Genomic DNA, 57,069 nt, shown 5'->3' on the forward strand with positions numbered 1-57,069 from the left:
CTCAGTCCAGGATGAACGTGATCAGCAGGTGGACCTGGTAACCGCTCACGGCGCCCTGGCTGTCCACGTCGACCTTCATCTCCTTCACCCAGGCCCCGGTCACGTTGCGCAGCGTCTCGTTGGCGCGCTGGATGCCGGTCTTTATGGCCTCGTCGAAGCTGGTCGGGGACAGGGCGCTGACCTCGGTGACGCGGGCGACGGTTCCGGACATGGCGTGCCTCCAATGTGGTCCGAGCGGATCCCAGCGCGTCCTGCTGGCCGCGGTACATCGGCACGCTATCCCAGCACTACCCCTTATTTGGTACTAAATGGAAAATGCGGATCTTCCGCCCGGCTCGTTCGGCGTAGCTGTCGTAGGCCGGCCACACCCGCACCACGAGCGCCCACAGCCGGTCGTACTCCGCGCCGGTCGCGAGGGTCGCGCGCACCGGGATCCGCTCGCCGCGGATCTCGACCACCGCCGACGGGTCGGCGAGCAGGTTCGCGCTCCACGCTGGGTGCTTCTCCTGCCCCCAGTTAGACCCGACCACCACGTATCCGCCGTCGAGCGGCGCGTAGAGCAGCGGGTTGGTCCGGGCCTGGCCGCTCCTGCGGCCCACCGTGGTGATCAGCAGCGACGGCAGGTCGGGCTTGCCGAGGATCATGAACCTGCCCCTGGTCCACCTCGTGATCACCTTGTCGACCGGGACGAGCTGCCTGCCGAGCCAGGCGAACCAGCGCTGATGCCCGAGGCGCTTGATGAGCGCGGAATACCCTGCCACGCCGACAGTGTGTCAGCGCGGCAGGGCACTCCGCTAGATGTGAAACGCATTCATGTGACTGGCGGGGTCAGGTCACCCTGCGCTCGATCGGCAGCCGGGAGCGGGTGAGCAGCCCGGCCCCGAGCATCGCCAGCAGTGGCACCCCGAGCAGCACCATCGCGAGCAGCAGCCACGGCGGGGTGAGCGGGAAGGGCTCCGGGATCGGCCACTGCTTGGCGTCGAACGAGTTACTCGCGGTCAGCACGGCGTAGAGCATGGCCAGGCCAACGATCGAGCCGAGGATGCCGCCAAGCCCCGCGATGACCCCCGACTGCCAGAGCGACAACCTGCGCCGGAAGCCCGGCGTCGCGCCGACTGCGGCCAGTGTGGACAGATCTGCCCGCCCGTCGGCGGCCGCCAGCCCGGTCGCGATCCATGCCGCGCCCAGCATCACGAGCGAGGCGGCGGCCAGCAGGATCATCAGGCCGATGGTCGTGTCGTCGACCTGGTACGGCGCGCCCGTCTCGAGCTGGGCGTGCAGAGAGCTGTCCAGCAGGGACAGGTCGCCGTTCAGTGCGTCCATTTCGGACTCCGAGGGCATCCGGCTGGTCTGGACGGCGAAGCCAGCCAGTTCGGCGCCGAGCCCGTACGCCTGGGCCGTCGCCGGGCTGACCACCGCCTCCAGGCCGGCGACCTGCGGGGCGAACAGCTCGGCCGGTACCAGCTTGCTGGTCTCGACGGGCTTGGGCGCCTCCGACTCCGGGCCAGGCCCGGCGGGGTACTTGCCGCCCGGGCCGTAGTCCGGGTACGTGGTGGTCTTCAGGTTGGCCTTGCCGTCAGCGATCGTCCGGTCGTCGGTGACGAGGACCTTCCCGCCGGCCAGCGCGGCCTTCGCCCGGTCGAGGTCCGGGCCGGACATCCCGGTGAGCGCGCCCAGCTTCGAGCCGTCGTCGACGACGAACCCGAGGATGTTGCCGCTGTACGTGCGCTCCTTCCGGTTGCACAGCGGGTCCTTACGCGCCCGCTTGATCTCCTCGGCGTCCGGGCCCCGCTCGAGTGCCCAGGCGAAGCACATCTTCTCCTTCGGCAGCTCGATGCTCGGGTGGCACGCCTTCTTGTCCTTGCCGGCCTGGTCCTTGCCGCACGTCAGCCGCTGGTACTCCACCGTGCCGGTCGCCGGGAGCTTCACGCGCAGCGCCGACGCGATGTGCGTGCTCATCTGGCGGGACTCCGGCGTGTACATGTCGACGCGGACGGACCCGATCGGGGCGGTAGGCCAGTACGTCGCCTCCTGGCGGGCCATGTCGCTCGTCAGCCAGCCGGCCACGGCGACGCTCCCGGCCACGGCGGCCAGCACCGCGGCGATCGCCGGTGCGGCCGAGGCCCGGTTACGCGCGGCGTCGCGCAGGGCGATCCTCGGCGTGAGCGGCAGGAACCTGCCGAGTTTGGCGACCCCGCCGACCACGGCCGGCGTGCACAGGACGACGCCCAGCTCGACCAGGACCAGGCCCACCATCATCGGCCGGACGTTGTCCGTGAGGATGGCGGCGACGATGGCCAGCGCGCCGGCCCCGGTCATCGCGATCCCGGTCCAGATCCACAGCTTGCGGGACCTGGTGATGCCGCGCCGCCCGGACAGGGCTGCGACCAGGTTCACCCTGGCGGCGGTGAAGGCCGGCACCATCGCGCCGGCCAGGCCGGTGGTGATCGCCAGCAGCGCAGCCGCGATCTGGCCCCAGGGCAGGACCCTGAACGCCCCGGCGCGCCGCCCGGCGAGTTCTTCGGCTGGCCCGATCGTGACGAGGGCGAGCGCCAGCCCGAGCACGATGCCGACGCCGGCGGCCAGGATCCCGAGCACGATGCCGTCGGCGAGCACGATCCGCCGGATCTGTGCCGGAGTACCGCCAGCCGCCCCGACCAGTGCCAGTTCCCGCTGCCGGCGGCGTGCTCCGACCGCGAAGGCCGGACCTGCCAGCAGTACGACCTCGAGCATCGCCAGGGCGACGATCATAGCCATGTACGCCGCTGTCCGCTTGTCCACCGGGAAACCGCCCGGGCCGTTACCCATCTGGGCGTACAGCGGGACCTGGTCGTCGGGCGGCGGGTCCAGCACGACGGACCGGGAGGCGACCAGTACGCCGGTCTCGTTGAGCTTGAGGATCTCCTGCCAGCTGGGCGAGGCGGCCAGGGTGACCAGCCACCGGTCGCTGGATGAGGCCTGGGCCGGATCGCTGTCGGGCAGCGTGCCCGGCAGCGCGACGACGAACTGGTCACGGAGCCGGCCCGGCTGCTCGACGATCCCGGTGACCAGGTAACTCGCCGTGCCGGAGAACAGGTGGATCCGATCCCCGGCCTTCACCTTGAACCGCTCGGCGGCCTTCGCGCTCAGCACGACCTCACCCGGCCCGGGTGCCCGCCCGGACACCTGGGTCAGGATGCCTTTGGCGGCAGGCTGGACGTAGTCGATCGACCGGGTGGAGACCTCGGCGCTGCCCCCGCTGGGCAGCTTGAGGACAGCCCCGCCCCGCCGGTCGAGGCTGAGAACCGCCCCGGCGGGCAGCTTCGCCTGGAGGTCGGCCTTGCTGGCCTGCTTCGCGGGCTTGCGGTGCTCGACCGGGAAGTACTGCTCGCCGTCGGGGGCCTGGCGGATCTCCCCGTCGTGCGGCCAGGACACGACGGCCTGGGCCTGGCCCATCGTCCTGGTGACCACTTCGGCGGGGCTGAGCTTGAACGTGTCGTACATGGACGCGCCGAACGACACGGCCAGCACCGGCAGCATCAGCATCACGATGACCAGGGCCGACCGGCCCTTCGCCCGCCGTACCTGCCGCCACGACATCCGCAGCGTCGTACGCAGCGCGCTCATGCCAGCTCCCCGGTGCAGGTTGTTCCGTGGCTCATGCGCTCGGCTCCAGCAGGGTCTCGGCGGCCGGCAGCGGGCCGGAGGCGTCGACCATGAGCCCGTCGCGCAGGAACACGACCCGGTCGGCCCACGCGGCGTGCCGGGCCTCGTGGGTCACGAGCACCCCGGCGGCCCCGGCGTCGCACCGTCCGCGAAGGACACGGAGCACGGCCTCGCCCGTCGTGGAGTCGAGCGCACCCGTCGGTTCGTCGGCCAGCACGAGCCGGCGCTCGCCGACCAGCGCGCGGGCGATGGCGACCCGCTGCTGCTGGCCGCCGGACATGTCGTCGGGGAAGCGGGGGGCCAGCGCTTCGAGTTCGAGTTCGGCCAGCGCGGCGAGTGCCGCCTTCCGTGCGACCCGGAGGCTCACGCCGTCGAGTTCCAGCGGCAGGGCCACGTTCTCGGCGGCCGTGAGGCTGGGCAGCAGGTTGAGGTCCTGGAAGACGTACCCGATGCTGCGCCTGCGGAGCTTCGCCAGCTCACGCTTGTTCATGCCGCTGAGGGCCTGGCCCTCGACCAGCACCTCGCCGGTGGTCGGCTTGTCCAGCCCGCCGGCGAGGTGGAGCAGGGTGGACTTTCCCGAGCCCGAGGGCCCCATGACCGCGACCAGTTCGCCGGGCTGCACCTTCAGGCTCACCCCGCGCAGCGCGTGGACGGCCGTCTCGCCTTTCCCGTGCGTGCGGTACGTGTCTCGTAACTCCAGGACGGTCATACGGTGCTCTCCTCGGAGATGTCCACAGTGGTGGGAAGGGGTGGCGCGGGGACCGGGTACCGCAGGAGGCTCGCCTCGCAGTGGTCGAGCCAGCGTGCCTCGGCCTCGGCCTGGAAGATCAGGGCGTCGAGGACCAGCAACCACGGCAGGTCGGCTGGCAGCCTGGCGCTCGACTTGAGCCGGGTGTACTCCTGCAGCGCGCGCATCGTCGCGGTCCGCTGCGTCTGCACGACGGCCGCGACGTCCACGCCGGGCGTGGTCAGGGCCAGCGACAGCTTGATCGCCAGCTCGTCACGCGGCCGGTCGGCCCGTGCGACCGGCGTCGCGAACCAGGACCGCAGCTCGGCCCGCCCGCGCTCGGTGATCTCGAAGGGCCGCTGCCCGCCGTCGGACTCCGGCAGCGCGCGGACCAGGTCGTCGCGCTCGAGCCTGCTCAGTGTGGTGTAGACCTGCCCGATGTTCAGCGGCCAGGTGGCACCGGTCGACTCCTCGAAGGACGCCCGGAGCTGGTAGCCATACCTCGGCCCGTGCTCCAGCAACGCCAGCAGTCCATGCTTCACGCTCATGCCTACCGAGTATGCATACTGAGTATGTCATCGGCAACACCGCAGCTCAGGCCACGTGCAAAAGATCAAAATCTTTCAGATGTACGAGGCGCCGGAAAGCACTACGGCTTCCCAGGGAATGCCACCGATGCCGGGGTGACCCCCGCCGCACGCCGCCATCTCGCCGCCCGCGCCGAGGCGTCCAGCAGCGCGTCGAGCGCGAGCTTGCGCTCGTCCCCTGTGGACACAGGCAGCACCGCACGCCACGCCTGCGCCGTACGCTCCTCCAGTTGCACGGCCAGCTTCAGCGCGCTCGCCCGGTCCGTCACCGGGAACGGCAGCGCGTACGCCGACTCGCTCGGCGGCGCGGTCGCCTTGGCCGTGGCCAGCCGGGTCGTCAGGGCGTCCCGGCGCTCGCGGTGCGCGGCGTCGGCCTGCCGCGCGGCCTCCAGCACGGCCCCGTCGAGCCGCGACCCGAGCGTCCCGTACCCGAAGATCGCGGCGTGCTCAGCCACCAGCGCCGCGGCGAGCTGCTCGTTCGCGCTCATGCCAGACCCTCCACATGTGTCGTACGGCAGGCGGCGATCGAGCCCAGCAGCCCCGCGTACTGCCCGGCGATCGTCAGAGCGCCCTCGTAGGCCGACTTCTTCGCCTCCTGCTCGGACGCGACCAGCCCGGCCTTGTCGACGGCCTGTGCCGTACCGGGGCCACGAGCCGGGGCCGGCTTGCGGATCACGGTGGCCAGCGCGTCGGCGTGCGCCCAGTGGTTGTCCCGGATCACGCCGTACCTGCCGGCCAGCTCGGGGTTCGCGGCCAGGCTCGCCTCGTACACCTGGGCCAGGGCGACGGTCGACGTCAGGTACTGGAGCAGCGGATGCGGCGGCGGGGCCGTCGTGGGCTCCTCGTCGAAGAGCCCGCAGCCGCCCAGGGTACCGGCGAGGGCCGCCCCGGTCAGTGCGGCGAGCACGCCGCGGCGGGTGATGGGTTCCATGCGCACCCGGACGAGGTTAGCCGGTCGGCGCGCCGGGCCGGACCGCTCGGCCGGCCGGAAGGCGCCGGGTTACGCTCATACCCCCCGGGTTGGTCGCTGCGCGCCTCCCGGAGGTAATAACGACAACTGGAGGTGTTCGGGTGGCGAGTCTGACGGCGCTGAAGACCCGGATGACCGAGATTGCCGGGCCGATCATCGTCGGTCAGGGCTACGACCTGGAAGACCTCGCGGTGACGAGAGTCGGCCGCAGGCTGCTGGTCAGGATCACCGTCGACGGGGACGACGGAGTGAACCTGGACACGGTCGCCGAGCTGTCCCGGCTGGTCGCCGAGGGGCTCGACGCCGTCGAGGACCAGCTCGGCACCGAGCCGTACACACTGGAGGTCAGCTCGCCCGGCATCGACAGGGCGCTGACCGAGGAGCGGCACTGGCGGCGTGCCGCCGGCCGGCTCGTGAAGTCCTCGGCCGGCACCGGCCGGGTGGTCTCGGCCGCTGACGGCGTGGTCACGCTGGACTTCGACGGCACGGAGAAGCAGATCGGCCTGGCCGAGCTCGGCCCGGGGAAGATCCAGATCGAGTTCAACCGGGTGAGCGAGGCTTTCCCGGACGCCGGCGATGACGAAGACCTAGACGAAGACATAGAAGAGGATCAGGAATGAACATCGACCTCGCCGCCCTCCGCGCACTGGAGCGGGAGCGGGAGATCCCGTTCGAGACGATCCTGCACGCGATCGAGTCGGCCCTGCTGACCGCGTACCGGCACACCGACGGCGCCCACCCGCACGCCCGCGTCGACATCGACCGGCGGACCGGCGTGGCGACGGTGTGGGCGACCGAGCGCGACTCCGACGGCACGATCACCCGGGAGTGGGACGACACCCCGCACGACTTCGGCCGGATCGCCGCGATGACCGCCAAGCAGGTCATCCTCCAGCGCCTGCGTGAGGCGGCTGACGACCAGACCTTCGGCGAGTACGCGGGCCGGGAGGGCGACATCGTCACCGGTGTCGTGCAGGCCGACGGCAGCCGGGCGGAGAAGGGCATCGTCGCCATCGACCTCGGCAAGGTCGAGGCGGTGCTCCCGCAGTCCGAGCAGGTCCCCGGCGAGCTGTACACGCACGGCATGCGGATCAAGTGCCTGGTCGTGCACGTGGCCAAGGGCTTCCGCGGCCCGCAGATCACCGTCTCGCGCTCCCACCCGAACCTGGTAAAGAAGCTCTTCGCCCTCGAGGTCCCCGAGATCGCCGACCGGACGGTCGAGATCATGTCGGTGGCCAGGGAGGCCGGCCACCGCACGAAGATCGCGGTGTACTCCGGCGTGCAGGGCGTCAACGCCAAGGGCTCCTGCATCGGCCCGATGGGCAGCCGGGTGCGCGCGGTGATGAGCGAGCTGCACGGCGAGAAGATCGACATCATCGACTGGGCCGAGGACCCGGCGCAGTACGTCGGCAACGCGCTGTCCCCGGCGCGGGCGCTGTCGGTGGAGGTCGTCGACGCCTCGGCGCGGGCGGCCCGCGTGATCGTCCCCGACTTCCAGCTCTCCCTCGCGATCGGCAAGGAAGGGCAGAACGCCCGGCTCGCCGCCCGGCTCACCGGCTGGCGGATCGACATCCGCTCCGACGCCGAACAGGGCTGACCCGGCCCGGCACACTGTGACCCGGCCGACGGTACCCGGTACCGTCTGGCCGGGTCAGAGCATGTCTGGGCCCGGCTGTCCGGTGCCGGGTACCCGTCCGAAGATCGCAATGGTGAGGCTGAGCGGAAAAGGTGCCGGCCTTCGGGGTAGACTTCCTCGTGGTACGTCGCGCGCAGCCAATCCGCACCTGCATCGGGTGTCGGTTGCGTGCGCCAGCCTCCGAGTTACTGCGAGTGGTCGCCGCCGGGAGTGTCATAGTTCCCGACCCGGCCCGCAGAATGCCGGGCAGAGGTGCGAGCCTGCACCGCGTCCCGGCTTGTCTCGCGCAGGCGGAGAAGCGCAGGGCCTTCGGCCGGGCGCTCCGGATGGCGGGTGTCGCTGACACCAGCCGGTTGCACGAGGCACTTGGGAATGCCGATGGCGGGGTCATTCCGACGCCGCACGGATCAGTAACAAGGTAGGTCGACCAGTATGAGCATCCGATGAAGCAGCTGCAATGAGCCAGCTTCCGATGCACGAGTGAGGTCGCGGCGGGTCTTCCCGCACGGCCTCGTCAAACCTTGAGGAGTGCAGTGCCAGGAAAGGCCCGCGTACACGAACTCGCGAAAGAGCTCGGGGTCGAAAGTAAGACCGTTCTCGCCAAGCTGAAAGACATGGGCGAGTTCGTGAAGTCAGCATCCAGCACCGTCGAGGCCCCCGTGGCCCGGCGGCTCCGGGACGCCATGGCAGCGTCCGGTGCGGCTCCGTCCGCCCCGGCAGCGCCGAGCGCCCCCGCTACGCCGGCCGCCTCTGCGGCTCCGGCCACCCCGCAGGCTCCGGCAGCGCCCAAGCCCGCGTCCATCGCGCCCAAGCCCGGCCCGGCCGGTCCGAAGCCCGGCCCCAAGCCGCCGGTGCCCGGTCCGAAGCCCGGCCCGCGCCCGCCGGTCGTCTCCTCGAAGCAGGCCAGCGCGCACGACATCGAGGTCGCTGCGGCTGAGGCCCGTGCGGCCCAGCTGAAGAAGGACCAGGAAGCCGCGCAGGCAGCTGCAGCCAAGCAGCGCGCCGAGGCAGCCTCCAAGCCTCCGGTCGCCCCGGGCGGCCCCAAGCCCGGCCCGCGGCCCGGTCCGCCCGGCGCCCAGCCGGGTTCCGCTCCGCGTCCGGGGCCCCGTCCCGGCCCGCGCAGCGGCAGTGCCAGCAACAACCCGTTCGGGATCACCCCGGGCGGCGGTAACCAGCCCGCAGCTCGCCCCGGCCCGTCGGCCGCGGGTCCCCGGCCCAGCCCGGCTTCCATGCCGCCCCGGCCGAGCCCCGCTTCGATGCCGCCGCGGCCGAGTCCCGCGTCCATGCCGAACCGGGCCGCGCGCCCGGGTGGCGCGCCGGGCCGTCCCGGTGCTCCCGGTGGTGGCGCTGGCCGTCCGGGTGGTCCCGGTGGTGGCGGCGCCGGTCGTCCCGGTGGCGGTGGCGGCGGTTTCCGCGGCGGCCCCGGTGGCGGTGGCGGCGGCGGTGGCTTCCGCGGCGGCCCCGGTGGCGGTGCCGGCGGTGGCTTCCGTCCCGGTGGCGGCGCGCCCGGTGCTGGTGCCGGTGCCCCGGGTGGCGGTGGCCGTCCCGGTGGTGGCGGTCGTGGCCGCGGTGGCGGCACGGCTGGTGCGTTCGGCCGTCCGGGTGGCAAGCCCGCCCGTGGCCGCAAGTCCAAGAAGCAGCGGCGTCAGGAGTTCGACAACCTGTCGGCCCCGACGATGAGCTCTGGCGCCCCCCGGGGTCGTGGCGAAGAGATCCGCCTGCCCCGTGGCGCCTCGCTCTCGGACTTCGCCGAGAAGATCAACGCCAACCCGGGCTCGCTCGTCCAGGAGATGTTCAACCTGGGTGAGATGGTCACGGCGACGCAGTCCTGCTCGGACGACACCCTGCTCCTGCTGGGCGAGCACCTGGGCTACACCATCTCGATCGTCAGCCCGGAGGACGAGGACCGTGAGCTGCTCGCGCAGTTCAACATCGACCTCGACGCCGACGTGGACCCCGACCGCCTGGTCGTGCGGGCTCCCATCGTCACGGTCATGGGTCACGTCGACCACGGTAAGACCCGCCTGCTCGACGCGATCCGCAAGTCGAACGTCGTGGCTGGCGAGTCGGGTGGCATCACCCAGCACATCGGTGCCTACCAGGTGCAGGTCGAGCACGAGGGCGTCGAACGCGCCCTGACCTTCATCGACACCCCGGGTCACGAGGCGTTCACCGCCATGCGTGCCCGTGGTGCCAACGTCACCGACATCGTGGTGCTGGTCGTGGCCGCCGACGACGGCGTCATGCCCCAGACGATCGAGGCGCTCAACCACGCGAAGGCAGCCAACGCGCCGGTCGTGGTCGCGGTGAACAAGATCGACAAGGAAGGCGCCAACCCGGACAAGGTGCGCCAGCAGCTCACCGAGTACGGCCTGGTCGCCGAGGAGTACGGCGGCGAGACGATGTTCGTCAACGTGGCCGCCAAGCCGGGTACGAACATCGACAAGCTGCTCGAGGCCGTCCTGCTGACCGCGGACGCCGCGCTGGAGCTGACCGCGCCGATCGACGGCCACGCCCAGGGTGTGTCCATCGAGGCTCACCTGGACAAGGGCCGGGGCCCCGTGGCCACCGTCCTGGTCCAGAAGGGCACGCTGCGGGTCGGTGACTCGATCGTGGCCGGTAACGCCTACGGCCGCGTCCGGGCGATGCTCGACGAGAACGGCAACACGGTCAACGAGGCAGGCCCGGCTCGCCCGGTCCTGGTGCTCGGCCTGACCGCGGTGCCGGGCGCCGGGGACACGTTCCTGGCCGCCGACGAGGACCGCACCGTCCGGCAGATCGCCGAGCAGCGCGCCGCCCGCCGGCGTGCGGCCCAGATGGCGAACAACCGTGGCCGCGCCACCCTCGAGTCGCTCATGGAGCAGCTCAAGGAGGGCGAGAAGACCACGCTGTCGCTCATCCTCAAGGGTGACGTGTCCGGCTCGGTCGAGGCTCTGGAAGACGCGCTGTTCAAGCTGGACATCCCCGAAGAGGTGCAGCTCAAGGTCATCCACCGCGGTGTCGGTGCGATCACCGAGAACGACGTCAACCTGGCCAGCGCCTCCTCCGGCGAGAACGCGACGATCATCGGCTTCAACGTCCGGGCCACGGCCCAGTCGAAGGAGCTGGCCGACCGCGAGGGCGTGGAGATCCGGTACTACACCGTCATCTACCAGGTGCTCGAGGAGATCGAGGCGGCTCTCAAGGGCATGCTCAAGCCGGTCTACGAGGAGGTGGACCTGGGCACCGCAGAGGTGCGCGAGGTCTTCAAGTCCTCGAAGTTCGGCACGATCGCGGGTTGCATCGTCCGTACCGGGATCATCCGGCGGAACACCAAGGCGCGTCTCCTGCGGGACGGTGCCGTGGTGGCCGACAACCTCAGCATCTCGTCGCTCCAGCGGTTCAAGGACGCGGCGACCGAGGTCCGCGAGGGCTTCGAGTGTGGTATCACGCTCGGCAGCTTCAACGACATCAAGGTCGACGACGTCATCGAGACGTGGGAGATGCGGGAGAAGCCCCGCACGTAAGTAGTACGGGAGGGCCCGGGACGCGACTGTGTCCCGGGCCTTCGCCCTTTCTGAGTACTGGTAGAAGAGAGAGCATGGCGCGTTACGCATTGCTGGTGGCCCCGTCGTCCAACCGGGTGTACGCGGAGGCCGCCACCCGCCTCGCGGCGGCGGAGCTGGCGGTGTTCGCCGGCGTGGTTCCCGGCGGGCTGGGCGAGATCACCGAGACGAGTCTCGGCGGCCTGTCCTATGTGTCCTTCGAGGCCGGTGAGCTGACCGCTGACGGGGTCGCGACGCTGTCCAACCTGTCGGCGATGTTCGCGCTGTTCGAGGTGGTGGACGGCGACCTGCTGCGGCCGGTGCGGCTGGAGCGGCTCGACCGGTACGACGACGACCTGATCACCATCCAGAAGTACCAGGGAAAGACCAACGAGCAGTTCACCAAGCTGCTGCTGAACGTGACCCTGCTGAGCGCGGGCCTGGACCTGGCCGACCGGAGCCTGGTGGTCTTCGACCCGATGGCCGGTCGGGGCACGACGCTCAACCAGGCGCTGATGTACGGCTACGACGCCCTGGGTACCGAGCTGGACGGCAAGGACTTCGACGCCTACGCCGCGTTCCTCAAGACGTGGCTGAAGCGCAAACGGCTCAAGCACAGGGCGGACGTCACTCCGGTACGCCGGGAGAAGAAGCTGATCGCCCGGCGGCTCGAGGTGACGGTGGCGGGTGAGCAGAAGCTCGTCTCGTACAACATCGATGCTCTGAAAGCCCGTGAGGTGATCAAACCGCGCAGCGCGGATCTGATCGTGACCGACGCACCTTATGGCGTGGCGCACGGCGCGCACCACAATGGACTGTCGCGAAAGCCGGCTGACCTGTTGCGGCAGGCCATGCCGGGCTGGGCGGAGATCCTGCGTCCTGGTGGCGCGCTGGGTATCGCGTTCAACACGCACACCGCGCCGAAGGCCGAGATCGCGGCCATCGTGGAGCGGTGCGGGCTGAGGATCGCCGAGACGCCCGGATTCGAGCACTGGGTCGACCAGGCAATCACGCGCGACATTCTGGTGGCGTGCAAGTAGCCTTTTCCGGGTGTTCACAGGTACCGCGGTTTTTGATGTGCTGCTGCCGGGCGATTCCCGGAATCTGAAAGCGAAGCGGGCTTATGTCCGCCCTTTGCTCGCCGCTCTGAAGAAGTACGAGGTTTCGGTCGCCGAAGTTGGTGACCAGGATGTGCATGGCCGGATGCAGATCGGTGTGGCCGTGGTTTCCGGCGACGCCGCCCATGTGCGCGACGTGCTCGACCGGTGTGAGCGGCAGTTCGGCATGATGCCCGAGTTGCAGCTACTTTCCGTGCGACGCCGGCTACATGGTGATGAGGATTAGGTCAGTTTCGACCGGTTGAGCCGGACGGCGGAGGTCACGATGTGTGCACCTCCGCCGAAACCGAGTACTGTTTGCGAGGTTGGTATGAGGCCAGCCTTCTGTCTTGACTACCGGCTGGCCGTTGCGTTGGGCTTGCTGGGTTGACCAAGCCGGGCCGGTCCGCTGGAGCGGCCGGGCGGTGTGCGAACCGGAGGTATGAAATGTCTGACTCGGCGCGGGTGCGGCGGCTGGCCGGCCGTGTGCGCGAGCTGGTCGCGTCTAGCCTCAAGACGCAGGTCAAGGACCCCCGGCTCGGCATGGTGACCGTGACCGACGCGCGCCTGACCAACGACCTCCGCGAGGCGACCGTCTACTACACGGTCCTTGGTGACCCCACGGAACAGGACGCCTCGCGCGCCGCGCTGGAGAGTGCCAAGGGCATGCTCCGCACGACCGTCGGGCGCCGGCTGGGCCTGCGGCACTCGCCCAGCATCACCTTCGTCGCCGACCAGGTCCAGGACCACGTGGCGACGATCGACGACCTGCTGGCCCAGGCGAACGCCGCCGACGCCGAGGTGCACCGGATGGCGGCTGGCGCGCAGTACGCCGGCGAAGCGAACCCTTACAAGGCGGATGACGAGTCGTGACCGTGCCCACGGCACGGCTGGTCGTCCCAGGGCAGGCGGGTCCCGTGGATGAACTGCCTGCAGGTCCGCAGCCGGCGGAGTGGGCCCGCGCGATCGAGGCGCTGGCCGCCGCCGAGCGCCCGCTGCTGATCTGCCACGTCAACCCGGACGGCGACGCGCTGGGCAGCATGCTCGCCGTCGCGCTCGGCCTGGCCCGGATCGGCAGGTCCTGCCAGGCGACCTTCCCCGGCCGGTTCTTCCTGCCCGCGTTGTTCGATGGCATGCCGGGGCAGGAGCTGCTGGTCCCGGCCTCGGACTGCGACCAGGCTCCGGACCTGGTGGTCACGTTCGACGCCGGTAACACGGAGCGCCTGGGTGAGCTGGCGGGGCGGTTCGGCACCGCTTCCGAGGTCATCGTGCTCGACCACCATGCCTCCAACACCTTCTTCGGTACCGTGCACCTGGTCGACGCGAGTGCCGCCGCCACGGCGGTGCTCGCCGAGGAACTGCTCCGGCGGATGGGCATCCCGCTCGACCGGGAGATCGCCGAGTGCCTGTATGTGGGGCTGTCGACGGACACCGGCTCGTTCAAGTACGGGACGACGACGCCAGAGGTGCACCGGCTCGCCGCCCGGCTGCTGGAGACCGGCATCCGGCCCGAGGTGATCTCCCGCCGGCTGTTCGACAACCGGCCCTTCGGCGCGATCGGGCTGTTCGGTGAGGCGCTTGGCCGGGCCCGGCTCGACGATCGGGTCGCTGGCGGCCTGGTGTGGACGTATGCGACCCAGGCCGACCTGGCCAGGCACGGCGTGCCGTACGACGCGCTGGAGAGCCTGATCGACGTGGTGCGCACGGCCGCAGAGGCCGATGTCGCGTGCGTGCTCAAGGAGCTGGAAAGCGGCCAGTGGGCCGTGTCCCTGCGGAGCAAGACCGCGACGGACGTGGCCCGGGTGTCGGTGGCGCTGGGCGGTGGCGGGCACCGCTATGCCGCCGGATTCACCGGGACGGGTTCTGCGGAGGAAGTGCTCGGGCAGATCGTGGCCCTGCTGTAGGTTTCGTGGTTTCTGGGGGCGTCGCTGGTGCGGCGCCCCTTTTGCGTACCCGGGTCCGCTCCCGACGCGCCTCTCAGAGTCTGGGAATCGCGTGCGAAGTGTGGGACGAGCCGATAGTTTTGCCAGCATGCGCCGAGTAGTACTCATTCTTAGCCGCCGAGGCGGGGCCTGAACATCTGAGGGCCGGCTCCCCGCCCGGGGTTTTCCGCGCTGGCCCGCTCGGTTTGCGTACAGGCGAAGGAATGAGTCACGATGGCACGTAAGCACACACCGCGCCCGCAGGACGACGAAGCACGCGAAGCCGCACGGCAGGCGATGCAGGAGTCGATGGACATCCGGCAGTAGGCGCGCGAAGGCAAACACAGTCTGCGCTCTGGTTGGGATCATGGCGCCGGGTCTTCCCGGCGCCATGATCTGTTTTCCGGTACCCGGCGGGCGTGTGGCGCGGATCATGGCCGGCGGGAGGGCTCGCCGGGCCCCGGATTGTCGGACGGCCGCGTTAGGGTCGCGCCGTGACCGAAGCCCCGCTCCGCAAGATCCTGTCGCTGGCCCTGCCCGCCCTGGTGGTCCTGGCGGCCGAGCCGGTGTACCTGCTCGTCGACACGGCGGTCGTCGGTCACCTTGGCGGCACCGCCCTGGCCTCGCTGGCCATCGGGGGCGGCGTGCTGGCCGTGGCGGCCTGGATCGGCAACGTGCTGGCCTTCGGAACCACAGCCAAGAGCTCCCGGCTGTACGGGGCCGGGCGGCGCGCTGAGGCCGTCGCGGAAGGCGTGCAGTCGTCCTGGCTGGCCCTCGCGGCCGGCGTCCTCCTCGCGGTGGCCGCCCAGTTCGGCGCTGGCCCGCTGGCCCGGGCGATGGCGGGTACGGGGGAGATCGCCGACGGGGCGGAGACCTGGCTCAGGATCGCGAGCCTCGGCGCGCCCGGCATCCTGCTCGCCCTGGCCGGTAACGGCTGGATGCGGGGCGTGCAGGACACGAGACGCCCGGTCTGGTACGTCCTCGGCGCCAACCTGCTCTCCGCCGTCCTGTGCCCGATCCTCGTGTACCCGGCGGGGATGGGCCTGACCGGTTCCGCCGTCGCGAACGTGATCGCGCAGACGCTGTCCGGCGGGCTGTTCGTCTGGGCGCTGGTCGCGGAGAAGGTCCCGCTGGCCCCGCACCCGGGCATGCTGCTCAGGCAGCTCACGCTGAGCCGGGATCTCGTCATCCGTGGCTTCGCGTTCCAGGCTTCGTTCCTGTCCGCTGCGGCCGTGGCGGCCCGGTTCGGCGCGGCGGCCCTGGCGGCCCATCAGATCGCGCTGCAGCTGTGGATGTTCTGCGCCTTCGTGCTGGACGCGCTGGCCGTGGCCGCCCAGTCCCTGATCGGGGCGGAGCTGGGCGCTGGGCGGGAAGAGGTGGCCCGGCGGACGGCCTGGCGGATCACGCGCCTGGGCGGGTACTGCGGGGTCGCGTTCGGCGTCGTCATCGCGGCCAGTGCGTGGTGGCTGCCGGACCTGTTCACCGGTGACCAGGCTGTCCACCAGCAGGCGATGATCGCGTGGCCCTGGTTCGTGGCGATGCAGCCGATCGCCGGCGTCGTCTTCGCGCTCGACGGGGTCCTGGTCGGGGCCGGCGACATCCGGTACATGCGGAACATGACGATCGTGGCGGCGCTCGGCGGCTTCCTGCCGGTCGTGTGGCTGGCGTATGTGCTGGACCTCGGGCTCGGTGGCGTGTGGGCCGGGCTGACGGTGTTCATGGTCGTCCGGCTCGTGGCGCTGATGGCCCGGCTGATGTCGGGCCGGTGGGCGGTAGCCGGCGCGGTCAGGGCCTGATCTAAGTTGGTCCGGTGGCGACGACAGGGCTCGTGATCGTGGACAAACCGGCCGGGATGACCTCCCATGACGTGGTGGGGCGGCTCCGCCGGTTCGCGAAGACGAGGCGCGTCGGGCACGGCGGCACCCTGGACCCGATGGCGACGGGCGTGCTGGTGCTGGGCGTCGAACGCGGTACCAAGCTGCTGACGTACGTGATCGGCAGCCGGAAGGGGTACGCCGGCACGATCCGCCTCGGCCAGTCGACGATCACCGACGACGCCGAGGGCGACCTGACGGCGGAGACACCGGCCGGCGGAGTGTCCGATGAGGACATCCGCGCGGGGCTGGCGAAACTGACCGGGCCGATCCAGCAGGTACCGACGGCCGTCAGCGCGATCAAGGTGAACGGCGTCCGGTCGTACGCGAAGGTCCGGGCCGGGGAGGAAGTCGAGCTGGCCGCCCGGCCGGTGACCGTGTACCGCCTCGACGTCGGCGAGATCCGCCGCTCGCCCGGGCTGGTCGACGTCGACGTGGAGGTCGAGTGCTCGTCGGGCACGTACATCCGCGCCATCGCCCGCGACCTCGGCGCTGACCTGGGCGTCGGCGGCCACCTGACCGCCCTCCGCCGTACCGCCGTCGGCGGCTTCACCCTCGCCGAGGCCCGCACCCTGGCCGAACTCGAAGAGCTGGCCGACCCGGTCACGATCGACCTGAACACGGCAGCCGAACGCCTCTTCCGCCGCCGAGACCTCGACGCCGGCCAGGCGAAAGTCATCTCGCACGGCGGCCCGATCGACGCGGCAGGGATCGTCGGCCCGTATGCGGTGTTCGGGCCGGAGGGCGATGTGCTGGCGATCATGGTCGAGCAGGGCAAGAAGGCAAAGCCAGAACTGGTACTGAAGCCGGCCTAGCTGCTAGATCGCCCTAATGCGAGTTTCTTGACCCAGGTGCTGCAGGCCTGTCAGTTTTACCCCGCGTGCAACATGAATCGTGAGCTGCATTCCGCACAGGGGTGCGAGATCGAAACTTGAGCTGATATTGCCCGACGAGTATAAGAATATTCTGGTGAGGACCCGGCTCTTTCTCATTGGGCTCAGGTCGGCTTCAGGGCAGTGCAGGCGTAGGGTTTCGAGCCATGGTATGTCGGCTGCAGGGCGAAGATCTATGGGCTCAGGACTCAAGAGCTGAAAGTCGTGAAGGTTGCCGAGCTGGCTCAACGGTGAGAGATCGATTCCTGATCTGGCGTCGATGCCCAGCCATGAAATCGAATTCGACCAGCGGGTCAGTGTGCTGATGTCCGCGAGCGCCAGGCAGTTGCGTACAAAAATGTACCGTGGTGCTTTCAGGAACGCGATGCTGCTGAGATCGGTAAGATCGGGCGGGCCTTCAAGCTGCAGGTCATTCAGGGTACCTAATGCGGTGAGCTCGTCAATTTGCGCCTCCGACTCCGGGGCAACCGCCAGTGAGACCAGGTGCGGTAACGTTCCTAGTGAATGCAGATTGCTCGCCGGAGAGTAAAGATAGAATCTGCGAATACTGCGCCAATCGCGAAGCGGCGCTACGTCAAGCCTGGCGGGTTCGCTGAAGCCTGGAGCGATTGTGAGCCATTCGAGGCGAGTTTTTGCAAGAGGGGCCAGATTCGCGACACTGGAATTCCTGTACCACAGTTCGGGGAGTTCGGGCAGTTCAGCAAGAAATGCCAAGTCCCCGTCGCTGTGTTCCCCGAAGTCGCAGTGGAGATGCGAAAGCTGGCGAATGTGCTCTAGGCCGGCGAGGAAGCGCGGATCGTCGACATCGAGGGATCCAGGATAATTCTGGCCAGTGAGTGGAGCGTTGGCGAGAACCAGGCGGGCGTACTCTTCCGGGTCGAATTTTTCCCAGGCTCGGATTACTTCGTTGTGGACAATGCGTTCGGGGCGGGCGGCGAGGCGGCCGATCAGGGGGAGGGCTGCGGGGTCGCCGGTTTCGGCGGCGGCCCGGATGGTGGCTGCTACTTCGCGTGGGGTACTCGGGATGGTGCGAGCCAAGAGGTCGAGGGCTAGTTCGCCGGTGGCGGCGATGACGTGCGCAGTAGTCATGGACTTGGGCGGCAGGAGTTGGTTGCTGGCCTGGTCGATGTGTGCGCGGAGGGTTGGCGGGAGTTCGGGGGAGACCTCCAGGCATGCGATTGCGATCAGGAGGAGGGCGTCGCGGCGGCGTTGGGGAGACGTTTCGGCTCGGGTCAGGAGGGCGGTGAGGAGGCGTTCGCGTTCTGGGGCTGAGGCGTGACCTGCGGCCATCACGACGACTTCGCGCCACTGGTCGAGGTGGGCGTGGCTGATGAGGGTACCCCGGTCGTCGGCGTCGATGGCGGCTTTGGCGGCCAGGTACTCCTGGAAGGTGCGGTGGACGAAGTCGATGCGGCCGTGGACGGGTTCGCGGAGCAGGCCGGTGCGTTCGAGCAGGTGACGGAGTACGGCGGCGGGTTCGTGGTTGCCGCGCATGCCGGAGAGGCGGAGGGCGATCTGTTTCTCGACGGCTTCGGCGGGGGCGTCGGAGAGGCTGTTGCGGATCAGCCAGTACGCGACTTGTTGCAGGAGGAGCGAGCGTTCTGTGCGGGTGAGGGGGAGGGCCTGGATGTGGCGTTCCTTGTCGCGGCGTTCGAGGAGCATGTGGAGGGCGACCTCGTACAGCTCCATGCGGTTCTCGGGGAGTTGGCCACGACGGTCGCGGTGCAGGGCACACATCAGGGCGCACAGGAGCGGGTACCCGGCGAGGCGGCGGAGGTGGCTGCGGGTGTCGAGGGCGTGGAGCACGTCGGACTGGTACTGGTCGAGTTCGGCGGCCTGGTCGGGTATGCACGTGTCGCGCATAGCGGCGTGCCACCGTTCGACGAAGACCCGGACGTCCATCGGGGACATGGGTTCCAGGTCGGCGACGTCGAAGTCCTCGCGGTTGAGCCACTCCTCGGGTACGGCGGCTGGGCGGGACGTGACCACGTAGCGGGCCCGGGGGAAGGCCGCGACGAGGTCGGCGAGCCAGTTGCGGGCTTCGGTACGGCGTTCGGCCGGTAGCTCGTCGACGCCGTCGATGAGGACGATCGCGGTGCCGGAGCGCAGGTGCTGCTGGACCCAGCCGGGCGGCATCTCGGCGGCGATGTGCTGGTTGGACTCGGTGATGAACTGCTCGGGGGCCGGGAGCTGCTCGTTCGCGTAGCGGCGGAGCGGGATGACGAACGGGATGCTGTCGCGCCAGCCGTCGAGCTTGCCGGTGAACGAGTCGCGGGCGCTCTGCACGGCGATCCAGTGGAGCAGTGTGGTCTTGCCGATGCCGGCCTGGCCCCGGATGAAGAGGCGGTCGGAGCAGGCGAGGGCCTCGTCGACCCTGGCCAGCGTGGGGGTACCGGAGTCGGGCATGCCGTGGGGGAGGCCGTGCCGGTCGGGGCGGAGGCGGGCCAGGACGCGGCCGGAGAGGGTGAGGCTCAGGTATGCGACGGAGAGCGGGTACAAGCGGCTCTCGTCGTTGACGGTGGCACCGAAGAGCTCGATGCGGTCGAAGTGGTTGCCGGTGAGGTGCCGGTAGTCGGCTTCGAAGTCGCGAACACCACGCCGGATGGGCAGACGGGTCAGGGCCTCTTCGAGGTCGGCGAGGATCCGGGTTTCGCGGCGGAGTACTTCTTCGAGGGCCGCGGAGGTTGTGCCGGGCAGGGCGCGGACGGTTTCGACGAGATATGTGCAGGACTCGCGGAGGACGAGGTTGCAGAGGGCCGTGGCCGGTTCGCTGAGTACGGCGGAACTGGGGAGCGGTGCGAGTCCCTTGTAGAGGATCGTGGGATCGAAGTCGGCGTGGATGATGTGGAGGTCTGACCGGGCGAGAGTCTCGTGGGCCGATGCGAGGGCGGCCGTTCGCTCATGTTCGGGAAAACTGCCGAACTCGTGAGCCAGGAACGACTCCAGCTTGGCTGTGACCTGCTCGGCCAGCTGCTCCTGGAAGCGGCGGAACTGCCGTTGCTCGCGGGGTGTCCGCAGCCGGCTGGCCGCCTCGTCGATGACCTGGTGCGACAGCGTCTCGGTGAGCTTGCTGCCGCCCAGCCAGAGGCTGCAGGCGGTCTTCGCGATCGTGGTGCCCAGGACGAAGGCTGCTGTCCCCAGTGCCGTCATGGTGGGCAGGGTGCCAGGAGACCGTCAGGCAGGCCAGCCGTGTGACAACGTTGTGACTGGTGGCTTGCCTGCCGGTACAAAATTATGGTTCTAGCGGTTTTGGAATGTGCCGGTCCGGCGGTAGGCGAGATACATCTCCAGGGCCACGCCGGTCTGCTTCTGCAGGGGTGACGGCGGTGAGCCGGGGTCGTGGAAGGCCGCCTCGATGACCTCGCCGGGTTCGGGAGTGATCTCTCCGGACCAGGTGCGGACCTCGTAGAGCATCGCGAAGCAGTGCGTGAGGTCGCCGTTCGGGTATCGGACTGTGTGGACGGACGGGTCGGACAGGCAGCCGAACGGGACGAGGGCTTCCTCGGTGACCTGGATGCCGGTTTCCTCGGCGAGTTCTGTGACGGCGGTCGAGGCGAAGGTCGAGTTCTCCTCGCAGGAACCTGCTGGGATGTCCCACTCGCCGGTGTCTGCCCGGCGCTGGAACAGGATCCTGCCCTCGCCGTCGACCAGGACCACCTGCGCACCGGGCATCAGCACGAGCTGGTTGCCGACGTGCTGGCGCAGCTGCCAGAGATACGAACCGGTGTAACCCATCGTTCCCGCCGTCCTTCGCTAGTGGATCATGGTTGGGGTACAGGCTATGCCGGAGGGGCTTCGGCTGCCGCTGGCTCCGGGCGCGCACTAGGCTCTGGGGCAGGACTTCGGGAGGGTGACCATGCAGCGTTGGCGGGGGCTGAACTCGGCACCGGGCGGCTGGGGCCGGTCGGTCGTGACGATCGGCGTGTTCGACGGCGTGCACCGCGGGCACCAGGCCACCATCGGGCACGCGGTGAAGCGGGCCGCGGAGCTGGGTGTGCAGTCCGTCGTGGTCACGTTCGACCCGCATCCGAGCGAGGTGGTCAGGCCGGGCAGCCACCCGGCTGTGCTGACCGGGCCGGAACGCAAGGCCGAGCTGATCGAGGCGCTCGGCGTCGACGTGCTGTGCGTGATCCCGTTCACGACGGAGTTCAGCAGGCTGTCGCCCGAGACGTTCGTGCACGACGTGCTGGTGGAGCACCTGCACGCCGCGCTGGTGGTGGTCGGGGACAACTTCAGGTTCGGGCACCGCGCCGCCGGGGACATCGCCCTGCTGCGGACCCTGGGGAACACGTTCGGCTTCGCCGTGGAACCCGCGCCGCTGGTGAGCGAGGCCGGGACGGTCTTCAGTTCCACGTACATCCGGAGTCAGATCGACGCGGGCGAGGTCGCGGTGGCCGCGACGGCCCTCGGCCGGGCCCACAGCCTCGACGGCATCGTCGTGAAGGGCGACCAGCGCGGGCGGCACCTCGGATTCCCGACCGCGAACCTCGCGGTGAGCACGCCGCACGCCGCCGTCCCCGCCGACGGGGTGTACGCGGGGTGGATGCTCCGGGGCGACCAGCGGCTGATGGCGGCGATCAGCGTCGGGACGAACCCGACGTTCGCCGGGCGGGAGCGGCGGATCGAGGCGTACGTCCTCGACTTCGACGGTGACCTGTACGGCGAGCGGATCACTCTCGAGTTCCAGGTCCGGCTGCGGGAGATGCTGAAGTTCGACGGGCTCGACCCGCTGATCGCGCAGATCCAGGCAGACGTGGACGAAACACGCCGCATCCTGACTGTCTGAATACCTGTCGGAGGCTGCTGGTAACCTGTTCGGGTACGCCGGTTCTCGGCGTGGCCCCTGCGTGCCTGCACGACGCCGCGGGTGCGGGGCCCGGCGCTTTCCCGCCGACACCCCCAACCCGAACCTAGGGAGAACAATGGCGCTCGACGCAGCCGTCAAGACCCAGATCATGCAGGAGCACGCCACCGTCGAGGGTGACACCGGTTCGCCGGAGGTCCAGGTCGCGGTGCTGACGAAGCGGATCTCGGACCTGACCGAGCACCTCAAGAAGCACAAGCACGACCACCACTCGCGCCGTGGCCTGCTGCTGCTGGTCGGCCGCCGCCGCCGGCTGCTGAAGTACCTGGCGAAGTCGGACATCGCGCGCTACCGCGCGCTGATCGAGCGCCTCGGCCTGCGCCGATAGCTTGGAACCGGGGGAGTGGCCACACGGCCGCTCCCCCGTTCGCAAGAACGAGGTTCACCCAGACTCCCCGATCGTCCTGTTCTTCGGGGAACGAGCCGAACGTCCGGCCCGGTTCATGACAGGATGAAATGACCAGCGCCCCCAGTGGCGCGCGCAAGACCCAGAGCCCGAGTGAGGGGGCCACGCACCGGTCCTCGGTAGTGGTTGCCGGAGACAGCAGACGACTCCGGCGGCTTCGATCGAAGACCGGCCAGCGCGACGTTGCTCCCCCCAGGGCGTCCAACCTGACAGAGGAGCAGTTTTGACTGACACCACGCCCGAGGTCGTTCACCTCGGTACCCACAGCGCGACCGCGACGATCGACAACGGCTCGTTCGGCACGCGCGTCATCACGTTCTCGACCGGGCGGCTCGCCCGGCAGGCCGGTTCCTGCCTCGCCCAGCTCGGCGACACCGTCGTGCTGTCGGCCACCACGGCCAGCAAGGCCCCGAAGGAGCACTTCGACTTCTTCCCGCTCACCGTGGACGTCGAGGAGCGGATGTACGCGGCTGGCCGGATCCCCGGCTCGTTCTTCCGCCGCGAGGGCCGGCCGAGCGAGGACGCCGTCCTCACCTGCCGCCTGATCGACCGCCCGCTGCGCCCGAGCTTCGTCAAGGGCCTGCGTAACGAGGTCCAGGTCGTCGAGACCGTCCTCGCGCTCGACCCGGCGCACCCGTACGACGTCGTGGCCATGAACGCCGCCTCGCTGTCCACCAAGCTGGCCGGCCTGCCGTTCTCCGGCCCGGTCGGTTCGGTGCGCGTCGCGCACATCGACGGCCAGTGGGTGGCCTTCCCGACCCACGAGGAGACCGCGCGGGCCACGTTCGACATGATCGTCGCCGGCCGGGTCCTCGAGGACGGCGAGGTCGCGATCATGATGGTGGAGGCCGAGGCCACCGCCAACGTGATCACCCTGATCGCCGAGGGCGCGCCGAAGCCGGACGAGGCAGTGGTCGCCTCCGGCCTGGAGGCAGCCAAGCCCGCGATCCGAGAGCTGTGCCGGGCCCAGTCCGAGCTGGCCGCCGTCGCCTCCCGCCCGTCGGTGGAGTTCCCGCAGTTCCTGGACTACCAGGACGACGTGTTCGCCGCCGTCGAGGCCGCTGTGGCCGCCGAGGTCGGCCAGGCGCTGACCATCGCCGACAAGCAGGAGCGCGAGTCGGAGCTCGACCGTCTCAAGGACGTGACCTTCGAGAAGGTCACCGGCTTCGAGGGCCGCGAGAAGGAGATCGGCGCCGCCCTGCGGTCGCTGACCAAGAAGCTGGTCCGCCAGCGCGTGCTCCGCGACGAGATCCGGATCGACGGCCGTGGCCCGCGCGACATCCGGCCGCTGTCGGCCGAGGTCGGCGTGCTGCCCCGCGTGCACGGCTCGGCGCTGTTCGAGCGCGGCGAGACCCAGATCCTGGGTGTCACCACGCTGAACATGCTGCGGCTCGAGCAGTCCCTGGACACGCTCTCGCCGGAGAAGACCAAGCGGTACATGCACAACTACAACTTCCCGCCTTACTCGACCGGTGAGACCGGCCGGGTGGGCTCGCCCAAGCGCCGCGAGATCGGCCACGGCGCGCTGGCGGAGCGGGCGCTGCTGCCCGTGCTGCCGACCCGCGAGGAGTTCCCCTACGCGATCCGGCAGGTCTCCGAGGCGCTGGGTTCCAACGGCTCGACCTCGATGGGCTCGGTCTGCGCGTCCTCGCTCAGCCTGCTCTACTCGGGTGTCCCGCTGAAGGCCCCCGTCGGCGGTATCGCGATGGGCCTGATCTCGGACGAGGTCGACGGCAAGACGCAGTACATCACCCTGACGGACATCCTGGGCGCGGAGGACGCGTTCGGTGACATGGACTTCAAGGTCGCCGGTACGCGGGAGTTCGTCACCGCGCTCCAGCTCGACACCAAGCTGACGGGCATCCCGTCGGACGTGCTGGCTGGCGCGCTGTCCCAGGCGCACGACGCGCGGCACGCCATCCTCGACGTGATGGAAGACGCGATCGAGACCACGGGCGAGATGTCCGAGCACGCCCCGCGGGTCGTGAGCGTGAAGATCCCGACCGACAAGATCGGCGCGGTCATCGGCCCCAAGGGCCAGATGATCAACTCGATCACCGAGGAGACCGGCGCGGAGATCACCATCGAGGACGATGGCACGATCTACGTCGGCGCGACCAACGGCCCGGCCGCCGAGGCCGCCATCGCGAAGATCAACGCGATCGCGAACCCGACGCTGCCGAAGGTCGGCGACCGCTTCCTCGGCACCGTGGTGAAGACCGCCGCGTTCGGCGCCTTCATCTCGCTGACCCCCGGCCGCGACGGCCTGCTGCACATCTCCAAGGTGGGCGACGGCAAGCGCGTCGAGCGGGTCGAGGACTTCCTCAACGTCGGCGACAAGGTCGAGGTCCAGATCGCGGACATCGACAACCGCGGCAAGGTCTACCTGGACAAGGTCGGCGCCGACGGCGAGGTCATCCAGGTCGCCGACCGTGGCCCGCGCGAGGACCGCGCTCCGCGTGAGGGTGACGGCGGCGAGCGCCGCGACCGGGCGCCGCGTGGCGACCGTGAGCGCAGCGGTGAGGGTGACGGCGGCGAGCCGCGCCGTCGCCGGCAGCGCCGCGACTAGTACGCGCAGCTATCTGAGTTAGTAAGTCCAGCGGCCGGCCAGGGCAACCTTGGCCGGCCGCTGGCACGCTGCCCGCCGCACAGGCCGGGACCGGCCGCACCGCCACGGCGGCGGGCAGGCGGGCTGTGGCACCATGTACCAAACCTCACGATCGGCGGCGACGCGCCGGGCACAGTCCCCGGCTGGCGGAGCCGCGCACCAAGGCAGGCGGGAGCACAGGTGGCCGAGGCCGCGAGCAGGGCACGGACGACGACTCTGGCCGCAGATCCGCTGAACGGGACGGTGCGGCGCACGGTCCTCCCCGGCGGCCTCCGGGTGATCACCGAGGCGGTGCCCGCCATGCGGAGCGTGTCGATCGGGTTCTGGGTCGGGATCGGCTCGCGGGACGAGAGCCCGAGCCTGTCCGGCGCCTCGCACTTCCTGGAGCACCTGCTGTTCAAGGGTACGAAGCGGCGGAGCGCGCTGGACATCTCTTCGGAGATCGAGGCGGTGGGTGGCGAGACGAACGCGTTCACGGCCAAGGAGTACACCTGCTACTACGCGCGGGTGCTCGACGCGGACCTGCCGCTCGCGATCGACGTGCTGTGCGATGTCATCTCCTCTTCCGTCCTCGACGAGGCCGACGTGGAGACCGAGCGCGGCGTGATCCTCGAAGAGATCGCGATGCACGACGACGAGCCGGGCGACGAGGTGCACGACGCGTTCACGAAGGCGCTGTTCGGTGAGCATGCGCTGGGCCGGCTGATCTCCGGTACGACGGAGACGATCGCCGCGATGACGCGCAAGCAGATCGCCGGGTTCTACCACAAGCGGTACACGGCTCCGGAGATCGTGATCGCCGCGTCCGGGAGCCTGGACCACGCGGCTGTGGTCAAGCTGGTCCGGGCGGCGCTGAAGGACACGCATCTGCTGGGCGGGGACGCCCAGCCGGTACCGGAGCGGCCGCAGGGCAAGCTGGTGAAGACGCGTTCCGGGCAGCTGAGCGTGATCGACAAGGACACCGAGCAGGCGCATCTGGTGCTCGGGTGCACGTCGATGAACAGGTTCGACGAGCGGCGCTTCGCCCTCGGGGTACTGAACAATGTTCTGGGCGGCGGCATGTCGAGCCGGCTGTTCCAGCAGGTGCGTGAGCAGCGCGGCCTGGCGTATTCGGTGTATTCCTACACCACGCAGTACGCCGACGCCGGACTGTTCGCCGTCTATGCCGGCTGCACGCCGGGCAAGGCTGACGAGGTGCTGCGGATCGTCCAGGACGAGCTCGCCGAGGTCGCCGCGAACGGCATCACCGCAGCGGAACTGGCCCGGGGCAAGGGAATGCTCAAGGGCGGGTTCGTGCTCGGCCTGGAGGACACCGGTTCGCGGATGAGCCGCCTGGGCAAGGGGGAGCTGCTCTACGGCGAACTGCTCTCTGTGGACGAACTGCTCCAGCGGGTGGATGCTGTCACACTGGACGAAGTGTGCGCGATCGCCACGGAGCTTCTCAGCAGGCCCATGTCGCTCGCCGCGATCGGGCCGTTCGTTGGACATGATTTCTCGGGAGTTGTGAGGTCGTCATGACGGAGCTGGAGCCGCTGCCGGTCGGGGTGCTGGGGGCCAGGGGCCGGATGGGCACGGAGGTCTGCCGCGCGGTGAACGACGCGGAGGACCTTGAGCTGGTGGCGATGGTGGACACAGGTGACGGCCTGTTCAGCGTCACCGACGCTGGCGCGCGGGTGGTCGTGGACTTCACCAGTCCCGAGGTCGTCATGGACAACATCCACTGGTGTGTCGAGCAGGGCGTGAGCGTCGTGGTCGGCACGTCGGGCTTCACGCCGGAGCGGCTGCACCGGGTGGAGCACTGGCTGAAGCACAAGCCGGATGTCGGCGTGATCGTCGCGCCCAACTTCGCGATCGGCGCCGTGCTGATGATGGAGTTCGCGGCGAAGGCCGCGCCGTACTTCCCCTCGGTCGAGATCGTCGAGCTGCACCACCCGAACAAGGTGGACGCGCCCAGCGGCACGGCCCTGCACACCGCCGAGATGATCTCGAAGTCGCGTGAGGCGGCTGGCGTCGGAGTCTCCCCGGACGCGACGAAGCAGTCCCTCGACGGCGCGCGGGGTGCCGAGGTGGCCGGGGTGCGGGTGCACTCCGTGCGCTCGGCGGGCCTGATCGCCCACCAGGAGGTCCTGCTGGGCACGGGCGGCGAGACGCTCACGATCCGGCACGACTCGCTCGACCGGGTTTCCTTCATGCCGGGTGTGCTGCTCGCGGTCCGCGAGATCCTGCGGCGTCCAGGCCTGACTGTCGGCCTCGGCCCGCTGCTGGGCCTCTAAAACCTGTAAAACCCTTGTTTTGTACCTGCTGCGCGAAGCCCCGTCGTCTCCCAGAGACCCCGGGGCTTCGCTGCGAACGGCTACAGCGCTGTGTGCAGCCGCACCTGCGGTACCAGGATGTCGGCCATGTCGAGTGACCGGCGGGCCCCGTCGGCCTCCCAGCCCGCCGACGTGAGGAACTTCCTCGGCGCCGGTGCCTGGTCGAACACCCAGGCGAGCGCGGTCTCGTAGCCGTCGGTCCGCCACAGGTCCACGGCTGCTGAGAGCAGGCGGCTGCCGTGGCCGCGCCGGCCCCAGCGCGGCTCGACGAGCAGCTCGGTGAAGGCCCCGGCGCCCTCGGCCTTGTCCTCCTCCTCGGCCGGCCCGATCGCGGCGAAGCCGACCGTGGTCTCCGCTCCCGCCTCGGACTGCTCGACGGCGACGAGTACCCGGTGCCGTGGCGTGGGCGGCTCGGTGATCGCGGCCAGCCACTGGGCGGCCATCTGTTCCGCGTCGAGCCCGGCGAGGATCTCGCGGGGGATGAGCTTGCGGTACGCGAGCCGCCAGGTCTCCAGTTGAATCCGGGCGATCTCCCCGGCGTCACCCGCTCGTGCGGGACGTGCGAATCCAAGCGCCATGGTGGCAAAGCGTACGGTGGCCGTTTCGTACTCTGGACGCCGGCGGTTTGACTACACGGGGTGGTTCAGTGCTTACTCAACGTCGGATGCGCCTGCTGCTGCAGGTCCTTTTTGTCATAGTACTTTCGGGTTCGGTGTGGTATCTCGCGTCGCGGTTCGGCGGCCAGCACCACCTGTTCGACCTGCGGATCTACCGCAGCGCCACCGCGTACTGGCTCGGCGGCCACGACATCTACGACTACGCCCAGCCCGACGTGGTCAACGGCTGGCTCGGCTTCACGTATCCGCCGTTCGCCGCGCTGCTGCTGAGCCCGGCGGCTCTCCTGCCGTGGGGCTTCGTCAAGTGGTTCACGATCGGGAGCACACTGGCGGTCACGCTGCTCACCACGTACTGGATAACCAGGGACCTGGCCCAGCGGCGGCGCTGGCCGGTGTGGTTCACGGCCTGCGTCGGCACCGCCCTGCTCTTCGCCCTGGAACCCGTCCGGGAGAACATGAGCTTCGGCCAGATCAACATGTACCTGGTCGCCCTGATCCTCGGTGACCTCCTGGTCCTCGGCCGGCGCGGTTCGCGCTGGACCGGCGTCGGCGTCGGCATCGCCACCGCGATCAAGCTGACCCCGGGCATCTTCATCCTGTACCTGCTCGCGGCCCGCCGCTGGCGCGACGCCACAGTGGCCAGTGCCGCAGCCGCAGGGGCCACCCTGCTGGCCGCAGTGGCCGACTGGGACATCTCCTGGCGGTTCTACACCGCGACCCTCTGGGACACCGAACGCGTCGGCTTCCCCGACAACCCGGGCAACCAGGCGATCAACGGCATGGTCGCCCGGATCGACGACATGGTGCCGGTCAGCACCACCGGCCGCCTGACCTGGCTGGGCCTGGCGGTCCTCGTGGGCGGCTACGGGCTGTGGCGCGCGGTCCGCGCCCACCGGGCGGGCGACGAGCTGACCGCGATCACGCTGACCGGCCTCACCGGCGTCCTGATCAGCCCGGTCAGCTGGACGCACCACCTCTACTGGATCTTCCCGGCGATGGTGATCACCGCGGACGTCCTGCTGGACGGCCTGCCGAGGCGAGGAGAACGCGCCGCGTGGTGGGGCAGGCTGAGCCTGGTCAACGCCACGTACTGGGCCTTCACCATGTCCTTCGTCTGGTTCTTCCGGCGCAGCCCGGCCAACCACAGCCGCAACAACCTGCCGAGCGTCCTCGGTGAGAACGCCTTCGTGCTGTTGCTGTTGCTGCTGCTCGTGGCCACGCCGATCCGGCCGGGCGCGGACACTCCGCCATCCTCCCCAGAATCCTCCTCAGAGGACGTACCGGACGACGTCGATGCTGATCTCGTCACGTACCCAGACATCGGCCGCGCCGTCAGCCGTGAACCCGTACAGCTCGTAGAAACGTCGTGACGAGGCGTTGGCCGCAGCAACCCACAGCCGCACCGGCCTGCCTTCTCCGGTAGTGAGCCGGGCGACCGCTGCGTCCATCAGTGCCCGGCCGACGCCGTGGCCCTGCCGCTCGGGTGCGACGTAGATCGCGTAGATCTCGTCGTACCCGGGCTCCTTCCGGTCCGGCCCGAAAGTCGCCGTGCCGACGATCGCGTCGCCGGTGAGGGCGACCAGCGTGATCCGGCCTGGCGTGCCGAGCCCCCGGGTGTACGAGGCGATCCAGCTCTCCTCCGTCAGGGCGGCGAGCTGCTCGGCGGCGACGATGCCCTGATAGGCGTCCTGCCAGGTCCGGTGGTGCAGCCGGGCGGTGTCCCCGATGTCGGCAGCTGTCATGTCCCTGATCGTGAGCATCAGGCGGTCCCCCGTGTGGTTGTGGCGTGTTCTGGCGCGGTCTCGTGCGCTTCCCTTCGCCAGATTGTCAGACCCGGGAGCTACGCTGGCGAGCGTTATGAGCATCCCGGATTCCCTCTCGCTCGCCCAGGCCCGGCGGATCACCCTCGCCGCGCAGGGTTTCACCGATCCGCGCCCGGCAGTCGTCCCCGACGCCCGCCACGCCCGCCGCGTGATCCGGCGGCTCGGCCAGATCCAGATCGACTCGGTCAACATCCTGGCCAGGGCGCACTTCCTCCCGTTGTACTCGCGGCTGGGCCCTTATCCGCACGAGCTGCTGGGCAAGGTCTCCACCGGGAAGAAACGCGACCTCTTCGAGTACTGGGGGCACGAGGCCTCCCTGATCGACGTCCGGCTCCAGCCACACCTGCGCTGGCGGATGGCCGAGGCGCACACCAAGGCGTGGGGCGGCATGCGCCGGATCGCCGAGGAGAAGCCGGAGCTGGTCGCCTGGGTGCTGGCCGAGGTCGCGGCCAAGGGCCCGCTCACCTCCCGCGAGATCGAGCACGACGTTCCCAAGGCCCGAGGCTCCTGGTGGAACTGGAGCGAGGCCAAACGCGCACTGGAGTACCTGTTCTGGGCCGGCGAGGTCACGTCCAGCCACCGTAACGGCCAGTTCGAGCGGGTCTACGACCTGCCCTCGCGGTCACTGCCGTCCACTGTGGTGGACACGCCGGACCCGTCCGTCGAGGAGTCGTACAAGGCCCTGGTCGAGGTGGCGGCGCGCGCCCTGGGCGTGGCGGCAGAGCCCGAGCTGCGCGACTACTTCCGGCTGCCAGCTGGCGCGGCGCTGCCCGCCATCGAGGAACTGGTGGCCGAGGGCGTGCTCCGGCCGGTCACAGTGGAGGGCTGGAAGAAACCGGCCTGGCTGCACGCCGAGGCGAAGCTGCCCCGGTGGGTGAAGGCCAGCACCCTGGTCAGCCCCTTCGACCCGCTCGTCTGGGAGCGGGGCCGCACCGAGCGCCTGTTCGCCTTCCGGTACCGGCTGGAGATCTACACCCCGGCCGAGAAGCGCGTCCACGGCTACTACGTGCTGCCCTTCCTGCACGGCGACCGGCTGGCCGCCCGCGTCGACCTGAAGGCCGACCGTGCCGCCGGCGTCCTCCGCGTCCCGGCCGCCTGGCTGGAGCCGGGCAGCGACGCCGAGGAGACGGCCACGGCTCTGGCGGCAGAGCTGCACCGGATGGCCAGCTGGCTGGGCCTGCCCGAAGTAGCCTTCCCCGATCGCGGCGACCTGGCCGCAGAGCTGACCAAAGCCCTCATCTGACACCGAAGCCAACACTGACAGCGGGGAAGAGAACGTGACGATCACCAACCAGAAGGTGCTGGACCACGAGTTCCTGAAGCAGTTGTCCGGCGACGACTACTTCCCCGGGCACCTGCTCGACGAGGGCCGGGAGATCCTCCAGCGCCTCTGCGCGCGGATCGAGGCCGGCAAGCCCGCCAGCCTCGAAGCGCTCTACGCCCTCACGCACGCGGCCACCGACGAGTTCAACGATCTCGACGAGGAGCTCCACGACGCGGGCAGCGAGATCGAGACCATCGCCCGCGAGGTGATCGCCGACGACTTCTGGTTCATCGCCAAGACCTACGGCTTCGACAACGCCGACATAGAACAACTCATCATGAACCGAGACTGGTAACTGTCTCTTGACCTTGATCTAAGGCGCGGTGGCCCGCTGAGGGCGGATCTGGCAAGCAGAACGGCTTCCCTCGTACCGGTGTTGTACGTGGGAAGCCGTTCTGCGCAGTCCAGATTCGTCCTCAGCGGGTCGGCACAAACAGGATGGAGGTTTCGTCTCTTAGGGTCTGCTCGTTGTGGCTGTACTGGAGCCCGACCGTCCCCGTCTCGTTCTCGATGCCCACTGTGGAGCCTCCGCCCTGCTCGGTCGCCCGCGCGTCGAGGTACTGGTAGCCGACGAGCACGTCGCCGTTCGGGTGGAGGGTCACCGAGAAGTTGATCCGGTGTGAGCGGTAGCCGTAGATGTAGGCGTTGCGCCATTCCACGGTGAAGGCCGAGGCTGAGGACGTGGTGAGCACCGCTGACGCCGTGTCCAGCCCGAGGTCCCGCCAGAAGGGGTAGACGGCGGCGTTCGGGGCGGTGGCTGCCGGGAGCGGCACGTTGCCCGGTGCCGTGGCCGCCGTACCGGGGCCGAAGGACAGCACACCGTTGGTGTCCACTGTGGCCGTCGTGTAGGCCTGCCCGTAGAACGGGAAAGTGAACGGCAGGCTCACCGCCTGGGTCCGGTCATCGCCCGTCAGCCCGGTCACGGTGCTCCCGGCCACGAACGGCCGGGTGGCGTCGTGGCACGTGTACCCGAAGCCGTCCCGCAACGCCGTCACCGCGATGTCCGCGACCTCCGCCCCGTCCACGATCACCGAGGCCGTGGCGGGTACGACACACCGGCCGAGGCCGAGCGAGGCGGTCACGCCGTACGTCCCGGCGGCCCCGATCCCCGTGAAGCTGTAGTCACCGGTGGCGCTCGCCGTGGTGGTCTGCCCGCCGGGAGTCAGCGTGACCAGGGCTCCGGCCAGCGGTACGCCTCCGGCGAGCACCCGGCCGCTGATCGACAGCGGGGACGTGATGGCCGTGTAGGCAGCCGTGTAGGTACCCGCCCCCGAGGCAGTGATCACGTGCGTCTGGGCCCCGCCGTCCGACCACGAGCCGAACGCGTGGCCGGCCTGCGGCGTGGGTGCGCTGATCGAGTTGGCCGAGCCCTGGATCACCGTCCGGGTGAAGGGTGTGGCCTGCGTCTTCGAGCCGACGGTGAGCTGGAGCCCCGCCGGGCTGGTGGCGAAGGTCAGGTTGACGGTTCTCGGGTCGAGCCGGACCGAGGCCGCGGAGCTGAGCCCGGCCGAGTCCGTGGCGGTCAGCTTCAGTTCGAGGTGCGAGGGGTACTCGTGGTCCGGTGCCGTGAACGACCCGCCCGTCCCGGTGAACTCCTGGAGGAAGTGGCTGTGGCAGTCCGTCGCGTCGTAGCAGTGGTGCAGGATGAGCTGCCAGGCGAGCCTGCTGGCCGGCACGGTGCCGTCCTGGGTGTCGGTGCCGTGCCCGGTGAACGAGATCGTGTCGCCGACCTTCCACAACAGACCCGGCGCCGGGGTGTCGATCACGGCGACCGGCGGTGACTCGCCGGGACTGATCGTCTTCGTGGTGCTGGCCGAGACCCCAGCCGAGTCGGTGACGGTGAGCTTGGCAGTCCGGGTCCCCGGGGTGGTGTAGGTGAACGTGGCCGTCCGGCCGGTGGCGTCCACGGTCCCGTTGTTGTCGAAGTCCCACTTGTAGGTGAGGATCTCGCCTGGGTCGGGGTCGGTGGTCGGCGCGCCGTCGAAGGCCACGGTCAGCGGTGCCGGGCCGGCGCTCGGGGTGGCGGTGAAGGCCGGCACTGGCGGCTGGTTGCTGGGGAAGTACCGGATCCGGCGGATCGTCCCGCCCGGCAGGTCGGCGTAGTACAGGTCGCCGCCGGGGCCGGCCTCCAGGTCGACAACGCCGCTCGCCCCGGCAACGAAAGTCTTGATCTTCGTCGGGTCCGGCAGGCCGTTGGCCCCGGTCTGCATGGCCCAGATGCAGCCCCGGTTGTAGTCGGAGAAGAACAGGGCGTTGTTGTACTCCGCCGGATACTCCCCGGCCGCCGGGTAGAACGCGATCCCCGTGACCGACGAGCCACCCGAAGGGCAGCTCTCCCCGGCCACTACCTTGCTGCCGTGGTTGTAGGCGTAGTAAGGGCTGGTCACGCCGCCGGCCGTGTACAGGCTCTCGCACAGGGTCAGGTTGGCCCCGTCGTAGCCGCTGTGCCGCCCGGCGCCCTCGTGGCACGGCCAGCCGAAGTTGGCGGCCGTGGCCGGGCTGGTCACCCGGTTGATCTCCTCCCAGGTGCTCCAGCCGACGTCACCGGCCCAGATCTCGCCGGTCCCCGGCCGGAAACTCATCCGGAACGGGTTGCGCAGGCCGTAGGAGACGATCCGGCGCGCGTTGGCGTCGGTACTGGCGAAATAGGGGTTTCCCGCGACACCGGCCCCGGTGGCCGGGTCGATCCGGATGATGGTGCCGTCCAGGCCGGCCGGGTCGGCGGTGGTCCGGACGTCCTGGGAGCGCAGCGCCCCGCCCTCGGCCGACGGCGGGGCCGGTGCAGCCCCGCCGGGATCGCCGCACGGGTTGACCGGGCTGCCGTCCTGGCCGTAGTCGGTCCAGTTGAAGCTGGCGCCATCCCCGGCCGAGGCATACAGGTACCCGTCCGGCCCGAAGGCCAGGTCGCCGACCGAGTGGCTCGGGTACTGCTGGCACCAGTCGGTGACCAGCACCTCCTCAGGGCCGGTCTGGTGGTTGCCGGCAGCCTTGAGCCGGGACAGCCTGCCGGTGACCACGCAGCCGTCCGCCGTGTCGCCCGGCGGGCTGGGGCAGGTGTCACCCCAGGTCGGCGCGCTCCCACCCGGCTTCGCGTCGTACGTGTAGAGCACGTAGACGTACGGGCTGGCCGGGAAGTCCGGCGGCAGGGCCAGGCCGAGCAGCCCCCGGTCCCAGAAGCTGTTCACCTGAGCCGACAGGTCCGCGAACGTGTCCGGAGCCTGGTCTGTCAGGGAATCGAAAACTTTCACCACGCCGTTCTTCTGCGCCACGAAAATACGCCCGTCGGGCGCGAATTCCATATTCGTGGGCTGGTTCAGTCCAGAGAAGACAATCTGCTCCGCGAACCCGGTCGGCAGCGTGGCGGCCTGGGAAGAGCCGCTGGTCACGGGCACGAGCAGGGCTGCGGCCAGCACTGTGGATCCGAGGACCCGGCGCAGTTTCATGCCAGCGATTGTAGGAACAACTGCGAATATTTCCATTGTCCGATGCCCGACGTGACCCTTTACTTGACTGCCGCCACGATCAGGGGGAGATCCGCGAAACCGCCCATTCGCCGATCATCGGAACCGGGCGGCGCGCGGTTGTCCACAGCCCCAGGCGGTTCGGGTTCCGCCGCTGGACGGGCGTTGTACCGTGGTGGCATGCACGCACACCCGCACCCGGCACCCCCGCAGCCCGGCTGGTTCACCCGGACAACGCTGCGTGTCGTCGACAAGCCGTGGGTGGTCCCGCTGGCTGCCGTGGCCTGCGCGGGCGCCGTGGCCACGTACGCGATCGCCGTCGACCCCACCCAGGCCGACGCCGGGGCGACGCCGAGCTGTGCGCTGAAGGCCCTCACCGGCTTCGACTGCCCGGGCTGCGGCGGCACCCGCGCCCTGTGGTACCTGCTGCACGGCAACATTCCCGAGGCCGGCCGGCACCACTTCCTCGCGGTGTTCGCCGTCCCGTTCCTCGTGTACTTCTTCGTCACCTGGTCGTGGAACAGGATGTTCGGGACCAAGCTCCCGTCCTTCACGATCAGCCCCAAGGCGATCGCGATCTTCCTCGCGGCCTGGGGCGTGTTCTCGGTGCTCCGCAATCTCCCGTGGGCCCCGTTCACAGCCTTCTACGTCTGACCCCGGCTGACGACGAAGCCCCCAGGCCGAGCTGGCCTGGGGGCTTCGTGCTGTTTCAGTCAGCTCACGTCCGGCGGAACAGCACCGAGATCGTGTCCCTCAGCACCGTCTGCTGGAACGAGTACTGCAGTGCCACCGTCCCGTCGGAGTTCTCGATGCCCACAGTGGACGACCCGCCCTGCTCGCTGGCCCGCGCGTCCAGGTACTGGTAGTTGAACCGGATGTCGCCGTTCGGCGAGAGGATCACCGCGAAGTTCAGCCGGTAGGACTTGTAGCCGTAGATGTGGACGTTGTTCCAGTCGATGACGAAGTTCCCGCCCGACATGCCCGTCCGCAGGCTCGACGCCGTGTCCATCTTCAGGTCGGCCCAGAACGGGTAGATCCCGTTGTTCGGGTTGGCGGCCGAGGGGATCGCCCCGCGCTGGATCACGGCGGACGGCATCGAGGTGAAGGACAGCATGCCGTTCGTGTCGACCCAGGCGCTGGTGTGGTTCTGGCCGTAGAACGGGAAGCTGAACGGCAGGCTGATCTGCGTCGTCGCGTCGTCACCGGTCAGCCCGGTCACGGTCGTGCCGGGGATGTAGGCGCTGGCCGTGGAGTCCACGCAGCTGTACCCGGCCGAGTCCGTGAGCCCGCTCAGCGGCAGGTTCAGCGTCGTCGGCCCGCCCACGGTCACCGAGGCGGTGTGCGGTACGACGCACCGGCCGAGGCCGAGCGCCGCCGTCACGCCGTAGTTCCCGGGTGTCACGTCCGAGAACGAGTAGGCCCCGGTCGCCGACGTCGTCGTGGTCCGGTTACCCGGGGTCAGGGTCACCGTCGCGCCAGGCAGCGGCCGCCCGCCGATCGTCGCGATGCCCGACAGCCCGGCCGCCGTACTGCCAGCCACGTACGTCGCCGTGTACGTCTTGTCCACAGTGGAGTTGACGACATGTGTCTGCGCGCCGCCATCCGACCAGCTCTGGAACGTGTACGTCACCCCGTTGACCACCTGGGGGCTCGGCGCGCTGATCGTGTTGGCCGAGCCCGCGATCACCGTCTGGCTGAACGGCGCGGCGTCCGTGCCGTACGGCGTCGTCAGGGTCAGGCCCGGCTGGTTCGCCGCGAAGCTCAACTTGGCTGTCTTCGGCTGCAACGCCACCGAGGTCTTGGCGGTCCGGCCGCCGGAGTCGGTGGCGGTCAGTTCCAGTTCCAGGTGGGACGGGTAGTCGTGGTCGGGAGCCGAGAACGAGCCGCCCGCCACGCCGTTCCAGGTCTGCATCGAGTGGGTGTGGCAGCTCGTGTCGTCGACGCAGTGCTCCAGCTTGAGTTCCCACTTGAGCGCGCTGGCGGGCAGTGCGCCCTCGTGCGGGCTGTTCGCGCCGCCGCCGAACGTGATCTGGTCATCAACGGCCCAGGTCAGGGAGGCCGCTGGGCTGGTGATCGCCGGGACGGGAGCCCCGACGCCGACCGAGATCGGCACCAGCGTGCTGTTCGACTGGCCCTGCGAGTCGGTCACGGTCAGCTTCGCGTTGAAAGTGCCGTTACTCGTGTACGTGAAGCTGGCCTGCTGCGTGGTCGCGTCGACAGTGCCGTCGTTCTGGAAGTCCCAGGCGTAGCTGAGGGCGTCGCCAGCGTCCGGGTCACTCGACTCCGCGCCGCTGAACTGCACGGTCAGCGGGGCCGTGCCGGCGGTGGGGGTGCCACTCGCCTTGGCCTGCGGGGGCTGGTTGCCGGCGAAGTACTTGATCCGCCGGACCGTGCCGCCGGTGATGTCGGTGTAGTACAGCTCGCCGTCCGGGCCGATCGCCAGGTCGGTCGGGCTGGAGGCGCCGCCGTCGAACAGCTCCACCTTGGTGCGGTCCGGCACGCCGTCCGCCCCGGGCAGCATCGCCCAGATGCAGTTGCGGGCGTAGTCGGCGAAGAACAAGCTTTTCTTGTACCTGGCGGGGTAAGGCCCGTTCTCCGGCGCGAACGCGAGCCCGGTCGGCGAGGAGCCGTCGATCGCGCAGCCGTCACCGGCGGCGACCGCGTCCGCGTGGTGGTAGGCGAAGTGCGGGGCGGACGTCAGGTTCGGGTCGGCGTAGAGCGTCTCGCACAGGCTGAGCCCGGCAGCCCGGTAGCCGCCCTGCTTGCGCTGCCCGCCGTTGTCGCCCTCGTAACACGGCCAGCCGAAGTTCTGCGGGGTGGCCGCCAGCGGGTTGACCACCCGGTTGATCTCCTCGAACGTCCGCCAGCCGACGTCGCCGGCCCAGATCTCCGAGGTACCGGGCCGGAAGGCCAGCCGGTAGGGGTTGCGCAGCCCGTAGGCCACGATCCGCTTGGTGTTCTCGTCCTGCCCGGTCGCGTACCAGGGGTTGGTGGGCAGCGGGGCCGCCGTGTTCGGGTCGATCCGGATGATCGTGCCGTCGAGCGAGGTGTGCGTGCGCCCGGCCACCCGCGGCGACTGGCTGCGCAGCGCGCCACCGGCGGCGTTCGGCGGGGTCTGCTCGCCGCCGACCCCGGTCGGGTAGTCGCCGCACGGGTTCTTCGCCGGGTACCCGGCCTGGCCGTAGTCCACCCACGTCGGGCTGGCCCCGTCGCCGCCGGACACGTACAGCGCGCCGTCCGGTCCGAACTCGACGCTGCCGACCGAGTGCGTGAAGAACTGCTGGCACCAGTCGTTGAGCAGCACCTGCTCGGTACCGGTCATGTGGTTGCCGCTCGCCTGGAGCCGGGACAGCCTGCCGCTGATCACGCATCCGTCCTTGGTACCCGGCGGGTTGGCGCAGCCGTCGCCCCAGGTCGGGGCGGTGCCGCCGATCGGAGCGTCGAAGGAGTACAGCACGTACACGTACGGGTTCGCCGGGAAGTTCGGCGGCAGGGCCATGCCGAGCAGGCCACGGTCGGTGTAGTCGTGCGTGTTCGTCGACAGGTCGGCGAATACGTCGGGTGCCGTGTCGGTCAGCGAGTCGAATACTTTGATGACTCCGCCCTTTTCGGCCACGAATATCCGGCCGTCGGGCGAGAAGACGAGATTAGTGGGCTTGTTGAGCCCGCTGAAGACGATTTGCTCCTGGAACCCGGCCGGCAGAGTTGCGGCTTGACCAGGCGTTGCGTCAACCGGTAAACCGATAATGGCGGTGAGTGCACCCAGGAGGGAGACGGTCGCCAGGAAAGCCCGACGTGGCATCGACATAACTTCCGATGCTACGAGCCTGTAGGTACAACAAGAAACCCGTGTCAATAAAGCTACACCGGCTGCCGGAAAGTCTAGTAGAACGGCCGATGCCGAATCCATAAAGGCCGGACTTGTCGGATGTAAATGTTTTGGGCCGCCTCCCGGAGGGAGACGGCCCAGTCGTGACGCTGGAGAACTACTCGGCGCGGTACACGGTGATCTCGCCGCTGGCGCTGCGCGCCTCCAGGGTCAGCTGCGCGCCGGTCGGCTCGACCGGGGTCTGGCCCATCGCCAGGTCGGAGCGGGTCCGGCCGCTCATAGTGGACAGATCCAGCCAGACGGACGTCCCGGCCACCACGCCGACCTTGATGTCGCCGGAGGCCGTGGTGAAGCGGGCCCGGCCGTTGCTGATCCGGCCGATGCCGATCTCGCCAGAGGCCGTGCCGACCTTCGCCGAGGCGCCGACCGCCGCGATCTTCACGTCGCCGCTGGCGGTGTCCACCTCGACCGAGCCGGAGATCTCGCCCAGCGTGATGTCACCGCTGGCAGCGTTGGCCCGGACATCGCCGGTGACCCTGCCGGTGCGCAGGTCGCCGGAGGCCGACTTCATCCGCAGGTCGCCGCCGATCTGCTGGGCGTGCACGTCGCCGCTCGCGGTGTCGATCACCACGTCGCCGGTGCACTCCTCGACCCGCAGGTCGCCACTCGCGGCGTCGACGTTGACCGAGGCGTACCGCCCGAGCAGCTCGGCGTCCGCCGAGGCGGTCTTGACGTTGACCTGCCCGTCGAGGGGCATGCGCACGACGATGTCGAGGTTCTTGCTCCGGTTGAAGCCGAAGGTGATCTTCTTGGCCGACTCCGGCGTCTCGATGACCAGCGCCGAACCGCTGAAGTGGACCTTCGTCTGCGCAGCGGCCTCCTGGCAGGCCTCGTTGTTCTCGCGCGGCTTCACGGTGACGTGCACGTCCGGCCGGTCCTCTGCGTGGACGGTGAGCGAGCCAGCGCGCACCCGGATCTTCGCGTCGACCGGGCCGGCGGCGGGGAACTCGTACACAGGGGTCTGGAACATGGGGGTGCTCTCTCCTAAGCCTGGGCGAAGCCGGTGACCCGGCGGCCGTAACGGACGTGGGCGGAAGGCGGGAAGGGCGGCTGGCCGGGGGTCTGCACCGACAGCGCGATCGCGCGGACCAGCCACGCGTTCACCGAGATGCCCTCGGAGCCTGCCGCACGCTCGACGGCCTGCTTGAGGTGCTCGGGCAGCCGGAGAGTGATCCGGGAGATGTCGCCGGAGTCGGGGGCCTCAGGCATGCCGGGCGGGGCCGGCGGCGCCGGCGGTACGGGAGGCATTGGCGGCACCGGGGGAGCCGGGTAGCTCTCGGTGACCACGATGTCGGCGTCCCGGCCGCGCATCCGGACCTCGACGCTGGTGTTGTTCAGGTGGGTGGTGATCTCGGCTGCGGCGTCGGACAGCGCCTCCAGCAGTGCCAGGCGCGCCGAGGCCTCGAGGGAGCTGCCCAGGAGCTCGGCGACCCGGGCGGCCTCCTCGCCGGCCGGGGCTGCGGCTGCGGCCAGGTCCCGGCGAAGCGATTCCAGATACGGGTTCAGTTCCATGACGTCATCATGACATCATCTCTGCCGTCATGCAATGCCTGATTGGCATCACCGGCTGGCGTCACTGTGCTTTGTAGCACGCCGCTCGCTGCTGACCTGGCATTACGCTGGCCCGGAGGAAGCCGGCGTGTCCCCGAACGGACCGTACCGGCTAGGCTGCCCGACGGATCTATATCGTGGGAGGGCCCGACATGACCGCAATTGTCCCGCCGAAGGTGCAGCTGATCGCCTGGACGCACTTCGAGCCGCCGGCGGACGTGCCGTGGTCCACCGACGCCGAGGGCGGCGAGGCGCTGGCCGAGTTCGCCGGCCGGGCCTGCTACCAGTCGTGGTCCAAGCCGAACCCGCGCACCGCGACGAACGCTGGGTACCTGCACCACATCCTGGAGATCAACCACCAGTCGGTCATCGAGCACGGATCGGTCTCCTTCTACTTCACCGGGATCTCGCGTTCGCTCACCCACGAGCTGATCCGGCACCGGCACTTCTCCTACAGCCAGCTCTCCCAGCGGTACGTGCCCGAGCGTGACGCCGCGATGGTCGAGCCGGAGGTCATCGCCTCCGACCCCGAGCTGCACGCCAAGTTCCTCGCGGCGACCGAGGCCACCATCCAGGCGTACACCGAGCTGCTCGAGGGCCTCGAGAAGAAGTTCGCCGACGTCGACAACGCGACCCTGCGCCGCAAGCAGGCCCGCCAGGCCGCCCGCGCGATCCTCCCGAACGCGACCGAGACCCGGATCATCGTCACCGGCAACTACCGCGCGTGGCGCCACTTCATCGCGATGCGCGCGACCGAGCACGCCGACATCGAGATCCGCGCCCTGGCGATCGAGGTACTCAAGCAGCTCAAGGGCAAGGCGCCGAACATCTTCGCCGACTTCGAGATCACCGCGCTCGCCGACGGTACCGAGGTCGCGGCCAGCCCCTTCGAGGCCGCGTAGCGACCGTGTAACAACCGGCGCGCCTGTGCCGATGACATGACGAGCCCCGTGGCGTTCCGGACCCCCGACTGGTGCGGCACGGGGCTCACACCTTGACCGGCCACGCCGTACACAGTGCTTTCGGCGCTCAGCCGGAACGGCGGGCGTCGATCAGCTAGGTTTGTGGCATGACCAAGGCCCAGACCCACCCCTTCGGCCGCCTGCTCACGGCGATGGTGTCACCGCTCCACGCCGACGGCTCCCTCAACCTGACCGGAGCCCAGGAACTCGCTGCCTACCTGGTCGATCAGCAGCACAACGACGCACTGGTCATCAACGGCACCACCGGCGAGAGCCCGACGACCTCCGACGACGAGAAGCAGCGGCTGGTCCAGGCCGTGGCGGAGGCCGTGGGCGACCGGGCGAAGATCGTCGCCGGCGTGGGTACCAACAACACCTCGCACACCGCCGAGCTGGCGCGCCAGGCCGAGAAGGCCGGGGCGCACGGGCTGCTCGTGGTCACCCCGTACTACAACAAGCCGCCGCAGTCGGGCGTGCTCCAGCACTTCCGGACGGTCGCGGACGCCACGGGGCTGCCCGTCATGGCGTACGACATCCCGGGCCGGGCCGGCATCCCGATCGAGACCGAGACGATGGTCAGGCTGGCCGAGCACCCGCGCATCGTGGCCGTGAAGGACGCCAAGGGCGACCTCGTCGCGAGTTCCTGGGTGCTCCAGCGGACCGATCTGGCCTACTATTCCGGGGACGACGCACTCACCCTGCCGCTTCTGGCGGTCGGTGGCGTGGGCGTGGTCGGCACCTCGACCCACCTCACCGGGGTGGGCATGAAGTCGATGATCGAGGCGTACGAGCGCGGCGACCACGCCGGAGCGCTCCGCCTCCACCAGCAGTTGTTGCCGGCGTTCACCGGCATTTTCCGCACATCGGGCACGATCCTGGTGAAGGCGGCCATGAACGCGCTCGGCCTGCCAGCAGGCCCGGTCCGTTCCCCCCTGGTCGACGCCACAGAGGAGGAAGTGGCCACGCTGCGCGCGGACTACGCCGCCGCTGGCCTTGCCCTATGACAACCGAATCAGGAGAGAGACTGTGACCGAAGCGCACGCGGAGCCGGGTCCGCCACCCCCGCTGCCCAAGGGAGGCCTGCGGGTCACCCCGCTGGGCGGGCTCGGCGCGATCGGGCGGAACATGACCGTCTTCGAGTACGACGGCAAGCTGCTGATCGTGGACTGCGGCGTTCTGTTCCCCGATGTCGACCAGCCAGGCGTCGACCTGATCCTGCCGGACTTCACGTCGATCCTGCCCCGGCTGGCCGACGTGCAGGCCATCGTGCTCACCCACGGGCACGAGGACCACATCGGCGCCGTGCCGTACCTGCTGGCCCACAAGCCGGACATCCCGCTGGTCGGCTCGAAGTTCACCCTGGCGCTCGTCGAGGCGAAGCTGGCCGAGCGGCGGATCACGCCGTACGAGCTGATGGTCGCCGAGGGCCAGACCGAGCGGCTCGGCCCGTTCGAGTGCGAGTTCTTCGCGGTCAACCACTCCATCCCGGACGCGCTGGCCGTGGCGATCAAGACCGGGGCCGGCACCGTCCTGCACACCGGCGACTTCAAGATGGACCAGCTCCCGCTGGACGGCCGGATCACCGACCTGGCCGGCATGGCCCGGCTCGGCAGCGAGGGCGTCGACCTGCTCCTGTCGGACTCCACAAACGCGGAGGTCCCCGGGTTCGTCGCGCCTGAGCGGCAGATCGGCCCGGTGCTGGACAGCATCTTCCGGGACGCCAAGGGCCGGATCATCGTCGCGTCCTTCGCCTCGCACGTGCACCGGGTGCAGCAGGTCCTCGACTCGGCCCGCTCGCACGGCCGGAAGGTGATCTTCATCGGGCGGTCGATGGTCCGCAACATGGGCATCGCCCGCGACCTCGGCCTGCTCCAGATCCCGCACGGCCTGGTCGTGCCGATGGAGGAGGTCCGGGACCTGCGCCCGGACGAGGTCGTGCTGATGTCCACCGGCTCCCAGGGCGAGCCGATGAGCGCGCTGGGCCGGATGGCCACCGGCGACCACCGGCACATCACCATCGAGCCGGGCGACACGATCGTCCTGGCCTCCTCGCTCGTACCGGGCAACGAGACCGCCGTGTACCGCGTCATCAACCAGCTCGCCCGGGCCGGCGCCACGGTCGTCCACAAGGACGTCGCCAAGGTGCACGTCTCCGGCCACGCCCCGGCCGGCGAGCTGCTGTACCTGCTCAACACGGTCAAGCCCCGCAACGTCATGCCCGTGCACGGCGAGTGGCGTCACCTGCGCGCCCACGCCCGCCTCGCCATCCAGAGCGGCGTACCGGCCGACCGGGTCGTGCTCTGCGAGGACGGCGACGTCGTGGACCTGGTCGAGGGCCACGCCCGCGTCGTCGGCCACGTCAAGTCCCGGTACGTCTATGTGGACGGTCTCGCCGTCGGCGACGTGGGCGAGAGCCTGCTGACCGAGCGCAAGATGCTGGGCGACGGCGGGTTCATCTCGGCCACCGTGGTCGTCGACTCGGTGACCGGCAAGGTGGTCGGCGGCCCGACGGTGTCGGCGAAGGGCTTCTCGGAGGACCCCTCGGCCTTCAACGCCGTGCTGCCGCTGGTCGAGGAGGCGCTCGACCGGGCTGCCGCCGACGGGATCACCGATCCGCACCAGCTCCAGCAGATCCTCCGCAGGACGGTGGGCCGCTGGGTGAACGACAAGTACCGGCGCCGGCCGATGATCGTCCCGACGGTTCTCGAGGTCTAAACCGGACAAAGGTGCTCGGATATGCGGCCCGGCGTGCAAGATCGGCGAGGCGATGCCACGCGGAGACACGCCGGGCCGCTACCGTGTGAGCATGCCGGGTCGCGCCACACCGAGCCGCAGCCGCACGACTAGCCAGCGTGCGGCTGGCTCGCGCACCCCGGCTCGTACACCATCGCCCAAGCCTCGCCCCGCACCCGCCCCGAAGCCCGCAGCGGCGAAGGGCGGGGCACTCAAGCCCGTCGGCAAGGCCATCGGTGGCCTGTGGATGGGCGGGGCGCACGCGGTCGGCTGGGTAGCACGGGGTCTGGGAAGGAAGGCGGCCACGGCCAAGGAACTCGATCCGGAGCACCGCAGGGACGGCGGCGGTCTCCTCCTGCTGGGGCTCGCGCTCGTGCTCGCCGTCGCGGTCTGGTTCGACGCTGCCGGGCCGGTGGGCGCATGGCTGGCCGGCGCTGTGCGCTGGTGCGTCGGCGCCGTGTCGGCGGCGTTGCCCGTGCTCCTGGCGTGGGGCGCCTTCCGCGTGATGCGCAACGTCCCCGACCCCGAGCACCGGGGCCGGGGCGTCGTCGGCTGGGGTGCCCTGATCACCTCCGTGGCCGGCCTGCTGCACGTGATCGGCAGCCCGGAGACCGTCCCGCAGCAGGACTACGCCGGCGGCATGCTCGGCCGCGGCTTCGGCGGCCTGCTCAAGGCCGCGGTGACCGGCTGGGTCGCCGTACCGCTCCTGCTGCTCTTCCTCCTCTTCGGCCTGCTCGTCATCACGGCCACCCCGCTGAACCGCATTCCGGAGCGGGTCGCCAGGCTGTGGGACATCGCCCTCGGCCGCGCACCCTCCACTGAGGACTTCGACGACGAGGACTCCGGCGACGAGGAGGAGCCGGAACTCAAGCGCCGCCGCCCGTCCCGCCGCCGCCAGGCGGCACTGGTCGCCCCGTCGGATCCGGACGACGACCGGGACACCGAGGTCATCGAGGTCGTCGCGGACCCGCCGGCCAAGCGGCTGCCCACCGCGCGCAAGGCTCCCGAGCACTCGGCCCCGCCGACCCGCGCGGAGCAGCTGGCCCTGACCGGCGCCGAGGGCGACTACAAGCTGCCCCCGCCGGACCTGCTCGGCAAGGGCGAGGCTCCCAAGAGCCGCAGCAAGGCCAACGACGACGTCATCGCCTCACTGACCGGCGTGTTCGAGCAGTTCAACGTGGACGCGATGGTCACGGGCTTCACGCGCGGCCCGACAGTGACCCGCTACGAGGTCGAACTCGGCCCCGGCGTGAAGGTCGAGCGGATCACGCAGCTCTCGCGGAACATCGCGTACGCCGTGAAGAGCCCGGACGTCCGGATCATCAGCCCGATCCCCGGCAAGAGCGCGGTCGGCATCGAGATCCCCAACTCCGACCGGGAGAACGTCTCGCTCGGCGACGTGCTGCGCTCCCGCGCCGCGACCGCCGACCACCACCCGATGCTCACCGCGCTCGGCAAGGACATCGAGGGCGGCTTCGTCGTCGCGAACCTCGCGAAGATGCCGCACATCCTGGTGGCCGGCGCGACCGGGGCCGGCAAGTCCAGCTGCATCAACGCGCTGCTCGTGTCGATCCTGTCCCGCGCGACGCCCGACGAGGTGCGCCTGCTGCTCATCGACCCCAAGCGGGTCGAGCTGACCAGCTACGAGGGCATCCCGCACCTGGTGACCCCGATCGTGACCAACCCGAAGAAGGCCTCCGACGCCTTGCAGTGGGTGGTCAACGAGATGGACATGCGCTACGACGACCTCGCGGCCAACGGCGTCCGGCACGTCGACGACTTCAACCGCAAGGTCCGCAACGGGCAGATCAAGGCGCCGCCGGGCAGCGAGCGCGTCATGCGCCCGTACCCGTACCTGCTGGTGATCGTCGACGAGCTGGCCGACCTCATGATGGTCGCCCCGCGCGACGTCGAGGACGCCGTCGTCCGGATCACCCAGCTCGCCCGGGCCGCGGGCATCCATCTCGTCCTGGCGACCCAGCGCCCCTCCGTCGACGTGGTCACCGGCCTGATCAAGGCCAACGTGCCCTCCCGGCTGGCCTTCGCCACGTCCTCGCTGGCCGACTCGCGGGTCATCCTCGACCAGCCGGGCGCGGAGAAGCTGATCGGCCGAGGCGACGCGCTGTTCCTGCCGATGGGCGCGAGCAAGCCGATCCGGATCCAGGGCGCGTGGGTCGACGAGTCCGAGATCCACGCCGTGGTGAAGTTCTGCAAGGAACAGCGCGACCCCGAGTACCGGGAGGAGGTCGTGGCGGCCCCCGCGGCGAAGAAGAAGCCGGAGGAGGACATCGGCGAGGACCTGGAGCTGCTGGTCCAGGCCGCCGAGCTGGTGGTCACCTCGCAGTTCGGCTCGACGTCGATGCTCCAGCGCAAGCTCCGGGTCGGTTTCGCCAAGGCCGGCCGCCTGATGGACCTGATGGAACAGCGCGGGGTCGTGGGCCCATCGGAGGGTTCGAAGGCCCGGGAGGTGCTGATCAAGCCCGACGAACTCGACGGTGTACTGGAGGCGATCCGCGCGGAGTGATGCGTTATTCGTGCACTTTTGCCCGAATCTTATAGTCGGGCCGCTGACAGGCGCGCGAGTTCGCGCACAGCGCCCCGGGAACTGTCACCCGGTGCCGATAGACTCGGCGGGTGTCCGCACCTGCATCCACCCCAGTCACGCCTGCCCCCGGCCGGCGGGTCGCCCTGCTGACCCTGGGCTGCGCCCGTAACGAGGTCGACTCCGAGGAGCTGGCCGGCCGACTGGCCGCCGGCGGCTGGGAGGTCACCACGGACGGCGAGCGGGCCGACGTGGTCATGGTCAACACGTGCGGGTTCGTGGCCTCGGCCAAGCAGGAGTCGATCGACACCCTGCTCGCCGCCTCCGACACCGGAGCCAAGATCGTGGCGGCCGGGTGCATGGCCGAGCGGTATGGCAACCAGCTCGCCGACGCGCTGCCAGAGGCCGCGGTGCTCAGCTTCGACGACTACCCGGACATCTCCGGCAAGCTCGACTCGCTGCTGGCAGGCGAGGAGCACGAGGCGCACACCCCGCGCGACCGGCGCACGCTGCTGCCGATCACGCCGGTCGAGCGGCAGAAGGCCAAGCCGGTCATCCCCGGCCACGCCATCGTCGACGAGGCCACCCCGGCCCACCTGCGCCAGACCCTCCGCCGCCGGCTCGAGTCCGGCCCGGTCGCCTCGCTCAAGCTCGCGTCCGGCTGCGACCGGCGGTGCAGCTTCTGCGCGATCCCGTCCTTCCGCGGCGCTTTCGTCTCGCGCACGCCCGACGAGCTGCTGGCCGAGGCCGAGTGGCTGGCCGGGCAGGGCGTGCGGGAGCTGGTGCTGGTCAGCGAGAATTCCTCGTCCTACGGCAAGGACCTCGGCGACCCCCGGCTGCTGGAGAAGCTCCTCCCGCAGCTCGCCTCGATCTCCGGCATCGTCAGGGTCCGCGCCAGCTACCTCCAGCCGGCCGAGATGCGGCCCTCGCTGGTCGAGGCGATCGCGACCACGCCGGGCGTCGCCCCGTACTTCGACCTGTCCTTCCAGCACTCCTCGGAGCCCGTGCTGCGCCGGATGCGCCGGTTCGGCTCGACCGACCGGTTCCTGGAGCTGATGCGGAGCATCCGTGACCTGGCCCCGGAGGCCGGCGCCCGTACCAACGTGATCGTCGGCTTCCCCGGCGAGACCAAGGCCGACGTCGCCGAGCTGGAGCGTTTCCTGACCGGCGCCCGCCTCGACGCGGTCGGCGTCTTCTCGTACTCCGATGAGGACGGCACCGAGGCCGCCACCCTGCCCGGCAAGGTCCGCCAGGACACGATCCGCCGCCGGTACTCGAAGATCAGCGAGCTGGCCGAGGAGCTGACGGCCCAGCGCGCCGAGGAGCGGATCGGCACGACCGTCGAGGTCATGGTCGACCGGGTGGACGAAGGAGAAGTCGAGGGCCGCGCCGCCCACCAGGCTCCGGAGGTCGACGGCTCGACCACCCTGACCGGCGGGATCTCCGGCGACCTTCGCCAGGGAGACCTGGTCCGGGCTACGGTGACGGCGTGCGGAGGAGTGGATCTGGTGGCCCAGCCGGTCGAGGTCATCGACCGCGCACGCCCGTGAAGGCGGCCGTGAAGCGCGTGCCGGTGCGCAATCCGGCGAATGCGCTCACCGTGCTCCGCCTGGTGCTGGTGCCGGTGTTCGCCGTGCTCACGGTCATGTCGGAGATGACGGACTCCTCGCTGCGGATCGCCGCGTGCGTGGTGTTCGGCGTGGCCTCGCTGACCGACTTCGCCGACGGCTGGATCGCGCGCACGTGGGGCCTGGTCACGGCGTTCGGCAAGGTCGCCGACCCGATCGCCGACAAGGCGCTGACCGGCACGGCGCTGGTCCTGCTGTCCTGGTTCGCGGTGCTGCCCTGGTGGGTAACGGGACTGGTGCTGGCCCGTGAGCTCGGCGTGACGCTCATCCGGTTCTGGGTGCTCAGGCACGGCGTGATGGCCGCCAGCCGTGGTGGCAAGATCAAGACAATGCTCCAGATCGCCGCCATCGCGTGGTACCTGTGGCCCTTCCCGGCGGGCCTGGCCGGGGTCGGCCCGTGGCTGATGGCCGCAGCCGTGGTCGTGACGGCGGTGACCGGGCTGGACTACGTGTTCCGGGCCCTGGCGCTCCGCCGGAGCACCCGCGCCTGAGAATTCCTGCCGCCCGCCGGAATACTCCCGCGCCAGGAGCGTTGGAGTCGGCAACGGTCGGGGTATGTGCCGGTAAGGGTTTGACGATGTACGGTGACAGCGGTTGGTGAAGTTGCCATGACCACTGGCCGGCTTGGGGAAGGAGTGTGGCGATGGTCCTGCTGCGTCGTGTGATCGGCGACACGCTGCGGTCGCGGCGGCTTTCCCAGCACCGCACCCTGCGCGAGGTGTCCACCGGGGCGAACGTGAGCCTTGGCTACCTCTCGGAGATCGAGCGCGGCCAGAAGGAAGCCTCCAGCGAGCTCCTCGCCTCCATCTGCGAGGCGCTGGACGTGCCGTTGTCCCAGGTCCTGCGCGAGGTCAGCGACACGCTGGCCGTGACGGAGGAGCGCACGCCGGTCCTGCAGGCCGTCGGCTCCCAGGCCCTCACGATCGGTGCCCAGCCGGCCAAGACCGCCGGCAAGCAGAGCAGCACGGCGAAGGCGTCCACGCCGATCGAGCGCAGCGTCGCCCACCTCCGCGCCGCCTGATCACTTCCCTCCCTCGGCCTGTTCCCTGAGCCTTGCCCTGTCCCGGGTGGACGGTGTGTCTGTCCGGCTTTGAGTCGGCTTTCCGATAGCTGCCGGCCAGCGGGATACAACGTGGCCGGCGGGACCCCAGGATGTCGCAGGGGTCTGCCACACTTTGCAGGTACTCCTCGCCCCCTCGGAGGCCACTGTGTCCTACCCGGCGCACCCCTCGCCGCGGCGTAACCACCTGCCCCTGCTGATCACCGCGGTGGTCGGCGTGCTGGCGATCATCGTCACGTATCTCGTGCTCAGGCCGGGTGACGACACCCCGGCCGAAGGCAGGCACCGTGACGGGTGCATCCCGCTCGACGTCAACGCCTCGGTGGAGAAGTCCGCCCTGATGCAGCAGCTGGCGCAGGCGTACAACAAGGCGAACCGCAAGGTCGGCGGCAAGTGCGTCGACGTCAATGTGTACGGCATGGCTTCCGGCGCCACTGTGGACGCCCTGGCCCGCGGCTGGGACTCCACCCGGGAGGGCCAGCCGGCCCCGCACGTGTGGACACCGGCCTCCTCGGCCTGGCTGGGCGTGCTCCGGCAGAAGGTGTCGACGGGCGACAAGGGCACGGTGCTGCCGCAGGGCAACCAGCCGTCCATCGTCCAGTCCCCGCTGGTGCTGGCCATGCCGAAGCCGATGGCCGAGGCCCTGGGCTGGCCGTCGAAGCCGATCGGCTGGTCGGACGTGCTGGGCCTGGCCAACCAGGGCTGGGGCGGGGCCGGGCACCCCGAGTGGGGCAGCTTCAAGCTCGGCAAGACCAACCCGCACTACTCGACCACGGGCCTCAGCTCCGTCGTCGCCAGCTACTTCGCCGCCACCGGCCGGTCCAGCGACCTGACGGAGGCCGACCTGGACGACCCGAAGGTCATCTCGTACGTGCGCGGGCTGGAGTCCTCGGTCGTCCACTATGGCGACACGTCCCTCACCTTCCTGGCGAATCTGGCGGATGCCGACGCCAAGGGCAAGGGGCTCAGCTACGTGAGCGCCGTCGTGATCGAGGAGAAGTCGGTCTACGACTACAACCAGGGCAACCCGACCGGTGACCCGAAGCTGGCAGGCAAGGGCGCGAAGCCCCGGGTGCCCCTGGTCGCGATCTACCCGAAGGAGGGCACGCTCGTCTCCGACAGCCCGTTCGTGACGCTGTCGACCGCGAGCGACGAGCAGAAGGCCGGCGCCGCCGACTTCCTGGCCTTCGTGAAGGAGCCGGCCCAGCAGAAGCGGTTCACCGACGTCGGCTTCCGGGACGCGACCGGCAAGCCCGGCCCGGTGATCACCGAGGCGAACGGGATGCTGCCCGGCGCGACGTTCACCGCGCTGAACACGCCGCCGGCCCCGGTGCTGACCAAGGCCATCGCCGGCTGGGACCAGTTGCGGAAGCGGGCGCAGGTCCTGCTCGTGCTGGACGTGTCCGGCTCGATGGCCGACCTGGCCGTCGGCGGCAAGTCCCGCCTGGAACTGGCCAAGGAGTCGGCGCTGCGATCGCTCGACATGTTCGCCTCCGACGACCTGGTCGGGCTGTGGACCTTCAGCACGGAGGTCAACGGGGCTTCCACGCCGTACACCGAGCGCGTCCCGATCGGGAAGGTCTCGGACGTGAAGGAGAAGCTGGTCCAGGCGATCAAGGGGCTGAGCCCCGCCGGTGGTACCGCGCTGTACGCGACGGCGCGCGCGGCCCAGCAGAAGCTCCTCACCGTGGCCGACCCGAGCCGGATCAACGCCGTGGTGCTGCTGACGGACGGCAAGAACGAGTACCCGAAGGACAACGACCTGCCCCGGCTCCTCACCGACCTCGACGCCAGCGCGGAGAACTCGGTGCGGGTGTTCACCATCGCGTACGGCGAGCAGGCCGACTTCCCCGTCCTCCAGCGGATCTCGCAGGCCAGCCGGGCCGCGGCGTACGACGCCCGTGACGCCTCGACCATCGAGAAGATCCTCATCAACGTGCTCAGCAACTTCTGATGCGGCTCTCCGACCACCTCACGGAACCGTGGGGCATCCTCACGGCCGTCCTGGCTGGCGGGCTGGGCGGCGCTGTGACGGCAGCCCTGTCCCCGGCCGCAGTGCTCGCCCTGCCGGTCGGGTTCGGCATCGGCGTCACCGTGTACGGCGTCCGGGTCGGCCTCGGGGCGCTCATGGCCCCGAGGGAGCTGGAGGCCCCGGCCCCGCCCCGGTACGAGCCGCGTGCCCTGCCCCGCCCGCCGTACGGCAGCCCGGCGGCGGCCTGGCTGGCCCGGGCGGAGGCTGCGGCTGCCGCGTTGCGGAGCCAGGCCGAGGGTGAGCCCGATCCGGTGCTCCGGGCCCAGGTCCGGGACGTCGGCGGTAACGCGGAAGGAGTTCTGGCCGACCTTGTCCGGTTCGCCGGGCAGGTGACGCTGCTCGAAGAGGCCAGCGGGCGGATCGACTCCGACGCCCTGCGCTGGGAGGCAGCGGGCCTCAAGCACGACGCGGAGAACGGCCCGGCCGGGCTCCGCGCCGAGCGGGAGCGCACCCTGCGAGCCGTCACGGAGCAGCTGGCCGCCCAGGAGCGCATGGTGGCGGCGGCGGAGGCCCTGCTGGCGAAGATGCAGGCCACGGTGGCCGGGCTGGAGGGGCTCGTCGTACGGCTCGCCGAGCTGTCGACGCTCCAGGCTGCGTCAGACGCCGGTGGGGACACGGCCGCGAGAGTAGGCTTGCTCACTGAAGATCTTGAGGGTTTGCGGCTCGGGCTTGCCGACGCTGAGGAGTTGTCCCGTGGCGCACTGGGTAGCTGACACGGCCCGCCGGGTGCCTGGCGGGGAGCCCTGATCCGGTACCGGGGCTTTCCCCTCAGGGGCCCATCCTCCCTGAGGACGAGCGGCCCGGCCGGCACGTCCTCCCAGAGGGGGCGTGACGACCTGGCGAGGGCCTGCCACCATAGAAGGACGACTGGGACGGCATTTCTGCCGCGGAAGGGACCACGAAGATGGCTAGCCCGTTCGTCAAGGGTTGGAGATACCTGATGGCGCTGTTCGGCGCCAAGATCGACGAGTATGCCGATCCGAAGGTGCAGATCCAGCAAGCCATCGAGGAAGCGCAGCGCCAGCACCAGGCGCTCGTCCAGCAGGCCGCAGCTGTGATCGGTAACCAGCGCCAGCTCGAGATGAAGCTGAACCGGACCATGTCGGAGGTCGAGAAGCTCCAGGCCTCCGCCCGGCAGGCCATCGTGCTGGCCGACAAGTCGCGCGCCGCCGGCGACGAGGCGAAGGCCACCGAGTACGAGAATGCCGCGCAGGCCTTCGCGACGCAGCTCGTCGCGCAGGAGCAGTCGATGGAGGACCTCAAGGGCATGCACGACGCGGCGATCTCCGCCGCGGCGCAGGCCCGCAAGGCCGTCGAGAACAACGCGATGATCCTCCAGCAGAAGCTCGCCGAGCGCACGAAGCTGCTCAGCCAGCTGGAGCAGGCGAAGATGCAGGAGACCATCGCCGCCTCGCTGGAGTCGATGAGCTCTCTGGCCGCCCCGGGCAACACGCCTTCGCTGGACGAGGTCCGCGAGAAGATCGAGCGGCGTTACGCCAACGCGCACGGCCGCGCGGAGCTGGCGACCAACTCGGTCGAGGGCCGGATGCTCGAGGTGCAGAAGTCCACGCTGGACATGGCGGGTCAGTCCCGGCTGGACCAGATCCGGGCTTCGATGGCCGGCGACAAGCTCGCTGCCGCCCCGGAGACCCCGGCGATCAGCGGCAGCGTGAGCCCGTCGCAGACCGCCGGCGTGACCCGCCTCGACGAGATCCGCGCCTCCATGGCGAAGGACAAGGACAGCTCGGCAGGGTAGTGCCGACCCGCTGTGGACGACGATGCGCGCGTTGACGGCCCTCCCGCATACAACACCGGTATGCGGGAGGGCCGTCGCCTTCGCCTCGACGTCCACAGCGGGCCACCTCGCGTGAGACCAAGAGCGGGACAGTGCTCGTCTACTGTGGATGGTCTTGAGCCCTGGTCGCGGTGAGGGTGGCCGGCAGGATACGGTTTTCCCAAGCGACTGAGCGGAGGCACATCATGGGCGGCGACCCGAGGGCCAAGCACTTCCGCAGGCTCCGCCGTCTCCGTCGTGCCGCCCGGCGCTGGAGCGTGATCGGCGCGACCCTGGCCGGGGCGACGGCCGTCCTCCTGCCGTACCACGGGATCGGGCTGCCCGACGTGTTTTGGGCCGCCGGGGCCGGTGGCTCGGTCGCGCTGGCCTTCTGGCGCTGGTCGGACTTCCGGGTGCTGAACGCCCAGGAGCCCCCGCCAGCCCTGCCGGCCGCCGACCCGATCACCAAGGTCGTCGGCATGCTGACCCGGCACCCGGCAGGCAAGGCCGCCGTGGACCAGCTCCGCAGGCACCGGTCGAAGGCGCAGCTGCGGGGGACCGTGGCGGCCGAGGCCGCGGGGCAGATCGACCGGGCCTCCGCGACGATGGCCGGCCTCGCTGGCCGCCTCGCCGGGCCGGTCGAGTCGATCGTGAGTGAGGCCGCAGCCGCCGAGGCCCTGCTGTGGGATCTCGCCCAGCGGGCGGCCGGGGTGGAGAAGGCCCGGCAGTTCGCGCCGGCCGACACGCACGCCTCGCTGGACGCGGCGCGCGACGAGCTGCTGGGCCAGCTCGGTAACGGGGTCGCTGCCTACGAGCGGCTGGTCGCCGCCGCCGCCGAGTACGTGGCCGAGGACGGGCGGACGCACCCGCACAGCACCACGGCCAGCTCCAGCCTGAACGACGCCGCCGACAAGCTCCGTGGGTACGCCCGGGGGCTGGCCGAGGCCCGCGACCTCGGCCGCGTCTGACCACAGCGGACGATCAGTAGTTCTTCCACTCGGCGCGGACCAGGTCGATGATCCGCGGGTGAGTGAGCGTGGAGGGTTCCATCGGCAGCCTGCGCCGGTCGGCAGGGAAGACGGAAGCCGCGCTCAGGGTCTCCGCGTCGAGGTAGCGGCGGGGTGGCGCGTCGGCGGCCAGCCGGAGCCCTGGGGCCTCGCCGGCCCCGGCCAGGACGAAGCCCCAGTCCCCGAAGGACGGTACCTCGGCGTGGTACTGGGTCGTGACCAGCCCGGCAGCCCGCACGGTCGCGTCGATACACCAGAAGGACTTCGGCGCGAAGTACGGCGAGCCCGACTGGACGACCAGCCGGCCGCCGGGCGCGAGGACCTGCTTGATCAGGCCGTAGAACTCTGTCGAGTACAGCTTGGCCGTCGCCGTGGAGTCCGGGTCCGGCAGGTCGGCGATCACCACGTCGAAGCCCCGGGGCGCGTCGCGGAGCCAGGTGAAGGCGTCGGTGTTGACGACCGTCACGCGCGGGTCGTTGAAGGACTGGCCGTTGAGGTCCCGGATCAGCGGCTCGGCCTTGGCGAGCGCGATGACGGCCGGGTCCAGCTCGACCAGCGTCGCGGCCCGCACCCCCGGGTACTTGAGGACCTCCCGGAGCGCCAGCCCGTCGCCCCCGCCGAGCACCAGTACCCGGCCGTGCGGGCCGGACATCGCCGGATGCACGAGCGCCTCGTGGTACCGGTACTCGTCGACCGAGCTGAACTGGAGGTCACCGTTCAGGAAGAGCCGGACGTCGGCCGCGCCGGACAGGCTGACCGACTTCGTGATGACGATGTCCTGGTACTTGGTGCGCTGGGAGTGCACGATCGGATCGCGGTAGAGCTGCTGCTGGGCGGTGGTCTCGAAGTTGTCGCTGACGGTGTAGACGAAGCCGAGCAGCGCGAAGACAGCCGTGGCTGACGCGGTGAGCACCCAGCGGGACCGGCGGCCCAGCTCCGTGCGGAACAGGCCGAGCACGAGCGCCAGCCCGCACAGCGCGTTGAGCGCGCCGACGACCAGCGCGCCCTGGATCAGCCCGAACACCGGCAGCAGCAGAAACGGGAACACGAGCCCGCCGAGCAGCGCGCCCACGTAGTCGGCGGCGAACAGGTCGGACACGGCCTCGCCGGCGTCCTGCTTGCGGATCTTCTGGAGCAGGACCATGAGCAGCGGGATCTCGGCCCCGATCAGCAGGCCGAGCACGAAGGCCACCGCGATCAGGGCCGGGACGTACAGGTCGAGCCAGGCGAAGGCCGCGTACAACGTGAGCACACTGAGCCCGCCGAGCAGGGCGAGCACGATCTCCACCGCCGCGAACGCCCCGGCGGCGTGCTTCTGGAGCGGCTTGACGGCGAACGCGCCGACGCCCATCGCGAAGACCATCACGCCCAGCACGATCGACGCCTGGCCGACCGTGTCGCCGATCAGGTACGAGCCGAGGGCCACGAGGGCCAGCTCGTAGACCAGGCCGCAGGCTGCGACGACGAACACGGTGGCCAGGACGGCCGTACGGGACAGTCTTCTCACGCGGGCGCTTCCGGTTGTGCTGGCGGTTCGGGCTTCGGCTCTGCCGCTGCGGGTGGCGGCGTGGGCTCGGGTTTCTTCGGCGCGCCCTTCGCCGTAGGGGTCTTCGGCCCGCCGCCGCCCTTGGGCTGCTTCTTCTTCGTCGCTGCCTGCCGGGCTGCCTTCCGCTCGGCCTCTGCTGCCCTGATGGCGGCCTCGCGTACCTGGATGCCCTTCTCGCGCCACCCGCCGATCAGGAGCCCGCCAGCCATGCCGAGGAACCCGGCTGCGAACGCGAAGGCGACCACGTTGTCCCGCCACAGGTCGGAGCCCGCCGAGGTCATCTTGGGCAGCGGCGTCGACGGGGTGGACGACACCACAGGTACCGGCGTGGCGCCCTTCTCCGTCATCAGCAGCGGCAGCTTCAGCATCGCCGAGGCCATCGCCTCCGCCGGGGCGTCGATGAACGACTCCTTGGTGATCCCCGCAGCGGTCAGCTCGTTGTACGAGGGAACCTTGAGCCCAGGCGAGTTGCGGATGGTGACGCTGCCGTAGTCCTCGCTCTCGCTGGAGTCGGAGGTCCAGGTCACGCTGGCGTCCAGCTCGACCCACTTCGGGCACTTGACCTTGTCATTGTCGATCCTGGTCACCGAGCCGAGGTTCGAACCGGAGTCCGTCGAGGTCCGGGCGCCGCTGTTGCTGAACTGGAGCTTCCAGCCGTAGCAGATGCCCTGCGCGGCGCTGGCCCGCTCCAGTTCCTTGATGACCGCGTCGCGGCCCTGGCTCTCGAACTCCGCGCCCTGCTGGACGAGGGTCGTCCCGTCGGAGGCGCTGGTCGCGATGCCGTAGACGATGAACGGGACGACGCCGACGGCCGTGCCGAGGAGGGCGGCGAGAATCGCGCGCTGTGTTCCGGCCATGTCAGGAGATCGCCGCGGCGATGATCGCGCCGATCGCGACGTGCACCGTGGCCGACACCCACACCGCGGGGTGTGGCTCGTCCTCGGCCAGGATCTCGCCGAGCTTGCCGGGGGTCGCCAGGTCGAGCAGCACGAAGGCGAGGGTCATCATGACCAGCCCGATCGCGCCGTACCCGAGGGTGCCGGTGATGCCCTTCGTGAAGTCGTCGGCGCTGACCAGGATCGCGGAGGTGACGATCGTGCCGACCCCCAGCAGGCCGGACGACAGCAGGATGGCCGCGTTGCTGTTGCGCTCCACCCAGATCAGCTCCCGCAGCTTGCCGGGGGTCGCGATGTCGACCAGCACGTACCCGGCCGCCATCAGCGCCACCCCTGCTGCGCTGTACGCGAGCGTGACCAGAAGTTCGGTGACCATTGTCTGCCCTGTCCCTCTCTATTTCCCGCTGCCGGGACCGCCACCGCGGCCCGCCTCGCCCTGACCAGAACTGAATCCCCAGTAACCGTGCACAGTGGAGTGGTATCTCCGGTACGCACGGTCGGCGTCCTCGACCCGGATCAGGGAACCCTTGCCGGAGGGGAAGACGGTGATCACATCATCGGAGTAGCGCAGGTAGTGCCCGCTGGCGTCCGTGACCCGGTCGGCGGGCCGCCAGGCACCGGCGATCGCCGCGGCCACCACGCTCGGGGCCAGCGGCGAGCGGTAGGCCTGCGCGCCGTCCAGGTCGTCGGAGGCCGCCCGCGAGTACTTGCTGGCCACGTACTTGCGTGGCGACGTGGACCCGCCGAAGACGGCGAGCACCCCGATCAGTCCCGCGATCGCGGCCGCCACGCCGGCCACTATGTACCACCTGCGGTGGATGCTCATTGCAACTCCACGGTCGTCGAGGTCACGGCTAACTCGCCGGACTGGGGGTAGGCGTGCCAGGTCCGCCAGCGCAGGAGGCCGCCGCTGGCCTCGGCGGCCAGTGCGGTGAGCGCGTCGGGCGAACCAGGGAAGATCCCGACCAGGGCACCCGGCCTGGTCTTGAGCCGTCCGAGCCGCGCCGGGTCGAGCGCCCGCACCTCGGAGGCGAAGGTGTAGCGGCCCTCGGCGAACCGGCCGGGCAGCGGCGCCGGGTCACCCGGCAGGCAGGCGACGGTCTCGACCAGCGGCCCGCCGGGGCGATCCCATTCAAGGATGGCCTGGTGGGAGGCGCCG

At 70.0% G+C, this 57,069-nt stretch carries 50 protein-coding genes (1 of these 50 running past the window's edge); 30 read left to right on the forward strand and 20 right to left on the reverse strand.

Features of this window, described 5'->3' with window-relative positions; all coding sequences use genetic code 11:
• Position 1: 1 nt before the first annotated feature.
• From A3G1_RS0131810 to A3G1_RS0131840, 7 genes are all read right to left on the reverse strand, one after another.
• Positions 2-211: a dodecin family protein gene (locus tag A3G1_RS0131810; protein ID WP_018353547.1), complete on the reverse strand. Its 210-nt coding sequence runs from the start codon at positions 209-211 to the stop codon at positions 2-4.
• A 76-nt stretch (positions 212-287) separates the two neighbouring features.
• Positions 288-761 carry a nitroreductase family deazaflavin-dependent oxidoreductase gene (locus A3G1_RS0131815; protein ID WP_018353548.1) on the reverse strand — a complete coding sequence of 158 codons (474 nt, stop codon included), beginning with the start codon at positions 759-761 and terminating at the stop codon, positions 288-290.
• A 67-nt stretch (positions 762-828) separates the two neighbouring features.
• Entirely contained in the window at positions 829-3,606 is a 2,778-nt protein-coding gene (locus A3G1_RS0131820; RefSeq protein WP_018353549.1) for an ABC transporter permease, read from the reverse strand.
• Positions 3,607-3,637: 31 nt separating this feature from the next.
• Complete coding sequence (locus A3G1_RS0131825; RefSeq protein WP_018353550.1) at positions 3,638-4,354, reverse strand: ABC transporter ATP-binding protein; 717 nt, start codon at positions 4,352-4,354, stop codon at positions 3,638-3,640.
• On the reverse strand, positions 4,351-4,920 hold the full coding sequence (locus A3G1_RS0131830; protein ID WP_018353551.1) for a PadR family transcriptional regulator: 570 nt from the start codon (positions 4,918-4,920) through the stop codon (positions 4,351-4,353). The genes A3G1_RS0131825 and A3G1_RS0131830 overlap by 4 nt, the downstream gene beginning before the upstream one ends.
• Positions 4,921-5,021: 101 nt before the next feature.
• Positions 5,022-5,447, reverse strand: a complete 426-nt coding sequence (locus tag A3G1_RS0131835; RefSeq protein WP_018353552.1) for a ferritin-like domain-containing protein — start codon at positions 5,445-5,447, stop codon at positions 5,022-5,024.
• The gene (locus A3G1_RS0131840) at positions 5,444-5,896 is read right to left on the reverse strand and encodes a hypothetical protein (RefSeq protein WP_157641550.1); all 453 of its coding nucleotides are present in this window, start codon (positions 5,894-5,896) and stop codon (positions 5,444-5,446) included. Before A3G1_RS0131840 ends, A3G1_RS0131835 begins: the two co-directional genes overlap by 4 nt.
• A gap of 134 nt (positions 5,897-6,030) precedes the next feature.
• Between A3G1_RS0131840 and A3G1_RS0131845 the strand changes: the two genes are divergently transcribed.
• The 10 genes from A3G1_RS0131845 (at position 6,031) to truB (ending at position 16,797) form a co-directional block, all read left to right on the forward strand.
• Positions 6,031-6,549 (forward strand): ribosome maturation factor RimP, encoded by a 519-nt coding sequence (locus A3G1_RS0131845; RefSeq protein WP_018353554.1) that lies wholly within the window; start codon positions 6,031-6,033, stop codon positions 6,547-6,549.
• Positions 6,546-7,526: a transcription termination factor NusA gene (gene nusA, locus A3G1_RS37830; protein WP_018353555.1), complete on the forward strand. Its 981-nt coding sequence runs from the start codon at positions 6,546-6,548 to the stop codon at positions 7,524-7,526. Before A3G1_RS0131845 ends, nusA begins: the two co-directional genes overlap by 4 nt.
• A 233-nt stretch (positions 7,527-7,759) precedes the next feature.
• Entirely contained in the window at positions 7,760-7,987 is a 228-nt protein-coding gene (locus A3G1_RS40015) for a YlxR family protein (protein ID WP_245563649.1), read from the forward strand.
• 111 nt (positions 7,988-8,098) lie between these two features.
• Positions 8,099-11,071, forward strand: a complete 2,973-nt coding sequence (gene infB, locus A3G1_RS0131855) for a translation initiation factor IF-2 (RefSeq protein ID WP_018353556.1) — start codon at positions 8,099-8,101, stop codon at positions 11,069-11,071.
• Between the two features lie 74 nt (positions 11,072-11,145).
• On the forward strand, positions 11,146-12,129 hold the full coding sequence (locus tag A3G1_RS0131860; RefSeq protein WP_026212725.1) for a TRM11 family SAM-dependent methyltransferase: 984 nt from the start codon (positions 11,146-11,148) through the stop codon (positions 12,127-12,129).
• 10 nt (positions 12,130-12,139) lie between these two features.
• A complete protein-coding gene (locus A3G1_RS0131865) occupies positions 12,140-12,433 on the forward strand; it encodes a DUF503 domain-containing protein (RefSeq protein WP_026212726.1) in 294 nt (97 codons plus the stop codon).
• 200 nt (positions 12,434-12,633) lie between these two features.
• Entirely contained in the window at positions 12,634-13,059 is a 426-nt protein-coding gene (gene rbfA / locus A3G1_RS37835; RefSeq protein WP_018353559.1) for a 30S ribosome-binding factor RbfA, read from the forward strand.
• Positions 13,060-13,103: 44 nt separating this feature from the next.
• Complete coding sequence (locus tag A3G1_RS0131875) at positions 13,104-14,090, forward strand: DHH family phosphoesterase (RefSeq protein ID WP_026212727.1); 987 nt, start codon at positions 13,104-13,106, stop codon at positions 14,088-14,090.
• Between the two features lie 512 nt (positions 14,091-14,602).
• Positions 14,603-15,904: an MATE family efflux transporter gene (locus tag A3G1_RS0131885; RefSeq protein WP_018353562.1), complete on the forward strand. Its 1,302-nt coding sequence runs from the start codon at positions 14,603-14,605 to the stop codon at positions 15,902-15,904.
• A 14-nt stretch (positions 15,905-15,918) separates the two neighbouring features.
• The gene (gene truB, locus A3G1_RS0131890; RefSeq protein WP_018353563.1) at positions 15,919-16,797 is read left to right on the forward strand and encodes a tRNA pseudouridine(55) synthase TruB; all 879 of its coding nucleotides are present in this window, start codon (positions 15,919-15,921) and stop codon (positions 16,795-16,797) included.
• A 3-nt stretch (positions 16,798-16,800) separates the two neighbouring features.
• On the opposite strand, the gene A3G1_RS0131895 is transcribed toward truB, so the two are convergent.
• Together A3G1_RS0131895 and A3G1_RS0131900 are read right to left on the reverse strand one after the other, a co-directional pair.
• Positions 16,801-20,025 carry an NACHT domain-containing protein gene (locus A3G1_RS0131895; protein WP_018353564.1) on the reverse strand — a complete coding sequence of 1,075 codons (3,225 nt, stop codon included), beginning with the start codon at positions 20,023-20,025 and terminating at the stop codon, positions 16,801-16,803.
• A gap of 90 nt (positions 20,026-20,115) precedes the next feature.
• Positions 20,116-20,610: an NUDIX domain-containing protein gene (locus A3G1_RS0131900; protein ID WP_018353565.1), complete on the reverse strand. Its 495-nt coding sequence runs from the start codon at positions 20,608-20,610 to the stop codon at positions 20,116-20,118.
• Between the two features lie 121 nt (positions 20,611-20,731).
• Between A3G1_RS0131900 and A3G1_RS0131905 the strand changes: the two genes are divergently transcribed.
• The 5 genes from A3G1_RS0131905 to dapB all read left to right on the forward strand — a co-directional run bounded on the left by A3G1_RS0131905 (position 20,732) and on the right by dapB (position 27,026).
• Complete coding sequence (locus A3G1_RS0131905; protein WP_018353566.1) at positions 20,732-21,661, forward strand: bifunctional riboflavin kinase/FAD synthetase; 930 nt, start codon at positions 20,732-20,734, stop codon at positions 21,659-21,661.
• 136 nt (positions 21,662-21,797) lie between these two features.
• The gene (rpsO, locus tag A3G1_RS0131910; protein ID WP_018353567.1) at positions 21,798-22,067 is read left to right on the forward strand and encodes a 30S ribosomal protein S15; all 270 of its coding nucleotides are present in this window, start codon (positions 21,798-21,800) and stop codon (positions 22,065-22,067) included.
• Between the two features lie 301 nt (positions 22,068-22,368).
• Positions 22,369-24,714 carry a polyribonucleotide nucleotidyltransferase gene (locus A3G1_RS0131915; protein WP_018353568.1) on the forward strand — a complete coding sequence of 782 codons (2,346 nt, stop codon included), beginning with the start codon at positions 22,369-22,371 and terminating at the stop codon, positions 24,712-24,714.
• Between the two features lie 219 nt (positions 24,715-24,933).
• A complete protein-coding gene (locus A3G1_RS0131920) occupies positions 24,934-26,271 on the forward strand; it encodes a M16 family metallopeptidase (RefSeq protein WP_018353569.1) in 1,338 nt (445 codons plus the stop codon).
• Positions 26,268-27,026, forward strand: a complete 759-nt coding sequence (gene dapB, locus A3G1_RS0131925; RefSeq protein WP_018353570.1) for a 4-hydroxy-tetrahydrodipicolinate reductase — start codon at positions 26,268-26,270, stop codon at positions 27,024-27,026. The genes A3G1_RS0131920 and dapB overlap by 4 nt, the downstream gene beginning before the upstream one ends.
• A gap of 80 nt (positions 27,027-27,106) precedes the next feature.
• On the opposite strand, the gene A3G1_RS0131930 is transcribed toward dapB, so the two are convergent.
• Complete coding sequence (locus A3G1_RS0131930) at positions 27,107-27,643, reverse strand: GNAT family N-acetyltransferase (RefSeq protein ID WP_018353571.1); 537 nt, start codon at positions 27,641-27,643, stop codon at positions 27,107-27,109.
• 134 nt (positions 27,644-27,777) lie between these two features.
• On the opposite strand from A3G1_RS0131930, the gene A3G1_RS37840 reads away from it, so the two are divergent.
• Positions 27,778-29,052: a glycosyltransferase family 87 protein gene (locus tag A3G1_RS37840; protein WP_051110733.1), complete on the forward strand. Its 1,275-nt coding sequence runs from the start codon at positions 27,778-27,780 to the stop codon at positions 29,050-29,052.
• Here A3G1_RS37840 and A3G1_RS37845 read toward each other — a convergent pair.
• Positions 28,951-29,424 carry a GNAT family N-acetyltransferase gene (locus A3G1_RS37845; protein WP_157641551.1) on the reverse strand — a complete coding sequence of 158 codons (474 nt, stop codon included), beginning with the start codon at positions 29,422-29,424 and terminating at the stop codon, positions 28,951-28,953. The genes A3G1_RS37840 and A3G1_RS37845 overlap by 102 nt on opposite strands.
• A 115-nt stretch (positions 29,425-29,539) precedes the next feature.
• Here A3G1_RS37845 and A3G1_RS0131945 point away from each other — a divergent pair, with 115 nt between their 5' ends.
• Entirely contained in the window at positions 29,540-30,748 is a 1,209-nt protein-coding gene (locus A3G1_RS0131945; protein WP_018353574.1) for a winged helix-turn-helix domain-containing protein, read from the forward strand.
• A gap of 34 nt (positions 30,749-30,782) precedes the next feature.
• Positions 30,783-31,124, forward strand: a complete 342-nt coding sequence (locus tag A3G1_RS0131950) for a DUF5713 family protein (protein ID WP_018353575.1) — start codon at positions 30,783-30,785, stop codon at positions 31,122-31,124.
• Positions 31,125-31,245: 121 nt separating this feature from the next.
• Here the strand turns inward: A3G1_RS0131950 and A3G1_RS37850 are convergent, their stop codons facing one another.
• The gene (locus A3G1_RS37850) at positions 31,246-34,272 is read right to left on the reverse strand and encodes a PQQ-dependent sugar dehydrogenase (RefSeq protein WP_018353576.1); all 3,027 of its coding nucleotides are present in this window, start codon (positions 34,270-34,272) and stop codon (positions 31,246-31,248) included.
• Between the two features lie 198 nt (positions 34,273-34,470).
• Between A3G1_RS37850 and A3G1_RS0131960 the strand changes: the two genes are divergently transcribed.
• Positions 34,471-34,944 carry a DUF2752 domain-containing protein gene (locus tag A3G1_RS0131960; RefSeq protein WP_018353577.1) on the forward strand — a complete coding sequence of 158 codons (474 nt, stop codon included), beginning with the start codon at positions 34,471-34,473 and terminating at the stop codon, positions 34,942-34,944.
• Between the two features lie 64 nt (positions 34,945-35,008).
• Here the strand turns inward: A3G1_RS0131960 and A3G1_RS37855 are convergent, their stop codons facing one another.
• From A3G1_RS37855 to A3G1_RS0131975, 3 genes are all read right to left on the reverse strand, one after another.
• On the reverse strand, positions 35,009-38,098 hold the full coding sequence (locus A3G1_RS37855; protein WP_425411418.1) for a PQQ-dependent sugar dehydrogenase: 3,090 nt from the start codon (positions 38,096-38,098) through the stop codon (positions 35,009-35,011).
• 178 nt (positions 38,099-38,276) lie between these two features.
• On the reverse strand, positions 38,277-39,149 hold the full coding sequence (locus A3G1_RS0131970) for a DUF4097 family beta strand repeat-containing protein (protein ID WP_018353579.1): 873 nt from the start codon (positions 39,147-39,149) through the stop codon (positions 38,277-38,279).
• A gap of 14 nt (positions 39,150-39,163) precedes the next feature.
• Complete coding sequence (locus A3G1_RS0131975; RefSeq protein ID WP_018353580.1) at positions 39,164-39,691, reverse strand: toxin-antitoxin system HicB family antitoxin; 528 nt, start codon at positions 39,689-39,691, stop codon at positions 39,164-39,166.
• A gap of 191 nt (positions 39,692-39,882) precedes the next feature.
• Between A3G1_RS0131975 and thyX the strand changes: the two genes are divergently transcribed.
• The 11 genes from thyX (at position 39,883) to pspM (ending at position 53,429) form a co-directional block, all read left to right on the forward strand.
• Positions 39,883-40,632 carry an FAD-dependent thymidylate synthase gene (gene thyX, locus A3G1_RS0131980; RefSeq protein ID WP_018353581.1) on the forward strand — a complete coding sequence of 250 codons (750 nt, stop codon included), beginning with the start codon at positions 39,883-39,885 and terminating at the stop codon, positions 40,630-40,632.
• Positions 40,633-40,799: 167 nt separating this feature from the next.
• Positions 40,800-41,696, forward strand: coding sequence for a 4-hydroxy-tetrahydrodipicolinate synthase (dapA, locus tag A3G1_RS0131985; RefSeq protein WP_018353582.1), 897 nt, complete (start codon positions 40,800-40,802; stop codon positions 41,694-41,696).
• Positions 41,697-41,718: 22 nt separating this feature from the next.
• The gene (locus tag A3G1_RS0131990) at positions 41,719-43,407 is read left to right on the forward strand and encodes a ribonuclease J (RefSeq protein ID WP_018353583.1); all 1,689 of its coding nucleotides are present in this window, start codon (positions 41,719-41,721) and stop codon (positions 43,405-43,407) included.
• 265 nt (positions 43,408-43,672) lie between these two features.
• The gene (locus tag A3G1_RS0131995; RefSeq protein WP_018353584.1) at positions 43,673-45,949 is read left to right on the forward strand and encodes an FtsK/SpoIIIE family DNA translocase; all 2,277 of its coding nucleotides are present in this window, start codon (positions 43,673-43,675) and stop codon (positions 45,947-45,949) included.
• A 110-nt stretch (positions 45,950-46,059) separates the two neighbouring features.
• A complete protein-coding gene (gene rimO, locus A3G1_RS0132000; protein ID WP_018353585.1) occupies positions 46,060-47,517 on the forward strand; it encodes a 30S ribosomal protein S12 methylthiotransferase RimO in 1,458 nt (485 codons plus the stop codon).
• A complete protein-coding gene (pgsA, locus tag A3G1_RS0132005) occupies positions 47,514-48,086 on the forward strand; it encodes a CDP-diacylglycerol--glycerol-3-phosphate 3-phosphatidyltransferase (RefSeq protein WP_018353586.1) in 573 nt (190 codons plus the stop codon). The genes rimO and pgsA overlap by 4 nt, the downstream gene beginning before the upstream one ends.
• A gap of 152 nt (positions 48,087-48,238) precedes the next feature.
• Complete coding sequence (locus A3G1_RS0132010; RefSeq protein WP_018353587.1) at positions 48,239-48,616, forward strand: helix-turn-helix domain-containing protein; 378 nt, start codon at positions 48,239-48,241, stop codon at positions 48,614-48,616.
• Positions 48,617-48,770: 154 nt separating this feature from the next.
• Positions 48,771-50,609, forward strand: a complete 1,839-nt coding sequence (locus tag A3G1_RS0132015) for a substrate-binding and VWA domain-containing protein (protein ID WP_018353588.1) — start codon at positions 48,771-48,773, stop codon at positions 50,607-50,609.
• On the forward strand, positions 50,609-51,400 hold the full coding sequence (locus A3G1_RS0132020) for a hypothetical protein (protein WP_018353589.1): 792 nt from the start codon (positions 50,609-50,611) through the stop codon (positions 51,398-51,400). Before A3G1_RS0132015 ends, A3G1_RS0132020 begins: the two co-directional genes overlap by 1 nt.
• 191 nt (positions 51,401-51,591) lie before the next feature.
• Positions 51,592-52,443, forward strand: coding sequence for a PspA/IM30 family protein (locus tag A3G1_RS0132025; RefSeq protein ID WP_026212731.1), 852 nt, complete (start codon positions 51,592-51,594; stop codon positions 52,441-52,443).
• Positions 52,444-52,667: 224 nt separating this feature from the next.
• Positions 52,668-53,429 carry a phage shock envelope stress response protein PspM gene (gene pspM / locus A3G1_RS0132030; protein ID WP_018353591.1) on the forward strand — a complete coding sequence of 254 codons (762 nt, stop codon included), beginning with the start codon at positions 52,668-52,670 and terminating at the stop codon, positions 53,427-53,429.
• Positions 53,430-53,442: 13 nt separating this feature from the next.
• Here pspM and A3G1_RS0132035 read toward each other — a convergent pair whose 3' ends face one another.
• The 5 genes in view from A3G1_RS0132035 to A3G1_RS0132055 are tightly spaced (at most 18 nt apart) and all read right to left on the reverse strand, a layout consistent with a single transcriptional unit that may run on beyond the window.
• A complete protein-coding gene (locus A3G1_RS0132035) occupies positions 53,443-54,975 on the reverse strand; it encodes a polyamine aminopropyltransferase (RefSeq protein ID WP_018353592.1) in 1,533 nt (510 codons plus the stop codon).
• Complete coding sequence (locus A3G1_RS42025) at positions 54,972-55,871, reverse strand: hypothetical protein (protein WP_018353593.1); 900 nt, start codon at positions 55,869-55,871, stop codon at positions 54,972-54,974. Before A3G1_RS42025 ends, A3G1_RS0132035 begins: the two co-directional genes overlap by 4 nt.
• Position 55,872: 1 nt before the next feature.
• On the reverse strand, positions 55,873-56,286 hold the full coding sequence (locus A3G1_RS0132045; RefSeq protein ID WP_018353594.1) for a DUF350 domain-containing protein: 414 nt from the start codon (positions 56,284-56,286) through the stop codon (positions 55,873-55,875).
• Between the two features lie 18 nt (positions 56,287-56,304).
• Positions 56,305-56,736 carry a DUF4247 domain-containing protein gene (locus A3G1_RS0132050; protein WP_026212732.1) on the reverse strand — a complete coding sequence of 144 codons (432 nt, stop codon included), beginning with the start codon at positions 56,734-56,736 and terminating at the stop codon, positions 56,305-56,307.
• Positions 56,733-57,069 carry the 3' portion of a DUF2617 family protein gene (locus tag A3G1_RS0132055; RefSeq protein WP_018353596.1) on the reverse strand. It continues 137 nt past the right edge of the window, so the window shows 337 of its 474 coding nt (coding positions 138-474); the start codon falls outside the window, past its right edge — the gene reads right to left on this strand; the stop codon is at positions 56,733-56,735. Before A3G1_RS0132055 ends, A3G1_RS0132050 begins: the two co-directional genes overlap by 4 nt.

Source organism: Longispora albida DSM 44784 (assembly GCF_000379825.1).
GTDB lineage: Bacteria > Actinomycetota > Actinomycetes > Mycobacteriales > Micromonosporaceae > Longispora > Longispora albida.

What these genes read in the sequence shown, in the direction of transcription:
- A3G1_RS0132025 (WP_026212731.1), top strand. Translation starts at nt 51,592, where the DNA reads ATGGCTAGCCCGTTCGTCAAGGGTTGGAGATACCTGATGGCGCTGTTC.
- A3G1_RS37845 (WP_157641551.1), bottom strand. Translation starts at nt 29,424, where the DNA reads ATGACAGCTGCCGACATCGGGGACACCGCCCGGCTGCACCACCGGACC.
- A3G1_RS0131960 (WP_018353577.1), top strand. Translation starts at nt 34,471, where the DNA reads ATGCACGCACACCCGCACCCGGCACCCCCGCAGCCCGGCTGGTTCACC.
- A3G1_RS0131905 (WP_018353566.1), top strand. Translation starts at nt 20,732, where the DNA reads ATGCAGCGTTGGCGGGGGCTGAACTCGGCACCGGGCGGCTGGGGCCGG.
- A3G1_RS0131860 (WP_026212725.1), top strand. Translation starts at nt 11,146, where the DNA reads ATGGCGCGTTACGCATTGCTGGTGGCCCCGTCGTCCAACCGGGTGTAC.
- pspM (WP_018353591.1), top strand. Translation starts at nt 52,668, where the DNA reads ATGGGCGGCGACCCGAGGGCCAAGCACTTCCGCAGGCTCCGCCGTCTC.
- A3G1_RS0131820 (WP_018353549.1), bottom strand. Translation starts at nt 3,606, where the DNA reads ATGAGCGCGCTGCGTACGACGCTGCGGATGTCGTGGCGGCAGGTACGG.
- A3G1_RS0132010 (WP_018353587.1), top strand. Translation starts at nt 48,239, where the DNA reads ATGGTCCTGCTGCGTCGTGTGATCGGCGACACGCTGCGGTCGCGGCGG.
- A3G1_RS0131970 (WP_018353579.1), bottom strand. Translation starts at nt 39,149, where the DNA reads ATGTTCCAGACCCCTGTGTACGAGTTCCCCGCCGCCGGCCCGGTCGAC.
- nusA (WP_018353555.1), top strand. Translation starts at nt 6,546, where the DNA reads ATGAACATCGACCTCGCCGCCCTCCGCGCACTGGAGCGGGAGCGGGAG.
- A3G1_RS0131945 (WP_018353574.1), top strand. Translation starts at nt 29,540, where the DNA reads ATGAGCATCCCGGATTCCCTCTCGCTCGCCCAGGCCCGGCGGATCACC.
- A3G1_RS0131900 (WP_018353565.1), bottom strand. Translation starts at nt 20,610, where the DNA reads ATGGGTTACACCGGTTCGTATCTCTGGCAGCTGCGCCAGCACGTCGGC.
- A3G1_RS0131995 (WP_018353584.1), top strand. Translation starts at nt 43,673, where the DNA reads ATGGGCGGGGCGCACGCGGTCGGCTGGGTAGCACGGGGTCTGGGAAGG.
- A3G1_RS0131895 (WP_018353564.1), bottom strand. Translation starts at nt 20,025, where the DNA reads ATGACGGCACTGGGGACAGCAGCCTTCGTCCTGGGCACCACGATCGCG.
- A3G1_RS0131975 (WP_018353580.1), bottom strand. Translation starts at nt 39,691, where the DNA reads ATGGAACTGAACCCGTATCTGGAATCGCTTCGCCGGGACCTGGCCGCA.
- A3G1_RS0131835 (WP_018353552.1), bottom strand. Translation starts at nt 5,447, where the DNA reads ATGAGCGCGAACGAGCAGCTCGCCGCGGCGCTGGTGGCTGAGCACGCC.
- dapB (WP_018353570.1), top strand. Translation starts at nt 26,268, where the DNA reads ATGACGGAGCTGGAGCCGCTGCCGGTCGGGGTGCTGGGGGCCAGGGGC.
- A3G1_RS37850 (WP_018353576.1), bottom strand. Translation starts at nt 34,272, where the DNA reads ATGAAACTGCGCCGGGTCCTCGGATCCACAGTGCTGGCCGCAGCCCTG.
- A3G1_RS0132020 (WP_018353589.1), top strand. Translation starts at nt 50,609, where the DNA reads ATGCGGCTCTCCGACCACCTCACGGAACCGTGGGGCATCCTCACGGCC.
- A3G1_RS37855 (WP_425411418.1), bottom strand. Translation starts at nt 38,098, where the DNA reads ATGTCGATGCCACGTCGGGCTTTCCTGGCGACCGTCTCCCTCCTGGGT.
- rbfA (WP_018353559.1), top strand. Translation starts at nt 12,634, where the DNA reads ATGTCTGACTCGGCGCGGGTGCGGCGGCTGGCCGGCCGTGTGCGCGAG.
- A3G1_RS42025 (WP_018353593.1), bottom strand. Translation starts at nt 55,871, where the DNA reads ATGGCCGGAACACAGCGCGCGATTCTCGCCGCCCTCCTCGGCACGGCC.
- dapA (WP_018353582.1), top strand. Translation starts at nt 40,800, where the DNA reads ATGACCAAGGCCCAGACCCACCCCTTCGGCCGCCTGCTCACGGCGATG.
- thyX (WP_018353581.1), top strand. Translation starts at nt 39,883, where the DNA reads ATGACCGCAATTGTCCCGCCGAAGGTGCAGCTGATCGCCTGGACGCAC.
- A3G1_RS0131825 (WP_018353550.1), bottom strand. Translation starts at nt 4,354, where the DNA reads ATGACCGTCCTGGAGTTACGAGACACGTACCGCACGCACGGGAAAGGC.
- A3G1_RS0131830 (WP_018353551.1), bottom strand. Translation starts at nt 4,920, where the DNA reads ATGAGCGTGAAGCATGGACTGCTGGCGTTGCTGGAGCACGGGCCGAGG.
- A3G1_RS0131810 (WP_018353547.1), bottom strand. Translation starts at nt 211, where the DNA reads ATGTCCGGAACCGTCGCCCGCGTCACCGAGGTCAGCGCCCTGTCCCCG.
- A3G1_RS0132045 (WP_018353594.1), bottom strand. Translation starts at nt 56,286, where the DNA reads ATGGTCACCGAACTTCTGGTCACGCTCGCGTACAGCGCAGCAGGGGTG.
- rpsO (WP_018353567.1), top strand. Translation starts at nt 21,798, where the DNA reads ATGGCGCTCGACGCAGCCGTCAAGACCCAGATCATGCAGGAGCACGCC.
- A3G1_RS0131930 (WP_018353571.1), bottom strand. Translation starts at nt 27,643, where the DNA reads ATGGCGCTTGGATTCGCACGTCCCGCACGAGCGGGTGACGCCGGGGAG.
- A3G1_RS0132050 (WP_026212732.1), bottom strand. Translation starts at nt 56,736, where the DNA reads ATGAGCATCCACCGCAGGTGGTACATAGTGGCCGGCGTGGCGGCCGCG.